Consider the following 48361-nt stretch of genomic DNA (forward strand, 5'->3'; position numbering starts at 1 on the left):
CAGAGCCAATGATCCCAAACGCATGTTCAATACCATGCATCTGCAAAACCTTAACAAAGGCCTCTTCCGTCGTCATCTTCATAGGGGTGTTTCCTTATCTTCAGAACGCCAAAGCGTTGGTAAATTAGAGTATTTCGTCTCTGAGGTAATAGCCGACATAGGCTATGCGCTGGCCGAGGCGGCGGAAGGGTGTCAGGATGCCATGGCTGGGCAGCGGGGACGTGAAGATCGGCAGGGCAAAGGCCTTGTCTTTCTTGCCCGCGATCAGCTGTGCCATACGACGCCCGGCCTGAGCCGAGTACATAACGCCGTTGCCACCGTATCCCATCGCGTAGAACACGCGCTGTTGCGGGTCCGGTTGAAAGATACGCGGCATCATGTCGTGGCTGACATCGACCCAGCCCCACCACGAGTAATCGAGGTTGATATCCGTCAACGCCGGGAACTTTCGGGCGAGGCCCTTCTTCAGAAGCTCCAGGTGTTTTTCGTTCTCGGCGTCTCGTCCTGTTACCGCGCTGCGGCTGCCGATCTGCATCCGGTTGTCGGGCAACAAACGATAGTAATGGCGCAGGGTGCGGGTGTCCGTCAGGGGTGATCTGGTCTGAATGCCACACTCATCCAGTTCGGCCTGGGTCAGCGGCCGTGTCACCATCGAGTTCGACAGGATAGGCATCAGGCGGTGCTTTGTGCGCGTGTTCAGGCCCGGTGGGGTATAGCCCGCGGTTGCCAAGGCCACCGTTTTGGCGCGGACGATGCCGCCCGGTGTGCGCAGGTGATGCACGCCGTTTTTCGTCTGCCATCCCATGACCGGACTGCCGGTGTGAATTTTCACCCCCAGACGGCGCGCCATGTTGACGTAGCCGAACGCCAGTTTACCCGCATGGATGCAGGTCCCGTCGGGTTCCCACATGGCACCTGCGGCCTCCATATCGCGCACGTGCTTTTCGTGAAGTTCTTCCCGGGAGAGGATGCGCGAACCATAGCCGAACACATCGTTGAGCAGCTTGCTCTCTTTCTTGAGGGACGGCATGACCTTGTCGCGATGCGCGATGTAGTAGTGGCCGCCTGGCTGCGGGTCGCAATCGATATCATCCGACGCAATCAGATCGTTGAACAGCTGAAACGCTTCTGTGACCTCGGCATGCATGCGCTTGGCCACGTCCGTTCCCCACCGTTCGATCCATTGCGACCGCTTGAGCCGCCCGGATGAGATCTGGGCCTGCCCGCCATTGCGGGTGGAGCAGCCCCATGAGACGGTATTTGCTTCTAAAACAACAGCTTGAATGCCGTGTTCCTTGGCAAGATGAATGGCGGTCGACAGACCGGTATACCCCGATCCGATCACCACCACATCCGCATCCATATCGCTGGACACAGGTCCATCATCGGCCGGAGGTGTTCCGGCCGTTCCAATCCAATACGTGGGCGCGTGGTCGCGATTGTGACCCGGACCCGCATCAATGATCGGGTCATATTTGGGGTCATAACTGGCCTTGGGCCAATGACGCGGGATGCTGTTATCCACCATTCTTGTTTTTCTCCGAGGCTGCGCGCAGGGCGGCGGATCAGGCTTTGAACATTGGGCGCGCTTTGCGAAGCGCCTGTTTTACAATGATTTTACCGTCACGAACGGTGAACAGATCCGCACCTTCGGCTTCGATCCGCATTCCGTTTGCGTCGGTTCCCGAGAAGGTCCACTCGGATACGGCACGATCACCGTGGACAAAGTGGCTGTGATGGTCCCAATGGGCGTCTTTCATGCCTGCCCAGACGCCCGAAAACGCGGCGGCGATGGCTTCGGCACCTTCAACCTTGTTGCCGTATTTCTCGTCACCGGCCACGGTGTAGAACACGCAGTCGTCGGCGAAGTGGGTCATCACGCCGTCGATGTCGTGGCGGTTGAACGCGTCGAACGTGTCCGCCAGGTCCTGCGCGGTCAGGGTTTTGTTCATTTTGTACTTCCTTGTCAGTGGGGTTGTTACATTTCGTCCGGGTTCGGAACGATCAGTGTCGGGATCCTGGAGCGCCGCAAAACGCGTTTTGCGACCGTGCCCAGGAAGGTGTGCGAAAAGCCGTGATCATGCGCCCCCAATACGATCAGGTCGCAACCCAGTTCGACCGAGCGGCGCAGGATCACTTCTGCCGGATGGCCGTCAGTCACCTCGACCGAGGTGACCTGATCGCGAATTTTCCCGTCGTCGCCGTCGAACTGCGCCCAGAACTTGGCTTGCCGCTCGGCCAGAACCTTGCGCACCATCTCGTGACGACGCTCAATGGCGGTCTTGCGGGTCTCTTCGTTCATAATGAAGATTTCCATCGTGATCTTGGCGTCGTCCGACAAGGGTTCATTCACGTGCAACACGTGAATCTCCGCCCCGGTGGCCTGCGCGATGCTGGCGGCATGGCGCATGGCGTGACCCGAGTTTTCGGACAGGTCGGTGGCAAACAGGATGTTGGAGACCATCTGTTTCATGTCGTCATCCTTTCAGATCAGTAGCCAAACAGCCGTGGGAGCCACAGCGACAGTTCAGGGAAGAAGGCGATTATGAAGATCGCCACCGTGTTTGCCGCCGCAAAAGGCAGCGCGCGCAACGAGATCTGTTCGATCGAGATGTTCGAGATACCCGATGCGATGAACAGGTTCTCGCCCAGCGGCGGGGTCTGGAACCCGATGCCCAGCGTACAGACCATCACCACGCCAAAGTGGATCGGATCGATACCAACCGAATACGCTACCGGCAGCATTACCGGAACAAGGATCAGGATGGTGGCCAGTGTTTCCATGAACATGCCGACGAACAGCAGGAAGAAGATGATCAGCGCCCAAATTACATAGAGGTTGTCGGTGAAGCTGAGCATCGAATCTGCGATGATCGCCGGGATCTGGTTTTCCACCAAAAGACGTCCGAACACCGTAGCGGTGAACAGGATCAGCAGGACGCGACCGGTCAGCCATGTGGTGGCTTCAAGCGACTGGAACAGCGACTGCCAGGTCAGTTCGCGATAGATGACTACCCCCACGAACAGGGTATAGAAGATCGCGACGATTGCTGCCTCGGTCGGGGTGAAGAAGCCGGTATAGATACCACCCAAGATCACCAGCGGCGCCATCAAAGACCAGAACCCGCGATACATTTCGCAGCCCACATGGCGGATCGACCAGCCTTCGGCGACGCCTTTGTAGCCGCGCTTTTTCGACATGAAGTAGTTCAGGATCAAAAGGCTGGTGGCGATCAGGAAGGCGGGTACAAACCCGGCAATGAACAGTTTCGAAATCGAAACCGACTGGAAGGTGCCGAATTTCTCGACCGCTTCGGGTGGCGGGGCCATACCGAGCGCGGCAATGCCGAAGATCACCATCGGGATGGAGGGAGGAATGATAATCCCGAGGCCGCCAGAGGACGCAGTGATCGCCGAGGCATAGCCGCGCTCATAGCCGCGGTCGATCATTGCCGGGATCATCAGCATCCCAACAGCCGCGGTTGTTGCCGGGCCCGAGCCCGAAATTGCACCAAAGAACAGACAGGCCATGACCGTTGCGGCCGAAATACCACCGGTGAAAGGACCGGCCAGACTTTCGGCAACGTTGATCAGGCGTTTTGAGATACCGGCAGCCTCCATCAGGGCCCCGGCGAGGATAAAGGCTGGCAGCGCCATCAGCGGGAACGAGCCCACGGATGTAAAGGCGATCTGCACGAATTTGATCGGATTGTCGCCCAGATAGAGAAACGAGATCAGCGACGCGACACCCAGCGCCACCGTGATCGGCGCGCCAATGAGCAGCAAGAACAGAAATGATCCAAACAGGACCGTGACGATTTCGGATTCCATGGTTACCCCTCCCGGTCTCAGTGGTCTTTGGCCGCTTCGGCAGCGGCCTTGATCTCGTCCAGATCGATCTGGTCGGGATCGTGAATGTCCTCGCCTTTGACAAGGCGGCGGTAATTCACCTGAATGATGCGGAAGGTCATCAGCGCAAATGCGATGGGCAGCACCATGTAGATATACTTCATCTCGATGCCCAGTGTCTGGGATTTCCAGAACTTGTTCATCTTGTTGAAAACAAAGTCTGTCGCCAGATAGAGGAAGTAGACATTGAAGAAGAGCCAGAAGAGGTCGGCAAAGGCTTCGATGTATTTAATCGACCCGTCAGGCAGGAACTTGAACTGGAACGTCACGCGGTTATGCGCCCCTTTCAGGGCGGCGTAACTTGCACCGAAATAGACGAACCATACGAACATGTAGACCGAGAGTTCTTCGATCCAGCTGACCGAAAAGCCGAAGACTTCGCGCGCGATGATCTGCACGAACAAAAGGCAGACAAAGCCGGATAAGAGTATCCGGCAGATGACACTTTCTATGTTGTCCAGAAATTTCCAGAACATGTGGTTTCACTCCTCCCTGAGATGAGAAGAGCGCCGTGGCGCTCTTCCCGGTATCGCTCTGCGGCGATTATTGCTGCACCGGCTCGCGGCCGATGGCTTCCAGAACGGTGTTCAGTTTTTCGACGCCACCGATGGAGTCGTAGAATTGGGGCCATACGGCACCTGTCGCCAGTTCGATGAACTCGGCTTCGTCGTTTTCGGGATCGATGATCTCCATGCCTTTGGCGGTCAGCTCTTCCTTGATGGCGGCCTCGGAATCCCGCAGGAATTGTGCGGATGCCAGGGTGGCTTCCTGTCCTGCTTCAAGGAGGATTGCCTGATCTTCTGCGGACAGGTCCTGGAAGACCGCTTCTGAAACGATCAGCGGTTCAATCGAGAAGATGTAGCGCAGGTTGGTGACATGGTCCTGAACCTCGTAGAACTTCATCGCGTTGATGGTCAGGTAAGGGTTGTCCTGCCCGTCGACCACCTTGGTTTGCAGACCGGTGAAGGTTTCCGACCATGCCATCGGCGTCGGGTTGATGCCCCATGCCTTGTAGGTTTCGATCATGATCTCGTTCTTAGGAACGCGGATGACCAGATCCTGAAGGTCAGCAACCGATTTGACCGGTTTTTTCGAGTTGGTCAGGCGGCGGAAACCGGTATAGGTCCAGCCGATGATGCGCACGCCGGCATCACGGATGGTGTTTTCGACCAGTTCCTGACCGATTGGGCCCTGGGTCAGCTTTTCGGCATCTTCCAGGCTGAGGATCACGTAAGGCAGCGTGAAAACACCGACCGAAGGCGAGAACGGCGTGATGTTGTTGATCGCCAGCAGAGACATATCCAGCGTTCCGATCGCCGCCTCGTTCACGGTGTCCTGTTCGGACCCCAGCTGACCGTTCAGAAACAGCGTTGCGGTGTGGGCACCGCCCGATTTCTCTTCCAGCGCCTTGACGAAGGCGATGCCCAGAGCTTCCTGTGCGCTTCCTGCGCTATCGCCCACCGCGATCTTGAAGTTCTTCGCATCAGCCGTGCCCGCAACCATCAGTGCAGCAACGGAAACGGCGGCGCTGATGGTGCCAAGCTTTTTGATAAATGACATGGATGTCCTCCCATTTGTCGTGTTTCGAGGTGCGCGATGGCCTGGGGAGAAGGTGGCCAGTCCGATTCTGCCTCGGCCACAAGAGGCTATCTTGCCAACATGGTTTCGTCGTTGTTAATATTTGCGTGAAAGGTTTCACAAATGTCGAACTTTTAATATGAGACAAAACCCACTGGCCACCCGCATCGGGGACACGGACATCCGCCTTCTTCGGGTTTTCAAAACCGTTGCGGAAAGCGGAGGGTTTTCAGCGGCGGAAAATGAGCTCAACATCGGGAAATCAACAATCTCGAAACACATATCGGATCTGGAGCTTCGGCTGGATTTGAAGCTGTGCAACCGTGGCCCGGCGGGTTTTTCCCTGACTGAAGACGGCGAAAAAGTGCTGGCCGCGACAGAAGACCTGCTGATTTCGGTTTCTCAGTTCAGAACCGAAGTCAACGAGATCAAGCAGCAACTGGCAGGAAGTATCCGCGTGGCGTTGTTCGATCAGTGTACCACGAACCCAGAAGCGCGCCTTGCCCGCGCCATTCACAGGTTCAACGAAGCCGCCCCTGCCATCCAGATCGAGTTGTCGATCGAACCGCCCAACGTCATTGAGACCATGGTTATCAGCGGGCAGCTGGATGTCGGGATCATCGCCCTGCACCGCCCCTCGGCAAGCCTGCATTATGCGCCACTTTATGGGGAAAACATGTTTCTGTATTGCGGGCAGGACAATCCGTTGTTCAGCCAGTCCGCTGACACGCTGAGTTTGCGGGACATTCAGGCGTACAACTATGCGGGTCTGAACGTGAACTCGCCCAACCTGATCTATGGCCAGCAACTGGGGTTTCGGCGCGCTGCCAAAGTGCAGAACGAACAGGCCCTTGCAATTCTTATTCTGTCAGGCAGCTATCTGGGCTTTCTTCCGGACCATCTGGCGCAGGAATTTGTCGAACAGGGGCTTATGAGGCAGGTGATGCCGCAGGAAATCAAATACAGAACGCGCTTTGCGGCGGTGACACGGAAACATCCGGATCCGACACGTGCGGCCAAGCTGTTTTTGGAAACCCTGCTGAGCGTCCATTCCGACGTGCCCTGAGCCCGGCCTCGCCGCCTGTTTGCGCGTGGGCACTCCGCAAGAGGATTTGTTCACTGAAGGCATACGCCAACTGGGTGTGCGCGGCCGCGCTTGTCTTGTCCACTCGGGCGTAAGGCATGAGGAAAATGGGTCCAAAACGTCTGATTGAAAACAAGTTTGACTTGGCAATTCCAGTTTGATTTCAATCAGCAAAGACCCACACCTCTTGCCCCCAGACAACCGGAGAGCCGCATGTCATCCGACCCTGTTGCCGCCTTGCGCACTCAAACCGATCACGAGGCGCTATCATGAGCCGCGATGCCTTGCTGCAACCTTATCAGCTAAAGCACCTGACGCTGAAGAACCGGATCATGACGTCCAGTCACGAACCCGCCTATCCCGAAGATGGGATGCCGACGGAACGCTATCGTGCCTATCACGAGGTGCGGGCCAAAGCGGGGGTTGCGATGACCATGACGGCGGGGTCGGCCGTTGTCAGCCGCGACAGCCCGCCTGCGTTCAACAATATCCTGGCTTACAAGGACGAGGTGGTCCGCTGGATGGCGGAGCTGACGGATGCCTGCCATGCCCATGGCTGTGCGGTGATGATCCAGCTGACCCATCTGGGGCGGCGCACGGGCTGGAACAAGGGTGACTGGCTGCCATCCCTGTCGCCGTCGCACGACCGGGAACCGGCGCACCGGGCCTTTGCCAAGAAGATGGAAGATTTCGACATCGCGCGGATTGTGACCGATTACGCCGATGCTGCCGAACGGATGCAGGCCGCCGGGCTGGATGGAATTGAATTGCAGGCCTATGGCCATCTGATCGATCAGTTCTGGTCGCCGATGACCAATCGGATGGACGCGCCTTTTGGGGGCAATCTGGACAACCGGTTGCGCTTTGGCTTCATGGTTCTGGATGCAATCCGCGACCGCGTCGGGCGCGATTTCATCATAGGGGTCCGTTACACCGCCGACGAGGTGGAAAAGGGCGGCATCACCGAAGCGGAAGGGCTGGAGATTGCCCGAAGGCTGCGTGACAGTGGTCAGGTCGATTTCCTGAACATTATTCGCGGGCGTATTCATACCGACCCGGCCATGACGGACGTGATCCCGGTTCAGGGCATGAAAAGCGCACCCCATCTGGATTTCGCCGGGCGCGTGAGGGCCGAGGTTGGGATGCCGACCTTTCACGCCGCGCGCATTCCCGATGTGGCAACGGCACGGCATGCGGTGGCCTCGGGCCTGCTGGACATGGTCGGCATGACCCGCGCACATATGGCCGATCCGATGATCGTTGCCAAAATCCGGGCCGGACGGGAAGAGGACATCCGGCCTTGCGTTGGCGCCACCTATTGTCTTGACCGCATTTATCAGGCGGGTGAGGCGCTGTGCATCCACAACCCGGCCACCGGGCGCGAATTGTCGATGCCACATGTGATCCCCGCCGCTGAAACGCGCCGCCGCGCGGTGATTGTGGGCGCAGGCCCCGGCGGGCTTGAGGCGGCGCGGGTTGCGGCCGAGCGCGGGCATGACGTCACCGTTCTTGAGGCCGCGCCCGAACCCGGCGGTCAGGTGCGGCTGACCGCGCAATCCCGACGCCGGGCCGAGATGATCGGGATCATCGACTGGCGCATGGCCCAATGCGCGGCGCGCGACGTGACATTTCGGTTCAACACCTTTGCGGACGCCGATGCTGTAACCGCGCTTGCGCCGGACATGGTGGTGATCGCAACCGGCGGGTTGCCCGAGGTGACGGTTCTGGAGGCGGGTAACGATCTGGCGGTTACTGCCTGGGATATCCTGACCGGTGATGTGCGCCCCGGCGACAATGTCCTTATCTATGACGATGCGGGGGATCACCCGGCCCTGATGGCGGCTGAGGCTATCGCAAAAGCGGGCGGGCGGGTAGAAATCATGACCCGCGACCGAAGTTTTGCCCCCGAAATCATGGGAATGAACCTGGTGCCCTACATGCGGGCCCTGCAAAAGACCGGAGCCGTGTTCACAGTCGCCCGGACGCTGAAATCACTGGTGCGATCAGGCAATCAGCTGGAGGCAGCCATTGGAACGGATTACTCGGACCTAACAGAAAAGCGCCTGTATGATCAGGTGGTTGTCAATCAGGGTGTTTTGCCGCTGGATGATCTGTACTTCGACCTGAAACCGCTGTCGCGCAACCTGGGCGCCGTGGATTATGAAGCGCTGGTTAGCGGGTCCGGCCCCGTGTTTCCGCAATCTGTCCCAGAGGCCGGGTTTGATCTGTACCGGATCGGAGATGCCGTTTCATCACGTAACACGCATGCCGCCATTTACGATGCGCTGCGCTTGGGGCTTCGGTGGTGAGATCAATGAAGCACACCACAAGCAGCCTTTCACCTGACAGTCAGTCAAAGGACCGGACATGAGCAACACAGAGGTCATCGAAACCGTTTGGATTCCCATGCCGGACGGCGCAAAACTTGCGGCCCGGCTTTGGCTGCCCGGATCGGCGCGAACAACGCCTGTTCCCTGTGTTCTGGAATACATCCCCTATCGCCGCCGGGATCGCACCCGGATGCGGGATGAAAGTATGCATCCGCATTTCGCCGCAGCAGGCTATGCGTCGATCCGGGTGGATATCCGCGGTTATGGCGACAGCGACGGGATCCCCGAGGATGAGTATTCGCATCAGGAGATTCAGGATGGACACGACATCATCCAGTGGATTGCAGATCAGGACTGGTGCGACGGAAATGTCGGAATGTTTGGCAAAAGCTGGGGGGCGTATAACGCCTTTCAGGTGGCCGCGACCCGCCCACCAGCGCTGAAGGCGATTGCGCCGGTGATGGGAACGGATGACCGCTGGCGCGAGGATATTCACTTTTACGGCGGCTGTCTGGCCAATGACAATTTCTGGTGGGGTTCGATCATGCAGCTGTACAATGCCATGCCGCCCGACCCCGAGATCGTGGGCGCGGATCGCTGGATCGACATGTGGCGCGCACGGTTGGAGGGGGTCGAATTCTGGCCCGCCAAGTGGCTGGAACATCAGACCCATGACGACATGTGGCGGCGCGGCTCGATCTGCGAAAACTATGCGGATGTCGATGTGCCGGTGTATTTCTTTGGCGGATGGATGGACCTGTATCGCGACACGCCGTTCCGCATCGCGGAACATCTGAGCGGGCCGGTCAAGATCCTGATGGGCCCCTGGGCGCATCTGTATCCGCAAGAAGGGGTGCCGGGGCCCCGGGTCGATTTCGTCGGCGAGGTGATCCGGTTCTGGGACCATTGGCTGAAGGGGATCGACACCGGCCTGATGGACGAGCCGCCGCTGCGGTTTTTCCTGCAAGACAGTGCCGCCCCGTCCGGAACTCATGTACACCGCGAGGGGCGGTGGATCGAGGAGCCGAGCTGGCCATCGCCAAATGTCCAAGACCAGCCCTTGTGGCTGAATGACGGAACGCTGGACGCCTCCGCCGGGTCGGGCGGGGTGATGGCGGTTTGTTCGCCACAGAATTTCGGGGCCGCAGCGGGCGACATGTGTTCCTTTGCAATACCCGGAGATATGGCAGCGGATTGCCGGATCGAGGCCGCAGGGGCGCTGCAATTCAAAGCAGAGCCCTTGGAAAAGCCCATAGATATTCTGGGCCAGCCCTCGGTTGACCTGACTGTTTCTGCCGATCGGACGCAGGGTTTCGTTGCGGCCCTGCTGGTGGATGAGGCCCCGGATGGCGCGCAGACATTGATTGCTCGCGGGTTCTGCAACCTGACGCACCGGATCAGCGACACTGAACCGGTGCCGATTATACCCGGCGAAGACATGCGCGTGACTGTCCCGCTTTATGGAACCGGTTATCGGGTGTTGGCGGGTCATCGCATCGTTCTGCAAATCGCGTCTGCCTATTGGCCGGTTCTGTGGCCAGCGCCCGAGCCGGTTACACTGACGATCCGACCCGGCACATCGCGGCTGATCCTGCCCGTGCGCAGCCTGCGAGATGACGCGCCAGCCCCACGCCCTCTGCCCGAACCTCAGCGTCCTGACGTCGCCCCGCGGAAGACAAACGTCCGCTCCGGGTCGATGGAGCGTTCGGTCCACACCGATCTGACCAATGGTGAGGTGACACACAGGTATTTCCTTGACGGGGGTGTCTTTGGGCCGGTGGGCGATATTCGCCTTGACGATATCGGCACGGTGCTGAGCGATATGTCGGATCGACGCTATACCATCCAGCCGGGTGATCCATTGTCGGCAGTGGCCACAATGGAGCAAACCGCCGGTTTCGACCGCGAAGGGTGGTCAGCCAAGATCTGGACCTGTTCCGAACAAAGGGCGACAGCGACCGAATTTCACCTGACCGCTCGCCTAAAGGCGTGGTCGGGTGCCGATCTGATCTTTGAGGACGAACAGTCTTATGTCATCCCCCGCAACGGGATGTAGGCGCAGAATGGTTTACAGACCTGCCGTCTTGAGGTGTGTGGGTTCACCGGATCGAAACTGTTCAGGGCGCTTATCCAGGGACAACGTGCATCAATCGGGACCGATCTTTGAGCGGGATTGCAAAACCCTGTAGCAATGGCACAAGGAAGAAGGACGAAGGAGTGTAGCCATGACGAGTTTTTCCGAAAACCTGCGCGCCCTGCGGCATGAGTTTCACCGCAACCCCGAGCTTGGCTTTCAGGAGGACTGGACCAAGGCCCGGATCGCCGATCACCTGAGAAACCTTGGCATCGAGGTGCATGAGGGTGTCGGCGTTGTTGGTGTTCTGCGAGCGGGTCATGGCAACCGGTCCATCGGTTTGCGCGCGGATTTCGACGCGCTGCCCATTACCGAGGCCAACAGCTTTGCCTACAAATCTCAGAACCCGGGCGTGATGCATGCCTGCGGCCATGACGGCCATACGACGATGCTGCTGGGCGCAGCCGAGCTTTTGGCCAGGGATCAGGATTTTGACGGCACCGTTGTCTTCCTGTTCCAGCCCAATGAGGAGCACGGGCTGGGCGCACGAGCGATGATTGAGGAAGGCGTCCTGCGGGATTTTCCGATTGACGAAGTCTATGGCGCGCACAATCTGCCGGGCGAACCCGTTGGACGGGTTTCAACCCGCGCCGGTGTCATTTGTTGCAGCGAAAGCCTATTCGAGATCACCATCACCGGTCAGGGCGGCCATGCCTCGATGCCCCATGTCGGGCGCGAGACAATCACGCCCGCAGCAGAGCTTGTTCTGGCCTTGCAAACCATCGTTTCGCGAAAGCTTGCCCCATTGTCTGGCGCGGTCGTTTCCGTGACCGAGTTCATCACCGATGGGCAGCGCAACGTCCTGCCGGGTCGAACAGTGTTGAAAGGGGACGCACGGGCGATGTCCCCCGATGACCGCGCGCGGATTGAACACCACATGCGGCAGATCGCGGCGGGCGTGGCGGAAAGCCACGGTGTCACGGTGATGGTGGATTTCCGGACCGAATTCATCGAGGCAATCAACGATACCGATGCCGCAACCCATGTGGTTTCAGCAGCAAAAACGCTGGGTCTGGAGGTTAACGACGACCGGACCGCCATGTCGTTTTCCGAGGATTTCGCGGAATTTGCAGCAGCGGTACCGGGGTGTTTTCTGCTGATCGGCAATGGAACCGAGGGGTCGAATGGCCGCCCCCTGCACGCGAATGACTATGATTTCAACGACGCGCTGCTGCCATTGGGAGCAAACCTGTGGGCCGAACTGGTGCGGCAACGCCTGCCTGTGACCACCTGACTGCGCAGGACGATCCATGGATTTTCCGGATCGCCGTTCAGGTCGTTCTGAAAATTCAGGTTCGGATGCCGGTCTTTTCCAGAATAATCAGCGTGCAGCTTCTATGGGCGCGCATGCCGAACCCGACCATTCAGCACCGGATGCGCCGGTCAGGAACCCATCGCTTAGCCTTATACCGGGATCGTCCGTGCGCAGGGCATGTTCCAGATCGCCCCGGTCAAGTTGCCCATCCAACCGCTGACGGTAGAGCGCACACAGCCTTGGGAAGCCCTGAGATTGCGGCGACAGGCGCAGGGCCGCAACGCCCGCGCTTTGCAGCAACTCGACCTGATGATCCGTGCAGGCATAGCTGTCTGACAAGGTCTGCACGCCGTTCATGGCCATGAATGCTTGTCCATCGCCGGTCAGCACATCCAGCCCGTCGGGATCGTTTTCGCAGGCAAACTGGCAGTTGTCTTTGCTGCGCCCATGCAGGCGCGCGTGGTAACACCGGCCGGAGATGGCCAGCGGCAGGCGACCATGGCCCCAAACCTCGACTGCGACACCCAGACTGGCGGCGGCTTGTGCCAGAACCCTGACCGAGGCGATTGGCAGTTCCGGTGGCAGGCAAATGCGGCGCGCGCCACGTGACACCAGCCATGCCAATGTGCCTTCGTTATAGACATTGATCAGGGGTCCGACATCGAAAGCCGTGGTCTGGGGCAGATGCGCCAGCGCGGTCAGGTCGTTGATCTCGACCGTGACCCCCAGATCCGCCAGATCGGCGGTCAGCTTGCGTTCACGCTTGAGCGTCACCAGTGCAAGACTGGTCAGCGCAACCTGTTTGCCTGCCTCAACCAGCCGGGCAATCGCGTCGGGAATCCGGTCCTGATAAAACGGCAGGCGCTTGGAACAAACCAGCTCGCCCAGCACGATGCGGTCGACGGGGGTTTGCGCCAAATCCTCATAAAAGGATGTCCAGCTATCGGCGGGCCAGAAAAACTGGTTGGGGCCAACGGTCAGTTCCATCGCGCTATCTCCAGGTTTTTTTGTATGCGCCGGTTGTCATGGCCTGCCCTTCGGACAAACGGGCCAGCATCCCCTCGGGCAGAGGGCGCCCGGCCTCAAGCGCGTCGACAGCGGCACGGAAGTTCCGAACCACCTGCGCGACGTAGGATTTCGAACGCTGGCGCCCTTCGATCTTCAGCGCGGTGACACCGGCCTTCTGCAATTGCGGGATCAGCCGTTCCGCGTTCAGGCTGACGGGGTCTTCGAACAGGTGGCCCGTCTTTTCACCTGCGGAAAAGCACCCTTTGCACAGTGTCGGATAGGGTGCAGGCTGGTTTCGTTCGACCCGGTGGATCAGGTAGCCACCCAGACGGGTGTTCAACGCGCCCTTGTCGTTCTGGTATTCAACATGGCTGGCGGGCGAACAGACGCCATTCATGTTCGGAGACAGCCCGGTGGCATAAGAGGACAGCGAACAGCGACCTTCGGCCATCACACAGAGCCCGCCGAACACAAAAACCTCGGTCTCGACTTCTGTTTCGGCGTTGATGGCGGCGATTTCGGGAACCGACAGCACGCGCGGCAGGACCACGCGTTTGACGCCAAAAGTTTCGGCATAGAAGTTGATCACATCGGCATTCGCCGCCGCGGCCTGCACGGACAGGTGCCTGCGCAGCCCCGGATGGTTGCACGCGGCATAATCCAGCAGCCCGATATCGGCGAGGATCACGGCATCCGCGCCGCAGGTTTCCGCATCGGCCACGGCGCGGTGCCAGATTGCTTCGCTGCCCGCGCGGGGAAACGTGTTGATCGCAACCAGCACCCTGGCCCCGTGGTCATGGGCAAAGGCAACGCCCGCGCGCATTTCGGCCCGGTCGAAGTTCAGACCGGGAAAGTTGCGCGCATTGGTTTCATCATTGAAGCCGCAATAGACCGTATGCGCCCCGGCCTTGACGGCTGCGCGCAAGGCGGCGGGCGTTCCTGCCGGGCAGACGATTCCCATTACCATAGTACAGCGTCTTCCGGTCGGGTCAGGTACAGGCCGGTTCGACGTTCCACCAACGCGATGAGCTGCTTGAGCGGGCGCGCAAGCGGGCCGGAGAGGGCTGCGGCCTCGTGCGCGAGGTCCAGTTCTGCGTCGTCGATTGCATTGCGCAGGGCCAGCGCCGCGGCCGTATCGCCCTCGATCACCAGATCACGTGAGAAGAACAGCGCATCGCCGTCAAACGCGCCGTGAACCAGCCCAAGAAGGGCCGCCAGAGGGCCGGAAATACGCGCAACCCCTGTCCCGCTGCGCCGGGTCAGTGTCACCTTTGGGGCACCGCCATTCGGATCAAGCAGCAGGGCAACAGGCAAATCCGTCGGATCAAGAACGAAAACTGATCTTCCGTATAGGCCAAGCCGTTGAAACATTTCCGGATTTTTCTTTGCGATCCGGCGCGTGAAGACCGTCAGCGACAGTGATAAGGGGGCAAGCGGCGCTATCCGAAGCGTGGCCGCCAAAGCCGCCGGGCAGCGCGGTATCGTGTTCTCAGGAACGGGCAATAAGACCTCCTGCTGTCTCAACATTGTGACCTTGGATGCCTTCCTAGGACGATCGCGGCAGGGGTGACTTGACGGTTGTCAATTCGACCCCTCGCTTTCGTTGCTAGAGGGTGGACACCACCGTCGGAGCAGCCCCATTCGCACCCTGCCGCAATATCCCAGCCTACGGCATTTTCTGAAATGGTGCGAGGACACCGGACAGTTCAGGCGCATCCCTGATCCGGTTTCCGTGCGCCACCAGATGACCGCTGTTCACCGCTCCGTGCTTGAGGCGGGCGGACCGGTTCTGCAATTTGACCACCCGACAGACGTGTCCACTGATCGGCTCGATACCCCGGTCGTCGTCAACCTGTTCGGAACGGCAGAGCGGGTTGCTGCCGGGCTGGGTGTCACACCCGACGGGCTGGACGATCTGGGCGCCTTTCTGGCCGCGCTGCGAGCCCCGACGCCGCCGGACGGGGTGCGGGACGCGCTGGCCAGATGGCCGATGCTGAAGGCGGCCCTGTCGACCCGGCCGAAACTGGTCAGAACTGCCCCGGTTCAAAGCGTCTGCCACAGCGGGGCGGATGTGGACCTGACAGCGCTGCCGGTCCAGACGCACTGGCCCGGTGATGTCGGGCCGCTGATCACATGGCCCGTGGTCCTTACCCGGCCCTACGGCAGCGATCCCAACGCGGCGCAAGGCTATAACGCGGGGGTTTACCGCATTCAGGTGCTGGACCGGAACCGTGTCATCATGCGCTGGCTGCCCCATCGCGGCGGCGCGGCGCATCACCGAAGCTGGGCGAGGTGCGCCGAAAAGATGCCCGTCGCCATTGTGCTGGGCGCAAACCCCGCGACGCTGTTGTCGGCGGCCTTGCCCTTGCCAGAGGCGGTATCCGAGCTGACATTTGCCGGTGCCCTGAACCAGAAGCGCCCACATCTGATCCCGGCCAGAACCATCCCCCTGCTGGTCCCTGCAGATGCCGAGATTGTTCTGGAAGGTTGGGTTTCACCAAGCGAAACCGCCCCCGAGGGGCCTTTTGGGGATCATACCGGCTATTACAACCCGGCTGAACCCTTTCCGGTGATGCAGGTCAGCGCTGTCACCCATCGGGACACGCCGCTGTATCTTTCGACCTATACCGGGCGGCCACCGGACGAGCCGTCGATCATTGGCGAGGTGTTCAACCGCCTGGCCCTGCCGACCATCCGTGCGCAGATCCCCGAAATCCACGATCTTTGGCTGCCGCCCGCCGCCTGTTCCTATCGTATGGCAATCGTTGCCATCGACAAACGATATCCGGGGCAGGCCCGGCGCGTGATGATGGCTCTGTGGGGAATGCTGCCGCAATTCAGCTATACGAAAATGATCATCGCGGTCGATGCCGATATCGACCCGCGAAACTGGGAGGATATTGCCTGGGCGCTTGCCACACGCATGGACCCGGGCCGGGATGTGATGGTACTGGACAGGACACCTATGGATTATCTGGATTTTGCATCGCCCGAACCCGGTCTGGCCGGAAAAATCGGCATCGACGCCACGACGAAACTGGGCAGTGAAACGCAGCGGGAATGGGGGACGGTGATGCACACTGCGGATGGAGATCACGCCTTTGCGGAAGACCTTGTAAACCGATTGATGCCGGAGCTGAGAGCATGACAAACACCCGTGTTGTTCTGGGGGTATCCGGTGCGTCGGGCGCGGCGTTGGGCCTTGCCGTGGCCCGGTGTCTGGCGTCATCGGATATCGAGACCGATCTTGTGGTCAGCGCAGCCGGGATGCGGACCCTTGCGCAGGAATGCGGCCCGGACGCTTTGCCAAACCTGCGGCAACTGGTGACGCGGCATCACCCGAGCGCCGATATCGGTGCCAGCATTGCGTCCGGGTCGGTTCCGGTATCCGGCATGATCGTTGCGCCCTGTTCCATGCGAACGCTTGCCGCAATTGCGCATGGGCTGGACGATAACCTGCTGACGCGCGCCGCCAGTGTTCAGCTCAAGGAACGCAGGCCGTTGGTTTTACTGACACGCGAAGCACCGTTGACGCTGGCCCATTTGCGCAACATGACGGCGGCGGCAGAAATGGGGGCCGTCATCCTGCCCCCGGTTCCTGCGTTTTATCTGAAGCCCGACACCCTGATGGATATCGTGTCCCAGATCGCTGCACGCGCGGTGGACTGCCTGCGCATTTGTGACCCGGTGGCGCAAGAGTGGCGCCCGCAATGCGCTGGTGGGTGAGTTCGGACGCCTCCGGCGGGAGTATTTGGAAAAAGATGAAGTCGCCTGAAGGGCCGAGACGAGACATCTTTAGGAGCGTCTTATTGGCCTTGCCTGCCTGTAGACGGGTTTTGAGCGTTAACACCGCAGTCTGGCGCCTGTCGGGTCAAACGGTGCCTCGGCCAGTACGCGCGCCTTGTGCGGTTTACCGATGACCTGAATGACCACCTCATCGCCCGGCTGTGCCCTGTTTGGATTGCGGAACCCCAGCGCCAGCGATTTCCCGACCGAATAGCCGAACGCCCCCGACGTGACACGACCCACGGGCGCGCCGTCGGGGGTAAAGATCGGCTCACCCCCGGTTGCGTCGGCATCTTCGGTCACATCCAGTTCGAAGACGGACAGCACCTCGCGCGCGGGGTTGTCCTTGACGGACAGATAGGCGTCTTTGTGCAGGAAATCCTTGTCCAGCTTGATCAGACCTGCCAGCCTGACCTCTTGCGGCCAGTATTCCTGAGAATACTCGCGCCCCCACGAGCCATAGCCCTTTTCGATCCGCAGCGCCCCCAGCGCGCGCCCGCCCACCGGACCGCCACCACAGTCTTTGGCAGCCTCAAGCAGGGCGGTGTAGAGCGCCACCTGATCCCCCTCGGCGCAGTGCAGTTCCCAGCCCAGATCGCCGGTAAAGCTGACCCGGATGGCCACGCATTCGACACCAGCAACCGTGATTTTCTGCGACCGCATGAAGCGGAACGCCTCGTTCGACAGATCGGCATTGGTCAGGCGTGCCAGCGCTTCGCGTGACCTGGGGCCTGCGACGTTGAACCCCGCGACGCGGTCGGTGGCGACCTCAAGCGTGGTGCCCTCGGGCATTTCCACCATTTGAAAGAAGCGCTGATGATAGCGTTCGGCCATGCCCGACCCGATCATCATGTATTCATCCTCGGCCAGCTTGGTGATGGTGAAATCGCCCGCCACGCCACCGCGAACCGAGATCAGTGGCGTCAGACAGCTGCGCCCCACTTCGGTGGGCACCCGATTGGCCACCAGACGGTCCAGCCAGTCATGGGCACCGGGGCCCTTGATCATGTAATTGGCGAAGTTCGAGATATCGATCACGCCCACGCTGTCGCGCAGCATCTGCACCTCACGGCCTACGGGCTTCCACCAGTTCTGGCGGGTAAAGCCGGTGGTCTCTTCAGTGCCGGGTTCATCGGCGAACCAGAGCGGATGTTCCCAGCCGCAATTGAGGCCAAAGACACAGCCCATCTGCTTCTGCATCTCATAGGCGGGGCGTAAACGGGCCGGGCGGCCTGCGCTGCGTTCCTCGTTGGGGAAATGGATCTTGAAGCGGTGGGTGTAGGCATCCCGAACGCGGGCCTTGGTGAATTTCTTGTCGGCCCAGTCGCCAAACCGGGCCAGATCCCAGGCGAACATGTCATATTGCGGCTCGCCCTCGATCATCCATTGCGCCGCCAGCAGACCCAAGCCCCCGGATTGCGAGAAGCCGGGGATCAGACCGCCGCAGAGGAAATAGTTCTTCAGCTCGGGCACCGGCCCCCACAGCATGTTGGCGTCGGGCGACCAGATCATCGGCCCGTTGATCACGCGTTTCACCCCGGCAGTGGCCGCGACCGGCACGCGTTCGGTGGCGCGGATGACGTTTTCCATGATCCGGTCCAGATCGTCGGGGAACAGATCATGCGCGAAGTCGAGCGGCGTGCCGTCCTCGGCCCAGAACTTCATATCTTTCTCATAGGCCCCGATCAGAAGGCCGTTGCCTTCCTGCCGGAAGTAATATTCGCCGTCGCGGTCAGCGATCGAGGGCAAACGACGGCCCAGACTGGCGACCTCGTCGATGCTTTCGGTCACGAAATACTGATGCTCGGTCGGTTGCAGCGGCAGGGTCAGACCCGCCAGCGCCGCTACCTCGCGGCCCCAGAGACCGGCGGCGTTGACAACCCATTGCGTGTGAATGTCGCCTTTGGGCGTGCGCACGATCCAGCTGCCGTCGGGTTGTTGTTCGGTTCCCGTCACCGGGCAGAACCGTTCGATGGTGGCCCCCATGGCGCGGGCCCCGGCGGCATAGGCGTGCGGCACGCCCGACGGGTCGACATTGCCGCCATCGGGTTCATACATGATGCAGCGGATGTCATCGAACTGCGCCAGCGGGTGCAGTTCCTTGGCTTCTTCACGGCTGACTTCGTAGAAGTTCAGACCATAAAACCGGGCTTTCGCCTCTTGCAGGCGCAACTGCTGCTCACGCTCTTCGGTCTGGGCCAGATAGAGCGAGCCGGGCTGGAATACGCCGCAGCTTTGGCCGGTTTCCTGTTCCAGCTGTTTATACAGATTCATCGTATAATGCTGGATACGGGTGATGTTGTTGTTGTCGTGCAACCCGTGGATATTCGCCGCTGCGTGCCAGGTCGAGCCGGAGGTCAACTCATTCCGTTCCAGCAGGACAACGTCGGTCCAGCCAAGCTTGGCCAGATGGTACAGGATCGAACAGCCCGCAAGGCCCCCTCCGATCACGACAGCTTGTGCATGAGTTTTCATGAGTGCATGTCCCTTGGTCCGCCGTAGCTCAGGTGGCGATTTCTTTCATGACAGCCAGAAATCTGGCGATTTCGCCGATTGAGTTGTAGTGGCACATCGAGACCCGGACGCAGGCGTCATAACCCAGCGGTGTCAATATGTTGCCAGAGTAATGGTCGGCTTTGCGCAAATGGGTGCGAATACTTTCATCGTTCAGCCGTTTGACGACATCTGCCGAGGCCACACCCTGAACGCGAAGCGACACCAGCCCTTCGCGTGCGGGGTTGTCGGCACCGCCCAGAATGGTGACCTTCTCCATCTCGGCCAGACCGCTCAGGTTGCCGGTGCCGTGGATCATCGCGTCGGTCAGCGCCTTTTCCTGCGCGTGGATGGCTTCGCCCGCTGCCAGAAATCTGGCACGCCGGTCGGTGGCGTCGCTGACCTGACTGCCAAGCCATTCGAAATAAGACACAACGTCGGACATGGTCGCATAAGCCCCGGTGTCGCGCGTGCCCATTTCCCAGTTATCTGCCGGGCCGTCCAAAAGGGCATTGTGTTCAAGTCGGGTCAGCCGGTCGGAAATCCACGCCACACCGTAGCCATGACGCGAAAACACCTTGTAGGGCGAGATCACGTAGCCGTCGACGTCATACGCGCTCAGGTCAATCTGGCCATGGGCGGCGTGCTGGATGCCATCGACAATGATGAAACAGTCTGGCGCCACGGCGCGAATAGCCTGCGAAACAGCGGCCACATCGACGCCCATGCCCGTCACGGGTGAGGTGTGCAGGATTGTCGCCACTTTGGTGTTGGGGGTAACAGCTGCGGCATAGGCCCCGGCTGTTACGGTGCCGGTGTCGTCATCATGGGGCACCAGCACATGGGCCTGCCCGGCAATACGGGCCCAACGATCAGAGGCTGACCGTGTGGCGGGGTGTTCCAGTGTCGACCCCAGCACAACCCCCGGACCGGTTCCCAGACAGGCGTTCATGATCAGCCGGAACAGAAGTTCGGTGCCGCTTTCACCGACAAAGAACTGACCACCGGGTGCATTCATGAAATCCCGCATATCGGCCTTGGCCGCGTTGATCGTGGCAACCAGAGCATGAGACCCCGGATTGTCGCGCCCCTGATTGTCGGGGATTGCGGCGTGACGTGCCGAGCTGTCCAGCACGGATTTCAGTGTCAAAGCCCCACCGGCGTTTTCGAAAAATATCCGCTCGCCCTGTTCGGGGCAGTGATCGATCTGGGCAAAACGGTTGCGGATCCGGTTCAGCAGGCTTTCCGAAATTTGGCTCATGAAAAGCGGCACCTTTGTATTTTGTGAACGTTTGATGTTTCAGACAAGCCCAAGATGGTTTCCCCGCGGGGCAGGCCAAATTTCCCGTGACTGTGCGGCTGGTTCAACATGTGCTTCAATCCCGATCGGCCCTTATTCCGACTATGGCGTAGAGGGCGCGGTATCTTGTTCTTTTGCGACGTAAATACAGTCACGTCTGCGACACGGCGCGTTGAGTGGGCTGGAATACCCGCCCCATATCCCGGTGCGCACCCGCCTTTGATGCGGGCAGCCGACCGGGGCGGTTTCCATGCTTTTGCCTGACCCACGGCTATAGCAGATCAAACAACCGCCCCGGAACAGTCCCGTGCCTTGGCAGGTCAAGCGCCCGCATCAGGGCAAACATCATGGCCTGATTGGACGTCACAACAGGTTTATCAAGCGCCGCTTCGATCCGGTCTATGGCCTCGACTGCGCGCATGTCGGTGCAGCTGAGTATGATGGCCTCGGCCTTTGGGTGGTCGGCCTGCATGGCAAGGTCGAAAACCTCGTCCGGGGTCAGTTCGCCCTGCCCGTAATTGCCCAGTTCTCGGCCGATATCGGCGCATTTTACCGTTGCGATCCGGTTCTGCGTCAGAAAATCCATGGCCTGCGTGTTGATCTCGCCCAGATAGGGTGAGGAAAAACCGACCCTGGACACGCCAAGCGCATGGATCGCAGCAACAAGCGCCCCAGCGGCGGTAATACACACGGCCCCCGACGCGGCCCTGATGTCCTGCGCCAGCTGGTGGTCAAAGGACGGGCCATGGGTCAACGTGGCCGAGGTACAGCCATAGAGCACCACATCGGGCCGAACGCCCGAGATCATCTTGAGGTCGTGGCTGATATCCGAGGCCCCCAGACCCGCCATCTGATCCGATCCGGGGATCTCATCCACGTCATAGCCACCCATTCGCTGAAAATGCACCGTCGTGTCCGGGCAGCGCATCAGCATCATGTCAGCTTCGAGATTGGTGTTGGTAAAGGGCACCAGCACCCCGATTTTGGCCCGTGTCCGGGTTTCAAAGGTCATGACGTCACCTCTTTCAGAACAGTCAGGCAGCGCTCCATCACTGCCGTGTCGCAGATCGTGGCGCGCAGGCAATCCGCGAGGCCATAGCCGCCCATTCCGCGCATGAGCAAACCCGCTTTGCGCAACGCGGCATCCGCTTTTTGCGCCGTCGCGGCATCGGCAAAGCGGATCAGGACAAAATTGGTGTGGCTGCGCGGAACAGATAATCCCAGCGCCCGGCACCCATCGGCAAAGCCATCCCGGATGGCGGCGGTTCTGGCAACCGTGTCGCGCATGTGGGGCTGATCCTGCATCGCTGCCGTTGCCATGGCCTGAGAGAGGGTCGATACGTTGTTGGGGTTGAGCAGCTTTCGCAGCTCAATCGCGACCTCTGACGGGAAAAGACCCCAACCCACGCGCGCGCCCGCCAGACCGTAAGCCTTTGAGAAGGTGCGTATGACCACGGTATCCCCACGTGTGATGAGGGCAAAGATTTCAGCCGGGTCGTGATCGCGGTCGGCGAATTCGGCATAGGCCTGATCGACCACCAGCAGCACGTTCCCGGGCAGGGTGCCGCGCAGGCGGATGATCTCGGTATTCGGGATCAGGGTGCCGGTCGGGTTGCCGGGGTTGCAGACAAAGACGATCCGGGTTTCAGGCGTGACAGCGGCCAGAATGTCATCGACCGAGACGGTCAGATCAACCTCGCGCGCTTTCACATAATCTGCCCGCACCTGCGCCGTGGCTGAGGCCACATAGGCATAGCCGTAATCCGTGCCCAATACATGGTCGCCCGGCCCTGAATAAGCGCGGATCAGGCAGCCGATCAACTCCATCGATCCGGCACCGCACAGGATGTTGTCGGCTGGCACCCCGTGCGCCTGAGCGATGGCCGCGCGCAGGTCCGACCAGTCGGGATCGGGATAAAGCGGCATCCGGTGCAATGCCGCCTGGCCCGCCGCAGTTGCGGCAGGGCTGACCGGAAAGGCGCTTTCATTCTGGGCCAGAGATACAGTGTCCGGCGCGCCCAGATCGGCCAGCGCATAGGCCGCCATGGCACGAATGTGACCAACTGCGCGGATCATGAGGCACCCCCATAGGCTTTGGCCCCTTCTTCCGTGACCAGCCCGCGCCTGAGGTCCAGCGCCAGCGCCTTGGGGTCGCGCGCGGCCGGATTGCCAAAGCCGCCGCCGCCGGGGGTGTCGAAGATCAGGTAATCGCCGCTTTCCACGCGCAGCTCGCCCTTGCCCGGAATGTCTGCGCCGCCATCGCGGAACCGGATACGCCCCGGTGCGCCGGGCAGGCCGCCCATGCGACCCAGAGCGGGGAATTTCAGTCGTTCAACCGACAGGAAGACGATGAAGGGGGCATCGTTCGCGGACGTCATCTCGATCCGCTGACCCAATCCGCCCCTGAACTGGCCCGCGCCGCCCGAGTCGGGCAACAATTCGCGTCGCCACATGATCACGGGTGCGACACTTTCGGTTATCTCGACCTGCGAGCCGAACACCCCCGAAGGGTAGGCTGTCGCGGACAGGCCATCCGCGTGGGGTCGCGCCCCGGTGCCGCCATTGTGAACGGGTTCGATGGCAAATTCGCGCCCGCCATTCGACGCCACTTCGGGAGCGTGGCGCATTGGCAGGTCGAACATGCACGAGGCCCCTTCGGCAGGCACCTGTTCGGGCAGCGCCTGATGCAGGCAGCCCAGAACCAGATCCGGTGTGACCTGTCCCAGCGTATGCCGCATGGCCACTGGCACCGGATGCTGGGCGTTCAGGATGCAACCCTTGGGGCCTTCCACCGTGAAAGGTTCCAACGAGCCTGCGTTGTTCGGGATATCCGGCCCGACGATGCAACGCAGGGCAAAGACCGTATAGGCGGTGGCATAGTTCAAAGGCACGTTGATGCCCTTTTTCGAACACCCGGACGTGCCCGTGAAATCAACATGCATCCCGTCTTTGGTGACGGTGAGCGTCGCGTGCAGCTCCAGCTCGGCCTCATAGCCGTCCATGTGCAGCACGTTTTTGTAAACGCCTTCGGGCACCTCGGCGATGGCCTGCAACGCGCCTTTGCGCGAGGTGTCGATGATATAGGTGCCAAGCCTGTCCAGATCATCGATCCCGAACTCCTCCATCATCGCAACAAGGCGGTTCACCCCGGCCTCGCAACAGGCGATCAGGGCGTAGATGTCGCCCTCATTGGCCACAGGCTCGCGCGAGTTGGCGCGGATGATATCCATCAGCAGCGCATTGGGCGTTCCGGCCTCGACCAGTTTGCAAGGCGGGATCAGCAGGCCTTCGTCATAGATGTCCGAGCCTTCAGGTCCCATACCCAGACCGCCCAGATCCACCAGATGCGAGGTGCAGGAGGTAAAGCCCACCACCTTGCCGTCCTTGAACGCGGGCATCATCAACAGGAAGTCGTTCAGATGCCCCGAGGCCAGCCACGGGTCGTTTGTCATGTAGATGTCGCCGGGGCGCATGTCCTGCACCGCGAAACGGGCGCGCAGGTGCAGCACGGCCTCGGCCATGGTGTTGATATGGCCAGGTGTTCCGGTCACGGCCTGCGCCAGCATCCGGCCATTCACGTCGAATATCCCGGCGGAAATGTCACCGCATTCACGCACGATGGGCGAAAAAGCTGCGCGGATCAGGGTCTGGCCCTGTTCTTCGACCACAGCCAGCAGACGGTTCCACATCACTTGCAGGCGGGCGGGGGACAGATCAGCGGTCATCATGCGCCTCCTTTCTGGTCCTGTATCAGGACAAGGTTGCCGATTGCGTCCATCTGGGCCGAGAAATCGGCGGAAACGAGTGTGGTTGTTTGTGGTTCATGGATCAGCGCGGGGCCTGCCACATGGTCACCGGGGCGCATATCGGCGCGGGCGAGAAAGGCGGCCTGTTTTACCGTGCCATCCAGATCACAGGTGATGGGGCGCGTCTGCGTGACCTGAAATGCGGTTTTGCCCGGCGTTTCCGACACTGTGGGCACCGCTTTGTCCGGGGTGGCAACGCGAACGGCCCAGTTGAGAACCTCGATCTTCATCCCCGGCACAGGGCGTGAGAATTGTTTGCGGTATTCCTCTTCGAATGCGGCCGTCAGCGGGGCGATATCCCGGCGTGTGAGGGCGCGGTCCGGCAAGGTAATCTCGACCTCATGCCCTTGCCCGCTATAGCGCATAAAGGCGGTGCGCAGGGTTTCGGTGGGTGCATCCCCTGCCCCTTGGGCGACGACCTCTTTTGCTTCGGCAATCATCGTATCGAACAGGGCGTTCACCCCGTCCATGTCCATGCTGTCGAGCAGAGAATAGCGCGAGCGGACGATTTCGAAGGATACCGGGGCAAACAGGAACCCAACCGCCGAACCGACACCGGGATTGGGCGGGATCACGATACGCGACACCCCGGCGGACCGGGCGACGCGGGTGGCATGCAGCGGCCCGTTGCCACCAAAGGCAATCATGGTGCGCGGGTCAAGGTCCTTGCCGCTTTCGACCGCATGCATCCGCCCGGCGCTGGCCATGCTTTCGACAACGATGCGGCTGACCCCATCTGCCGCACCTGTCGCATCCAGCCCCAGTTTGTCCCCGATCACACGGCTCAGGGCGGCCTTTGCCCCATCGGGGTCAAGCTGGATATGCCCCTCGGCAAAGGTGTCGGGCACGATATAGCCCAGAGTGATGTCGCTGTCGGTCACGGTCGGATCGACGCCGCCGCGCATGAAAGCGACCGGCCCGGGCTCTGAGCCTGCCGATTTTGGCCCGACCGTCAGACGCCCGAGACGGTCAACACCCGCGATCGAACCGCCGCCAGCACCGATTTCAATCATCTCGATCACCGGAATGCGCACCGGCATTCCCGACCCCTTGATGAACCGCGCTGCGCGGGCGATTTCGAATGAGCGCGATGTCTGGGGTCGCGCCTTGTCGATCAGGCAGAGCTTGGCGGTTGTGCCACCGACGTCAAAGGACAGGACTTGGTCCAACCCGGCACGCGCGGCGATGCGGGCGGCCAGAATGGCCCCTCCGGCGGGGCCGGATTCCACCAGACGAACGGGGAAACGCGTGGCGGTGCCGATCGTGCACATACCGCCGCCTGCCGTCATCATCAGGATCGGACAGGTTACGCCCTCGGCCGTGAACTGATCCACAAACCGGGTCAGATAGTTTTCCATCAACGGTTGAATATAGGCGTTGGCCACAGTGGTGCAGAGCCGGTCAAATTCACGCGCTTCGGGGCTGACATCGGACGAGATCGAGACGGTCAAGCCGGGGCGGTGTCGCGCCAGAAGATCGCGCAAGCGCCGTTCGTGGGTCGGGTTGGCGTAAGAGTGCATCAGGCAGATGGCCACCGCCTCGACCCCGCTGGCGTCAATCTCGGCCAGCAACCGGTCTACTTTCCCTTCATCCAGTTCAATCAGCACCTTGCCTTCTGCCGACATGCGTTCGCCTATGGTCAACGAGCGTTCGCGCGGCACCAGCATGTCCGGCTTTTCAAGGTTGATGTCGTATTGGGAATACCGACGCTCGTACCCGATATCGAGAATATCGCGGAACCCTTCGGTGCAGACCGTGGTCACGACCGCCCCGCGCCGCTCGATCAGCGCGTTGGTTGCCAGAGTTGTTCCGTGAATGAATCCGGTGACATCCTTCAGCGACCGGCCAGTCTGCGCCATGACGCGCCGCGCACCTTCCAGTGCGCCTTCTGCCGGGTTCTGGTGCGTGGTCAGGGTTTTGGTGGAGGCTAGTATCGTCTCATCACCCGAGACGAGGACCGTGTCGGTAAAAGTGCCGCCAATATCGATGGCGAGGCGCAGAGCGGTTGTCATGAGGTATTCCGTTGTCGTCTGAAAGCAGGCAGGCAGAACGGCCCCGCAGGGCGGTTACCGGCGCGTCGTGACCAGATCACAGCCGGTCGCACGGCGATCAAGGCGGGTGGGAATACACTGACAGGTCATACAGTTTTTTCCCCTACTGCGCCCCGCTTCACTAGCTGATTTACGACAGATTGGCCCGCAAGCGACACATTTGTCGCCGCAGACCTGTCTACACTGAACTTGCCTGGGGTGAGTCTAAGGGTGCTTTAGGTGAACCGTTTCACCGGTTTGCAGGGCCTGCTGTGCTGCCAATCCCATTCGCACCGCCCACAGACCGTCTTGCACTGTTACATCCGGTTCGGCCTTGTGCCCGCGCACCAGATCCAGGAACCCCCTGTGCTGATAATAGGTCGAGCCGTTGTGATCACCGGCAGCCAGCAAGCGGGGATCGACAGGGATATCCTGCGATATTGGCCCCTTGGGGTCCCGCGGGCTGACGATGACCTGCGGCACGGGCGGCGTTCCCAGATGGTCGGGCCAGAACCGTCCCGGCCCCGGCACCAGAGCCTCGACCTTGGCGTTGGGCCCGATGGCCGAAATCTCCTCCTGATAGCGGGTGCCTTCGGCAAACATGCACAGCTCGAGCATCGCGCGCGCGCCATTGGCGAAATCGACCAGAACATAGCCGTGATCCAGTATGTCAGGCGTTTCGCCCTCGTAGGTTTCGTCCAGATGGTTCACCGCCTGTCCGCCGCTTGCGGCGATCCGCACCGGGTCGGATTGCAGGATCAGCCGCATCAGATCGAAGAAGTGGCAACATTTCTCGACAAAGGTGCCGCCGGTGTTGCGGTTGAACCGGTTCCAGTCGCCGACTTTCGGCAGAAACGGAAAGCGATGTTCCCGGATCGACAGCATCCTGACCCCGCCTGTGTCCCCGATCTTGTCGATCAGGGTCGCGATGGGCGGCATATAGCGGTATTCCATCGCAACCCAGATCGGGTGTGGATAGTCGCGCTGAACCTTCTCTAGCCTTGCGGCGTCCTGGGGGTTGGTGAACAGGGGCTTTTCCACCAATAGCGGCAAGGGGCGCGTTTGCGCGATTTCACAGACCTGATCGACATGCAGATGGTTTGGGCTGGCGATGACAAGGCAGTCCAGGTCTTCGATATCCAACACCTCTTGCACCGATTGTACCATAACCGAACCCGGCGCAATCGCCTGCGCGGCTTTTGCCATCCCGGGATCGGGCTCGAATATCGCCGCGACACGCGTGCCGACCAGCAAGGCGATATTGTGCAGGTGTTCCTGCCCCATCATGCCACATCCGATCAGCCCGTAATTGATGGTCCGGGTCATGCGCGTTTCCTTTTACTTCAGACGTTGGACATAGGTGGCCCGGTCCGGGTCGAACCAGGTCTTTGAAAATTCGACAGGTTCGGCCTTGTCCGACCAGCTGAACCGTTCGATATAACCCACCGTTTCACCGGCGGCTTTGGTGAACACCGCGGGCGTCCAATCGGGCAACTGGCCAATCGATACGCGATCTTCGGCCCGTGATATCCAGAAACCCAGCTGGTGCTGATAATAGCGGTAGAGCGAGTCCGACAGCAGGCTTCGCTTGATCAGGCCGGCTGATTCGTCCAGCCAGATTTCCTCGACCGCGATGATTGTGTCATTCAGATAGCGCATCCGACGTACGCGCGATCCGGAGTCCGAGGTGCCAAAATCCGGCAGATCGGAAGGTTTCTTCAGATGATCGACGGACAGGATATCCGCACGCGGCAACCCGCCCCCTTGGGGCAATTCCAGCCGGAACATCGCGTAGACGCTGTTCTGAGTTCCGGTCTCGCGGATGTAATTTCCTGACCCCTGAATACGCTCCAACATGCCTTTTTTCTCAAGCTCTGCGAGAGATTTTCGCAGCGTGCCGACCGACACGTTCAGCTCGGCCGCCATATCGCGTTCCGGGGGCAGACGCTCACCATCGATCAAGCGGCCCGCAGCGACATCGCGGATCAGCAGCTCGGCAATCTGAACGTAGATAGGCAGGGCATTGGGGTTTCGGGTGTTGGGGGGCATTTCAGGCGCTTCATTCGGTCGCAGGAAAAATTGATACACTATTGATCTACATCAATGTGATTGCTACGCAAGAGGAAAGTAAAAGATGCACGGAGCGTGAATCAAATGACCATCGTCCCCATCACATCCCCTGATCTGGATGCGGCCGAGGTTTCGTGGTTCGCCGCCTTATGTTCGGACGATTATCAGTTCCTGGGTGTGCCTGATGGTGATCTGCGGTCCAGCTGGGAGCATTGCTCGGCCATCGTGAAGGAGGCCGAGGCGCAGGGGTTCCGCAACATCCTGTGCCCGTCATCGTATCAGGTTGGGCAGGACACGCTGAGCTTTGTCGCCGGTTGCGCGCCGATCACGCAGAAGATCAACCTGTTGGCCGCTGTGCGCTGCGGCGAGATGCAGCCGATCATGCTGGCCCGCACGATCGCGACTTTGGATCACATGTTGAAGGGGCGGCTGACCGTCAACATCATTTCATCCGATTTTCCCGGCGAAAAGGCCGACAGTGCCTATCGTTATCAACGGTCGCGCGAAGTGGTCGAGATCCTGAAACAGGCCTGGACGCAGGAGGAAATCAACCATGCGGGCGAGGTCTACAACTTTACAGGTCTGACAACCGACCCGGCGCGACCCTATCAGACTGGCGGGCCGCTGCTGTATTTCGGCGGTTATTCGCCCTCGGCGCTGGAGCTGTGCGGCGAGCATTGCGATGTGTACCTGATGTGGCCGGAAACCAAGGATCAACTGGCCGAGCGGATGAAAGCTGTTCATGCAGTGGCCGAAAATTATGACCGTACGCTCGACTATGGCTTGCGGGTTCACATGATCGTTCGCGATACCGAAGCCGAGGCGCAGGAATACGCGGATTACATCGTTTCAAAACTGGATGACGACTATGGCCGCGCGATCCGCGAACGGGCGTTGGATGCAACGTCGCTTGGCGTAGCGCATCAGGCCAGGAATCGTGATCTGGCGGATAAGTACGGGTATGTGGAACCCGGTCTGTGGACCGGCGTCGGCCGCGCCCGCTCGGGCTGTGGTGCGGCACTGGTTGGATCAACCGATCAGGTCATGTCAAAGATCGAAGATTACCGGAAGATGGGCATTCGCGCGTTCATCTTCTCAGGCTATCCGCACATGGATGAGGCCATGCATTTCGGTGCTCGTGTGATGCCGCATCTGAAAACCTGCTCGCTTCCCGAAGCCTACGGGCGTGTGCCCAAGACACCCCCGGCCACACCGCTGGGCAACGGAGTGCGCCGCTGATGCAACGCGTGAAACTATCCCCGACGCTGGAAATGAGCCGCCTTGTCTATGGCATGTGGCGGCTGGGTGACGATAGCGACACCTCGGCAGGGCATGTCGAGGCCAAGATTCAGGCCTGTCTTGATCAGGGCATCACCACCTTCGATCAGGCCGATATTTATGGCGGTTACGCGGCCGAAGCCGTTCTGGGCAACGCCTTGCGCGCCAATCCCGGCCTGCGCCAGAAGATGGAGATCGTCACCAAATGTGACATCGTCGCACCTGTGGGGCGGCATTCCGATGCGAAGGTCAAATACTATGACACCTCACGCGCGCATATCCTGAAATCCATCGACATGTCCCTGTCGGAAATGGCCATCGACCACATCGATCTGCTGCTGATCCACCGTCCTGATCCGTTCATGGACCACCACGAAACCGGGGCTGCGCTGGATGAGGCTGTCGCCAGTGGCAAGGTGGGCGCGGTTGGTGTTTCGAACTTCCGCCCGTGGGACTGGACCCTGCTGCAATCGGCGATGAAAACCCGGCTGGTCACCAACCAGATCGAGATCTCACTGGGCGCGATCGCCCCTTTCACCAATGGCGATCTGGCGTTTCACCAGCAGCATGGGCACCACCTTATGGCGTGGTCGCCGCTGGGGGGTGGGCTGCTGATGGCCGGAAACCCGCCCGTCGGGGTTGTTGCTGATGAAATCGCGGAGGAGTTCGGTGTAGACCGGGCCGCTGTGGCCGTCGCCTTCCTGCTGGCTCATCCGGCGGGCATTCTGCCGGTTCTGGGCACCAACAACCTGAACCGTATCAAACGCATCTCGGACGCGCTGAAAGTCACAATTGATCGCGAAACCTGGTTCCGCCTGTACGAGGCGGCGCTGGGGCATGAGGTAGCATGATGAACGCAATCTCAAGAAACATGACCCACACCTTTGTGCCACATAAGGACGACACCCGGACCCTGCGGGATGCTTTTGGTCGGTTTGCAACCGGCGTTACCATCGTGACATGCGACAGCGGTGATGGCCCGATCTGCATCACAGCCAACAGCTTTTCGTCGCTGTCGCTGGACCCGCCACTGATCATGTGGGCCGGCGACCGCAACTCGCGCCGGTTCCCCTATTTTCGCGCGGCACCGCATTTCACGGTGCATGTGTTATCGTCTGCGCAGGCTGAGCTGTGTTTTGGCTGCTCGAAAGATGCCCATGCCCTGCGCGACATCCGGCACGAGCGCTGTGCAAACGGCACCCCGCTGCTGTCGGATTGTCTGGCACGGTTTGAATGCGAACAACATGCCTATCACGACGCGGGCGATCACGTGATCGTGGTGGGCAAAGTCCTGAAGGCCAGCATGAGCGACGGCGACGCGCTGACGTTCTATGCCGGGAAAATGGGCCAATTCGCGCAGCACTAAGCGCGATCTGACGACCGCGGGACACACCTGCGGCTGAACAAGGGAGGATCCGCATGGGCGGACTGGCATCGGTGCTTGCGCCGATTGCATTTGTAAACGAAACCGTGCTGCGTCTGGGCCGCGCGGTTGGCGTTGTTGCGATTGCATTCATGGTCATCGCAATCCTGATTCAGGTGTTCTTCCGATACGTTCTGGGCAACGCCCTGCCTTGGCCGGATGAGGCCGCGCGGTTCTGCATGTTGTGGATGACCGGGTTGATGGCACCGACGGCCTTTCGGCGCGGCGGTTTTGTAGCTATCGACATGCTGCAACGGTTTCTGCCGCGTATGCTCGGCCTGTCGCTCAATCTGTTCCTCCTGCTGATCTCGCTGGCCGTGCTTTTGGTTGCGGTCAATATCGGCTGGTCCGAGGTCACGGGCTTTGGCGGCAGGTTCGCCACCGCCGCCCTGTACCTGCCGACATCGCTTGGGTTTGACGAGTGGTATCGCATTCCGCGCAGCTGGATGATGGCTTCGCTGCTGGTGGGCATCATTCTGCTGATCTCGGTCAATATCGAGCTTATCCTGCGTTCCGTGGTCACCTTGCTTGGCGGCGCGCATCTTTTGCCGGACATTCCCGACGCAGCCGTGGGGGCCGAATAGATGCTGATCTGGTTCCTGCCTACGTTCCTGATTTTCCTGCTGATTGGCCTGCCGGTCTTTTTCGCGCTTCTGGCGGCACCCGGCATCTTGCTGTGGCTGAACGGACAGACGAACGACATCACCCTGCTTTATCGTAATGTCTACAACGGCATGGACAGTTTCCCGCTGATGGCGATCCCGTTCTTCATGCTGGCCGGTGAAATGATGAACCGCGGCGGCATCACCATCCGCCTTGTCGAATTCAGCCAGGCGCTGATGGGCCATCTGCGCGGCGGGCTGGCGCATGTAAACGTTCTGAGCTCGATCCTGTTCGCGGGCCTTTCAGGATCAGCGGTGGCTGATACATCCGCCCTGGGTTCGATGCTGATCCCGGCGATGGAAAAACAGGGATACACCCGAAAATTCGCCGCCGCCATTACGGCCGCGAGTTCGGTGATCGGGCCAATCATCCCGCCCTCGGGCATCATGATCATCTATGCCTATGTCATGGGCGAAAGTGTGGCCGCCTTGTTCCTTGCGGGGATCGTGCCCGGGATCATGGTGGGTGTCGGCCTGATGGTGATGATCAAGTTCATGGCCGACAAGTACGATTTTCCCGTCGCCAGCCGGAAATACACATGGGATGAGCGGCGCAAAGCCAGCCTCAAGGCGTTCTTCCCGCTGATGACGCCCGTGATCATTCTGGGCGGCATTCTGGGGGGCATCTTTACTCCGACCGAGGCCGCCGCTGTTGCTGTGGGCTACGCCTTTATCATCGGATTTTTCGTTCTGCGTACACTGACCCTGAGGGAAATTCCGGATGTTCTGAGCAATGCAGGTATGACGTCGGCTGTGGTGCTGCTGCTGGTTGGCGCAGCAATGGCGTTCAAGACCGTGGTCAGCCTGAGCCATGCCCCGGAACAATTGGCCTCGTTGATCCTCAGCCTGTCGGAAAATCCGCTGATCCTGTTGTTTCTGATCAACCTGTTGTTGTTTATCGTCGGTATGTTTCTGGACGCAGGCCCCGCGATCATCATCCTTGGCCCGATCCTTGGTCCCATTTTCACTGGCCTCGGCGTAGACCCGATCCATTTCGCCATCATCATGAGCGTCAATCTGACCGTCGGCCTTGCAACGCCCCCCATGGGGCTGGTGCTGTTCGTGGCCGCCGCCGTGTCGCGGGAGCGGGTCGAGACGATCGCCAAGGCGATCCTGCCGTTTCTGGCGGTCGAAATCATCGTGATCTTTCTGATCACCTACATCCCCGCACTATCCATGACGATCCCGAGGATAACGGGATTTGCAAACTGACTGAGTATCACAGGGAGGAAACGCATGCTCGGAAACTTCATCAAAACAGCGGCGATTGCCACATCGCTTGTGGCCGCGTCTGCGGTCGCTGCGGTGGCTGCGGACTATACGCTGCGCGCCACTGCCAATTCGAACGAAAATGACGAGGATTACGACGGTCTGATCGTTTTCAAGAACTATGTCGAGGCGGCGTCGAACGGCGCCATCGAGGTTGAGCTGTTCATCGGCACCCAGCTGTGTTCGAACGGTGCAGAATGCCTGCAAGGCGTGGCGGATGGCACCATCGATATCTATATCTCTACCTCGGGCGGGGCCTCGGGCATCTTCCCCTATGTGCAGGTTCTGGACCTGCCCTATCTGATGGCCGATGACCGGATCGCCGAGCATGTTCTGTCGGGCGATTTCACCCGCAAGATGCGCGACATGGCGCTGGAGGATTCCGGTGGCGCGATCCGCCTGATGACCATCGGCAACACCGGCGGCTGGCGCAACTTCGCCAATACAAAACACCGGGTGGCCGAGCCTGCCGACATGGAAGGTCTGAAAATTCGCACCGTTGTCGCCGACCTGCCACAGGAACTGGTCAAGGCACTGGGCGCGTCACCTACGCCGATCCCGTGGCCGGAACTTTTCACCAGCTTCCAGACCGGCGTCGTCGAGGGGTCCAAGAACGGCATCACCGACATCATGGGCATGAAGTTCCCGGATGCCGGCCTGCAATATGTCACGCTGGACGGGCACGCCTATATGGGTGCGCTGTGGTGGATGAACAACGCCAAGTTCCAGGCGATGCCCGAAGATATGCGCCGGGTCGTTGTCGATGGGTTCTACGCCTTGCAACAGGCCACTTTTGCCTCGCCCAAGCGCAAATCGATTCAGGCCTATGAGGACTTCGTCGCAGGTGGCGGTGACCTGTATGTCCCGACACCCGAGCAGAAGGCTGCGTTCAAAGCCGCGGCTTCACCTGTCTATGACTGGTTCCAGACCAATGTTGCCCGTGGTGATGAGATCTTTGCCGCGTTGACCGATGCGGTCACGGCGGCTGAGGCGGACGTGAACGCCTCGCGCAATGCAGACCTGAACTAAACGGACGGGTCGGGCCTTGTGGCCCGGCCCTTATCGAAACGGGTACATCCACCCTTTGTAGTCGTTGACCAGAACATGCGCCTTCTCGATCTGCTCCGGCGACATTTTCTTGATCACTTCCTCAAGGCTGATCGCCGCATCGGGATCGCCGCCAATGGCGCTGAGCGTGTACCACATATAGGCCCGCACCAGATCGGGGGCGGGCAATCCCAGACCCAGTTCGTAGTACCAGCCGACCCCCGACTGCGCCCCCGGATGCCCCTTCATCGAGGCACGCAGATACCATTCAAACGCCCTTTCATGGTCCTGCTCGACCCCAAGACCCAGCCCGTACATCACACCAATCAATTCCTCGGCCTCGGCATTGCCCGACCGGGCGGCGGGCAGCAGTTCCGCGCGCGCGGCTTCAAACTCTCCGGCCTCCATCATGTCACGGGCCTGTTCCAGCTCAGCCAGAGCCGGGGTCGCAAGAAAACAAAGGGTAAAGAGAAACTGGCGCATTGGGCGATTGTCCTCGTTTGGGCGGGGGCCGCGGTGGCGCAGGACCTGCCGCGCCCGCTGACAGATGATGACTTTATCCCATTTGATATGGAACAGGCCACTATCGGTCATCAACTGTTTTACGATCCGATCCTGTCAGGCAATCAGAACATTTCGTGCGCCCATTGCCACCACCCCGATTTCGGCACCTCCGACGGGTTATCCCTGGGGATCGGCGAAGGCGGACAGGGTCTTGGACCGGAGCGCACACCGGGTACCGGGGCGGACAAGATCCGCAAACGCATTCCCCGAAATGCGCCGGGGTTGTGGAACCTCGGGGCCAAGGACATCCGTACCGTTTTCCACGATGGCCGCCTGAGCATCTCGGACCTCTATGGCAACGGGTTCAATTCGCCTGCACAGGAATGGCTGCCCGGGGGATTGAACTCGCTTCTGGCGGCGCAGGCCTTGTTCCCGCTGACCGCGCAATTCGAGATGGCCGGTAATGTCGCTGAAAATCAGGTGACCGGCGCGGTTCACGACAGGATCGACAAGGGCTGGCCGATCCTTGCCAAACGCGTGCGGACCGATCCGCGCTATGGCCCTGCCATAGTCGCGGCTTTTGACAACATCGAGACCACCGAAGACATCACGATCACCCAGATCGCCAACGCGCTGGCGGCCTTCATGGCCATCGAGTGGCGCAGCACCGACAGCCCATTCGACCAGTACTTGGCCGGGGACAAGGATGCGCTGTCAGACATCCAGAAAGACGGGATGAACCTGTTTTATGGCAATGCGCGATGCGCGACCTGCCATGCGGGTCCGTTGATGTCGGACCAAGAGTTTCACGCGCTAGGTTTGCCCCCTTTCGGGCCGGGCCGGACCCGGCAATGGGACCCATATGCGCGGGACGTTGGACGGATGGCGGAAAGCAACCGTCTGGAAGACGCCTATCGCTTTCGCACGCCGATGCTGCGCAATGTCGCCCTGACTGCGCCTTATGGACATAACGGCGCTTTTGCGGATCTCGAAAGCATGATCCGTCACCATCTTGACCCCCAGACCAGCCTTGCCAAATGGAAACCCGACATGGCTGCGTTGCCCAAGGTCCCCTGGTTGCAAGAGGTGGATTTCGTGGTGTGGGACGACCGGTTCGAGATGGAGCGCCAGCGCAGCAGGATCGACATTGTGCCAATGACGCTTTCGGATGCGGAAATCGCCGCTCTGGTCGCTTTTCTGCATTCCTTGACGGGCACTGGCGTTAGCTCTCCTCCTTTCGGGGTGCCGGCCGAATTCAACCCCTGATGGCGGTCACGCCATAATGCCAATTATTCCGGCATAATGTCGGATAAGTCGATCACTTCGTCAAATTGCGGCCTATGAAATGTCTGGCCAGCCCTGCACCATAATATCAGGAACAGAATTTTACGGAGACGTTGATGTCCTGGAATATTTGCGTAATCGGGGCTGGCAAGATCGGTCAGATGATCGCGACGCTGCTGAGGGCCTCGCCAAACTATACAGTGACTGTGGCTGACCATGACCTGAAAGCACTGGGTGAAATCACAAGGCTTGGGATTGGAACAAAGCAGATTGATGCCCGGGATGCGGATCGTCTGGCAAAGGAGCTGACCGGGTTTAACGCCGTGGTATCAGCGGCACCGTTCTTTCTTACCCCAAACATTGCCAAGGCCGCCAAAGAGGCGGGCGCGCATTATTTTGACCTAACCGAAGACGTCGCGGCCACCGAGGCCGTACGCCAGCTGGCCGAAGGCAGTGAGACGGCTTTCATGCCGCAATGTGGTCTGGCACCTGGTTTTGTGGGCATCTCCGGAGCCGCGCTTGCAGCGGAGTTTGATGAGCTGGACAGCCTGCATATGCGGGTGGGCGCGCTGCCGCTTTATCCGACCAATGCACTGAAATACAATCTGACCTGGTCGACCGATGGGTTGATCAATGAGTACTGCAATCCCTGCGACGCCATTGTGAACGGCAAACTGGTCAAGACCGCGCCGCTGGAAGATTACGAGATTCTGGGTCATGATGGCGTGGAATACGAATGCTTCAACACCTCGGGCGGGTTGGGCACGCTGCCGGAAACGCTGGAAGGCAAGGCGCGGGCCGTGTCTTATCGCACGATCCGGTATCCCGGCCATTGTGAAATCCTGAAACTGCTGCTGCACGATCTGGGGCTGGAACACCGCCGCGATCTGCTGAAAGAAATCTTCGAGACCGCCCTGCCCCGCACTGATCAGGACGTTGTGCTGGTCTATTGCACGGCCAAGGGCATGATCAACGGCGTTCTGCGCGAGAAATCCCTGATCAACAAGAGCTTTTCCCGAACCATCAATGGGCAGGTCTGGAGTGCCATTCAGGTCACCACAGCTGCGGGTATTCTGGGCGTCGTTGACCTGATGCGCACCGGCACGCTGCCTTCGAAAGGGTTCGTCCGGCAGGAACAGGTCAAACTGAACGACTTCCTGAATACAGAATTTGGCCAGCTGTATCGTGCTGGTGACGTGACCCGGCAAAACAAGGCGGCCTGAGATATGAAAGACATCGTAATGACAGCCCAAACCACGCTTGCAAATCTGGATCTGACAGACGCCGCATTGAAGGGCGGCACTCTGAAGGTGACGTCGCCGATTGACGGCTGCCTGCTGGCCGATGTGCATGAAACGCCGGCCACCGAAATGGACGCGATCATTGCCCGCGCCAAAAACGCGTTCAAGGCGTGGCGCGTTGTGCCGGCCCCGCGTCGGGGCGAGCTGATCCGCCTGCTGGGCGAAGAGCTGCGTGCGGCCAAGGACGATCTGGGCGCGCTTGTCAGCTGGGAGGCCGGCAAGATCACATCCGAAGGTCTGGGCGAAGTGCAGGAGATGATCGACATCTGCGACTTTGCCGTTGGTCTGTCGCGTCAGCTTTATGGTCTGACCATCGCGTCGGAACGCCCAGGTCATCGGATGATGGAAACCTGGCATCCGGCGGGCCCGGTCGGAGTGATCTCGGCCTTCAATTTCCCAGTTGCGGTCTGGTCGTGGAATGCCGCTTTGGCACTGGTCTGTGGCGATCCGGTGATCTGGAAACCGTCCGAGAAGACCCCGCTGACAGCGATGGCCTGCCAGAAGATCTTTGAACGCGCGCTGGTGCGGTTTGGCGATGCCCCCGAAGGGTTGCTTCAGGTCCTGATCGGTGGCGCGGAGTTGGGCGAGGCGCTGGTGGCCAGCGAAGATGTTCCGATCATCTCGGCCACAGGGTCCACACGAATGGGCCGTGCGGTTGCGCCCATTGTTGCGGCACGCTTTGGCAAGTGCATTCTGGAGCTGGGTGGCAACAACGCGATGATCGTCGGCCCTTCGGCGGATCTGGAAATGGCCGTGCGCGCCATTGTCTTCTCGGCCGTTGGGACCGCCGGTCAGCGTTGCACCACGCTGCGCCGTCTGATCGTGCACAACTCGATCCGTGAGGAACTGGTGGGCCGCCTGAAAAAGGCTTATGCCGGTCTGGCCATCGGCAATCCGCTGTCTGAGGGCACGTTGATCGGGCCACTGGTGGATGAGGCATCGGGTGCCGCCATGACATCCGCACTGGAGGCCGCAAGGGCCGAAGGCGGCACCGTGTTTGGCGGCGAACGTGTAACCGAAGGGCTTCCTGCGGGTGTCTATATGCAGCCCGCAATTGTCGAAATGCCCGGCCAAAGCGCGGTCGTGAAAACCGAAACTTTCGCGCCAATCCTTTATGTTATGGGCTACGACGACTTTGACGATGCGATCCAGCTTCAAAACGATGTGCCGCAAGGGCTGTCATCCTGTGTGTTCACGCTGAACATGCGCGAGGCCGAGCAGTTTCTGACTGCGGCGGGGTCGGATTGCGGTATTGCCAACGTCAACATAGGCCCCTCGGGCGCCGAGATCGGTGGCGCATTCGGTGGCGAAAAGGAAACCGGTGGCGGACGCGAAAGCGGCTCGGACGCGTGGAAAGCCTATATGCGCCGCCAGACCAACACCGTGAACTACTCGGCAGAGCTCCCGCTGGCGCAGGGTGTCAAATTCGACATCTGAACCAGCGCGCAAACTGACGGGCAATCTGATCCCCCCGGAGCTTTGATGTTTCGGGGGGATCGCTTTTGTCGTGCAGGGTTTGGCACTGGCAGGCTGAAGCAGGCACAAAACCGGTGGTTCTTGACGAAATCCCTGCCGTGCGGCATGTGATGTCGCTGGGGGGGGAACGGCATGTCCGATAGGGTCAGATGGCCCGACACGGCATGTATGAACAGGTTAAGCGTCCGAGTGGCCCCGATGGCTGGCTGCTTTTATACCGGAAGGTAAGTAAGATATGTGCCCTGCACCCGTTGATGCAGAGACCCCGCGCGGGTTCATCATCCCGATCGGCGGCGGCGAAGACCGCGTCAAGGAAATGCAGATTCACCGCAAGTTCGTTGAGCTGTCTGGTGGTCCTGATGCCGATATTGTCGTGATCCCGACGGCCTCGATGTTGGAAGAGACCGGACCGGATTACAATCGCATCTTTTCCGAGCTGGGCGCGGGCAAGGTCGAATTTCTGCCCATCTCGCGGCGTGCTGATTGCGACAATCCCGATTATGCCGAGATGCTGGACCGCGCTACAGGGATATTCATGACCGGCGGCAACCAGCTGCGGCTGTCGGCGATTCTGGGTGGCACACTTGTGGCGCAGAAAATTCGGCGCCGGAATGCGGCCGGTGTGCCGGTTGCCGGCACTTCAGCCGGGGCGTCGATCATGTCCGAACACATGGTGGCCGGGGGCAGCAGCAACTCGGCTCCGGCTGAGGGCAATATCACGCTGGCTCCGGGCATGGGTTTGACCAACGCCGTCATCATCGACCAGCACTTCACACAACGCAATCGGCTGGGACGTTTGCTAACCGCTTCATCTTTCAACCCTTTTTTGATCGGACTGGGTATCGACGAAGACACGGCAGCCTTCATCGGACCCGATAATGTCCTTGAAGTCGTGGGCAGCGGATCGGTTACCGTCGTGGACGCCAGTCATCTGACCCATTCATCGATGTGGGACGCGCGCCGCGGCGAAGCGCTGAGCCTGCTTGGACTTCGGCTTGACGTTCTGGGCGAAGGGTGCCGTTATGATCTGACGGCTCGCCAGGCTTTTCCGCCGGATGAGCATTTGGCGTTCTGCACATTGCCGGACATGTCCGGTCAAGAGGCCGCCAGCGGGGGGAAAACAAAAAGCTAACCAACGGGGAGCCTCATGAAAATAATCTCGACCAATGTCTTTGTCGGCCCAAATGTCTGGGCAAGTTTTCCGGTCATTCGCCACGTCATCGATCTGGGTGTTCTGGAAGAGTGGCCCTCGGCAAAAATTGGTTCCGAGTTTATTGACGCCTTGATCAAGGCGCTTCCCGGTCTGGCGGAACATGGCTGCTCCTATCGCGAACCCGGCGGCTTTATCCGCCGCCTGCGCGAGGATGAAGGCACCTGGTTGGGGCATGTGCTGGAACATTGCGCCATCGAAGTGCAGAACGTGGCCGGGTCCGACGTGACCTTTGGCCGTACGCGCGGCACAGGTGAGCCGGGCCAGTACAATATGGTCTATGAATACCGCCAGCGTGACGTCGGTCTGGATGCGGGCAATTTGGCGATGCGGTTGCTGATGCACCTGCTGCCGCAATCCCTGAAAGATCAGGTGGATTACGAATTCGACCCGGACTTCAACTGGGATGAAGAACTGCGCAGCTTTGTGCTGAGGGCGCAACGCAAGGAATTTGGCCCGTCGACCGGATCGCTGGTCAAGGCGGCGCAGGAACGCGACATCCCGTGGATCAGGCTGAATTCCGGCTCGCTTGTGCAATTCGGACACGGCAAGTTTCAGAAACGCATTCAGGCGACAATTACGTCCGAGACCAAGCATATCTCGGTCGAGATTTCCTGCGACAAGGAAGACACCCATAATCTGCTGAACGATCTTGGCCTGCCGGTACCGCAGCAACGCATGGTCTATTCGGCCCGCGAGGCCGTGCGTGCGGCAGCGCGGATCGGGTTTCCGGTGGTGGTCAAACCGTTGGACGCCAACCATGGGCGCGGCGTGTCGATCAATCTGAATTCCGATGCCGAGGTCGAGGCGGGCTTTGCCGAGGCCAAGGAGCATTCACGCAGCCGCGCCATTCTGGTTGAAAGCTTCATCACCGGCTTTGATCACCGGATGCTGGTCGTGAACGACAAACTGGTTGCGGTGGCCAAACGCGTCCCCGGCCATGTAATAGGCGACGGCACCCATACGATTGCCGAATTGGTCGACATCGTGAACCAAGACCCGCGTCGGGGCATCGGGCATGAAAAAGTGCTGACCAGGCTCGAGCTGGACAATCAGGCTAACCGCCTGATGGAGAATGCAGGCGTGACGGAAGACACTGTCTTGCCCGAGGGCGAGGTTTTCTATCTGCGCTCGACCGCGAACCTGTCAACGGGTGGCACCGCCATCGACCTGACCGACGTGGTGCATCCCGACAACCGAGACATGGCCGAACGCGCCATCATGGCCGTCGGGCTGGATGTGGGCGGTGTCGATTTCCTGATCGACGATATTACCAAATCCTACAAGGATATCGGTGGCGCGATTGTCGAAGTAAACGCCGCCCCCGGTTTCCGGATGCATGTGGCCCCGTCCGAAGGTCAGCCGCGCGATGTGGCGGGCAAGGTCATCGACATGCTGTTCCCCCCCAATGAACAGACCCGCATCCCGATTGCGGCCATAACCGGCACCAACGGCAAGACGACCACGTCGCGGATGCTGGGTCATATCATGAAAACCAGCGGCAAGATCGTTGGCATGACCTCGACCGACGGCGTCTATGTGGATGGCAAGCTGAGCGTCAAGGGGGACATGACCGGCCCGAAATCGGCACAGATCGTCCTGCGTGATCCGATGGTCGATTTTGCAGTGATGGAAACCGCGCGGGGCGGGCTGGTTCGCTCGGGTCTGGGCTATCAACGCTCGAACGTGGCGGCCTGTCTGAACGTCTCGGCAGATCATCTGGGTCTGGGCGGGATCAATACGGTCGAGGAGCTGGCCGTCGTCAAACGGGTGGTAGTGGAAAGCGCAACCGATACGGCCGTTCTGAACGCTGACGACATCAATTGTCTGAAGATGGCCGATTATGCCGGGGCGGATCAGATCTTCTATGTCACGACCAACCCCGGTCACAGTCTGGTCAAGGAACATATCAAGACAGGGGGCAAAGCCATCGTGCTGGAAAAAGGCATGAATGGCGACATGCTGACCATCTATGACAAAGGGCTTCACATCCCGGTTCTGTGGTCGCATCTGATCCCCGCCACCCTTGAGGGCAAGGCGATCTTCAACGTGCAAAACGCCATGGTCGCAGCTGCAATGGCCTATAGCTTTGGGGTCGATCTGGACAATATCCGGCATGGACTGCGCACTTTCGACACCAGTTATTTCCAGGCACCTGGGCGGATGAATGTCTATGATGAACATCCCTTCAAGGTGATCCTTGATTACGGCCACAACCCGGCCGCGCTGAAGGCGATGGCCGCTTTGGCCGATCAGTTGGAGGTCAAGGGCCGCAGGCTGTGCGTTGTTGCGATGCCCGGTGATCGGCGCGATGAAGACATTGTTGATGGGGCCGCAGCGCTGGCCGGGCATTTTGACCACTTCATCTGCAAGGCCGATGACCGCCGCCGGGGTCGCGGGCATGACGAGGTGCCGCAAATGATGCGGCAGGCCCTGATCGATTGCGGGACGCCGGATGAGGCAATCTCGATCATCCCGGATGAGGTTGAGGCCGTGACCACAGCGCTGGAGATGGCGGCACCGGGCGATCTGCTGGTGATCTTCGGAGATGACACCACACGCTGCTGGAAACAGATCATCTACTTCAACTCCGATGGAGAAACCTCTGAAACCGAGGCAGCACCCAGGACCAGCCCTGCCGACACCACGTTCGAGGACATGTTCGACAGCGATCAGAACCTGATCCGGGACGAACGCGGTGTAAGACTGGCGCGTGAAATCAGCGAAGACGCGGATTGAGCGGAGGTACCGGAATGGACCGGATCGAAGAGCTTGAAACCGCGCTGACCATCGAAAGCGCGACCGCTGATCATATTCAGGTGGATGACGCGCGGCGACTGACCGGCCCCGGCCTGTTATGGGATCACCCCGGCGCGGTGATGGATGTGTTTTTCACTGTTATCGACCCCGCGCAGGTCATTGAACTTTGGGAAAAACATGCCCGGCGCGTTCTGGATGCGCTTGGCTGGCAGGATCAGGCGCTGACCCACCGTACCTTTACCGGAGGCGTCAATCTGGCAATCTCGGCACCGATGGATCAGCTTTATTCCGCGATCTTTGCGGCTCAGACCGCCTGGCATTTCTGTGCGGCAGAGTTGCTGGAGGCCACACCGGGCGATTTTGATCAGATGATCCGGGATGTCAAAGGCGTCATGGCGAAGGAGGCCAATCCTGCGCTGATCGCCCTGATCGCGGCAGCCAACGCGCATGGTGTGGATATCCTGTGCGACGATGATGAGATTTCCATCGGGCATGGAACCGGCAGCCAAACCTGGCCTGTCGACGCGTTGCCCGCCCCGGATGACGTGGACTGGCCCGCCTTTCACAACATCCCCGTCGCCTTCATCACCGGAACCAATGGCAAGACCACCACGACCCGGTTGCTGGAGGCGATCGCCCGCGCCTCGGGCAAGGTCGCAGGGCTGACCTCGACCGAGTTTGTGCGGGTGGGCGACGATATTCTGGATCGCGGCGACTATTCCGGCCCCGGCGGAGGGCGGATGTTGCTGCGCGACAAGCGGCTTGAAATCGGATGCCTTGAAGTGGCCCGTGGGGGTATCCTGCGCCGCGGCCTGCCGACGCGTGCCGCCATGGCCGCCACTGTCACTAACGTGGCGAACGATCATCTGGGGCAATACGGCGTCAACACGGTGCCCGAGCTGGCTCAGGCGAAATTCGCCGTGCACCGGACACTGACCAAGGGCGGCGTTCTGGCCCTGAATGCCGATGATCCTTTTGTCCGTGCCGAAGCCGAAAACACGGCGGCGAATATCTGGTGGTTTTCACTGGATGCCGGGAATGATCTGATCCGTCGGGCGCGCGACGCGGGAACATGCTGCGCTTATGTCTCGCAGGGCAACATCGTCTTCTTTGACGGCCGGTCCGAGCATACGGTCATTGCCGTGTCCGACGTGCCCCTGACCATGGGCGGGGTCGCGAAATACAACATCCTGAACGCTCTGGCGGCTATGTGCCTTGCGCTGGCTTTGAAACTGCCGCTTGAAGCGGTGCGGCATGGGTTGGCCGGGTTCAAACCGGATGCCAAGGACAATCCGGGTCGCTGCAACGAATTCCAGCACAACGGCGCTCAGGTTTTCGTGGATTTCGCGCATAATCCGCATTCGATTTCTGCCGTGTGCGATGCGCTGTCGGCCTTGCCGGCAAAACGGCGGTTCATCATGCTCAGCCATGCCGGAGACCGCTCGGACCAGGACATTCGCGACGTCACCGCAACCGCCTTGAATTTCCAACCCGACGTGGTCGTTGCTGCTGAACTGGAAGGGTACCTACGGGGTCGCGCTTTGGGAGAGATACCGGACCTGATTGAAAAGTCGGCTCTGGAACAAGGGTATGACAAGACCCAGATCCAAAGGGCCGCATCCCCGTCCGAGGCCGCCGCGATGATCCTGAAACAGGTGGAACCGGGCGATCTAGCACTGCTGCTGGTTCTGTCGGAACGCGACGCCGTGCTTGAGATGCTGGACCAGCAGGTGACGTAGTGGGGTGAGGGAGCAGGAAGGCAGCGAGCCGCCATCTCCGGCTGCGGTCATCTAAGCAGCAAATTGCGCAACACCCTTGCATTGAAACCCTGCCTGACAATACTCGCCCAACACAGGCAACAGGTGGTTGAGGTTAGGTGTTATGGAGATTGAGCAGACGGGGTTGTCGGGTGTGTTGGTTATTCGCCCGCAGCGGCATGGGGATTTGCGCGGGTTTTTTTCCGAAAGCTGGAACAAGGCGCGGCTGGAGGAGGCTGGGGTTGTGTTGCCGGAATTTGTGCAGGACAACCATTCGCTGTCGTCCGCGGTGGGGACATTGCGCGGCCTGCATTTTCAGGCGCCTCCGCATGCACAGGGCAAATTGGTGCGCGCGGGCCGGGGCGCGCTTTATGATGTCGCCGTCGATATCCGCAAGGGATCGCCAACTTATGGGCAATCTTTCGGCATCGAGCTCAGCTTTGAGAACGGGCGGCAGCTTTGGGTGCCGGCGGGATTTGCCCATGGTTTTGTGACGTTAGAGCCCGACACCGAAATCTGCTACAAATGTACCAGCTCTTACAATGCGGATGCCGATGGGGGTGTGCGCTGGGACAGCTGTGGTATTGATTGGCCCTTGCAGGGGAACCCAGTGCTGAGCGACAAGGACAGGATTGCGCCTGCGCTGGCCGATTTTGACAGCCCGTTTGTTTACGAAGGATAGAATATGAAACTGTTGGTGACAGGTGGTGCGGGTTTCATCGGGTCCGCGGTCGTGCGGCGTGCCATTGCGGACGGACATCAGGTCGTGAACCTTGATGCGCTGACCTATGCGGCCTGCCTCGACAATGTTGCCGAGGTTGCAGAGAACCCGAACTATGCCTTTGTTCACGCAGATATCCGCGACCCTGCAGCCCTGAAGGCGGTGTTTGCCCAACATGCGCCTGATGCGGTGATGCACCTGGCGGCGGAATCCCATGTTGACCGGTCCATCGACGGGCCGGGGGCTTTCATCGAAACCAATGTCCTGGGCACATACAACATGCTGGAGGCGGCGCGCAGCTATTGGGCCGGACAAGGAAAACCGGACACTTTCAGGTTCCACCATATCTCGACCGATGAAGTCTTTGGCAGCCTGGGACCCACCGGACAGTTCACCGAGGATACCCCCTATGATCCGCGGTCACCCTATTCCGCGTCGAAAGCCTCCAGCGATCATCTGGTCCGGGCCTGGCACGAGACCTATGGCCTGCCGGTGGTGCTGACCAACTGTTCGAACAATTACGGGCCCTATCATTTCCCTGAAAAGCTGATCCCTGTTGTGATCCTGAACGCAATCGCGGGCAAGGCGCTGCCGATCTATGGCGACGGCTCGAATGTCCGCGACTGGCTGTATGTCGAGGATCACGCCGACGCACTTTTGCTGGTGGTGCAAAAGGGGACTGTCGGCCGGTCCTATAACATCGGTGGCGAGAACGAGCGCAGCAATCTGGAACTGGTGCAGACGCTGTGCGCGATCCTGGACGACCTGCGCCCGAAACCGCAGGGGCTCTATGCGGACCAGATCACCTTTGTCACAGACCGCCCCGGGCATGATGCGCGTTACGCCATCGATCCCTCGCGGATGCGCAACGAAATGAACTGGCGCCCGTCCGTGACGGTAGAGGAGGGTCTGCGCAGAACGGTTGAATGGTACCTGAACAATGAAGAGTGGTGGCGGTCTTTACAGAACCGGTCCGGCGTTGGCGAACGGCTGGGGGTCAGCGCGTGAAACTTCTGGTCTTCGGGGCGACCGGTCAGCTGGGCCGGGAACTGATCCGGTGTGGCGGGGATATCTCGGTTGAAGCGCTTGGGCGCGACAAGGCGGATTTTACCGATCCCGAAGGGTGCGCGGCCCTGGTTCGCAACACCGATGCGGATGCGGTGATCAACGCCGCCGCATATACCGCCGTCGACAAGGCCGAAGCGGAGGAAGACCTTGCCCTGCTGATCAACGGAGCCACGCCCACGGCGCTGGCCAAAGCCGCGGCCGGGCGCGGATTGCCGTTTGTTCAGGTCTCGACAGATTATGTGTTTGACGGGGCGGGCACGGCCCCGTTCTTACCCAACCACGCGACCGGCCCGCTGGGCGCCTATGGGCGCACCAAGCTGGCGGGTGAGGCCGGTGTGATTGCGGCGGGCGGACCCCATGCAATCATACGAACCTCGTGGGTGGTGTCGTCACATGGGCATAACTTCGTCAAAACCATGCTGCGCCTCGGCAAAGAGCGTGACCACCTGACGATCGTCGCAGACCAGATTGGCGGTCCAACCCCGGCATCGGCACTGGCCGGGGCCTGTATCGGCGCGGCCCGCGCCCTTTTGACAAACCCGGATGAAAAGACCGGAATTTACCATTGCAGCGGTGGCCCTGATGTCAGCTGGGCCGATTTTGCGCGCGAGATCTTCGATCAGGCCGGTATTGACTGCAATGTCGAAGACATCCCGTCCAGCGCATACCCGACCCCCGCGAAACGCCCCCTGAACAGCCGCCTGGACTGCACGACACTGACAACGGAACTGGGCGTGCCCCGTCCGGATTGGAAGGCGGGCCTGCACAGCATACTTGAAGACCTTGGAGAGCTCGGCACATGACGACCCGGAACGGCAAGAAACGCAAAGGTATCATTCTGGCAGGCGGGTCAGGCACCCGTCTTTATCCGATCACGATGGGCGTCTCGAAACAGCTTTTGCCCATCTATGACAAGCCGATGATCTATTACCCCCTTTCGGTGCTGATGCTGGCCGGGATCCGCGACATCGCGATGATCACGACGCCGCAGGATCAGGAGCAGTTTCAGCGCCTGTTGGGTGACGGAAGCCAATGGGGCCTGTCCCTGACCTGGATTGTTCAACCTTCTCCTGACGGGTTGGCGCAAGCCTATATTCTGGCAGAAGATTTTCTGGATGGTGCCCCCTCGGCCATGGTGCTGGGCGACAACATCTTCTTTGGGCACGGCCTGCCCGAGATCCTGCAATCGGCAGACGCCAAAGAGACGGGTGGCACTGTCTTCGGCTATCGGGTCGCTGATCCCGAACGCTATGGGGTCGTGGCCTATGACGAGGCTGGCGCCGTCACCCAGATTGTCGAGAAACCCCAAGTGCCGCCATCGAACTACGCCGTGACCGGGCTGTATTTTCTGGACGGCTCTGCCCCTGAACGGGCCCGCGCCGTAAAACCGTCTGCACGCGGCGAGCTTGAGATTGTCACCTTGCTTGAAATGTACCTTGAGGCCGGGTTGCTCAGCGTCAACCGCATGGGGCGCGGTTATGCCTGGCTGGATACCGGAACCCACGCAAGCCTGCTGGACGCCGGAAACTTTGTGCGTACGCTTCAGGACAGGCAAGGCCTGCAAACCGGATCACCTGACGAAATCGCCCATACGCTGGGCTGGATCAGCGACCAGGACCTCGAAGCCCGCGCCCAAAGATTCGGCAAAAACGACTACGGCGAATACCTCAAGAACCTGCTGAACCATTAGCCGTTCAATAGCGGTATTGGCTTGGTTGAGTTTTTTGGTTTTGGTTGTGGGTTTGGTGGTGAGGTCTTATTTAGCGTGTTTGGATGTTGGGATGGGTTGGTCTGCCGCAGGGTAGCATCAGCCCTTTA

General features: G+C 60.1%; 40 protein-coding genes. 22 read left to right on the forward strand and 18 right to left on the reverse strand.

Annotated features, from left to right (window positions below):
* Positions 1 to 124: 124 nt before the first annotated feature.
* The 6 genes from ACR0EK_RS18720 to ACR0EK_RS18745 all read right to left on the reverse strand — a co-directional run bounded on the left by ACR0EK_RS18720 (position 125) and on the right by ACR0EK_RS18745 (position 5469).
* Positions 125 to 1528, reverse strand: a complete 1404-nt coding sequence (locus tag ACR0EK_RS18720; RefSeq protein ID WP_480968028.1) for an NAD(P)/FAD-dependent oxidoreductase — start codon at positions 1526 to 1528, stop codon at positions 125 to 127.
* 37 nt (positions 1529 to 1565) lie between these two features.
* Positions 1566 to 1952, reverse strand: a complete 387-nt coding sequence (locus ACR0EK_RS18725; protein WP_480477499.1) for a nuclear transport factor 2 family protein — start codon at positions 1950 to 1952, stop codon at positions 1566 to 1568.
* Between the two features lie 26 nt (positions 1953 to 1978).
* Positions 1979 to 2473, reverse strand: coding sequence for a universal stress protein (locus tag ACR0EK_RS18730; RefSeq protein WP_480496051.1), 495 nt, complete (start codon positions 2471 to 2473; stop codon positions 1979 to 1981).
* A 17-nt stretch (positions 2474 to 2490) separates the two neighbouring features.
* Positions 2491 to 3831 (reverse strand): TRAP transporter large permease, encoded by a 1341-nt coding sequence (locus ACR0EK_RS18735; protein ID WP_480496053.1) that lies wholly within the window; start codon positions 3829 to 3831, stop codon positions 2491 to 2493.
* A gap of 17 nt (positions 3832 to 3848) precedes the next feature.
* Positions 3849 to 4385, reverse strand: coding sequence for a TRAP transporter small permease (locus tag ACR0EK_RS18740; RefSeq protein WP_209507931.1), 537 nt, complete (start codon positions 4383 to 4385; stop codon positions 3849 to 3851).
* Positions 4386 to 4452: 67 nt separating this feature from the next.
* Positions 4453 to 5469, reverse strand: a complete 1017-nt coding sequence (locus ACR0EK_RS18745; protein ID WP_267366014.1) for a TRAP transporter substrate-binding protein — start codon at positions 5467 to 5469, stop codon at positions 4453 to 4455.
* Positions 5470 to 5626: 157 nt separating this feature from the next.
* Here ACR0EK_RS18745 and ACR0EK_RS18750 point away from each other — a divergent pair, with 157 nt between their 5' ends.
* The 4 genes from ACR0EK_RS18750 (at position 5627) to ACR0EK_RS18765 (ending at position 12269) form a co-directional block, all read left to right on the forward strand.
* Positions 5627 to 6553 (forward strand): LysR family transcriptional regulator, encoded by a 927-nt coding sequence (locus ACR0EK_RS18750; protein WP_480508719.1) that lies wholly within the window; start codon positions 5627 to 5629, stop codon positions 6551 to 6553.
* A gap of 287 nt (positions 6554 to 6840) precedes the next feature.
* A complete protein-coding gene (locus tag ACR0EK_RS18755) occupies positions 6841 to 8880 on the forward strand; it encodes an oxidoreductase (protein WP_480968029.1) in 2040 nt (679 codons plus the stop codon).
* A 58-nt stretch (positions 8881 to 8938) separates the two neighbouring features.
* Entirely contained in the window at positions 8939 to 10957 is a 2019-nt protein-coding gene (locus ACR0EK_RS18760) for a CocE/NonD family hydrolase (protein ID WP_480901027.1), read from the forward strand.
* A 169-nt stretch (positions 10958 to 11126) separates the two neighbouring features.
* Positions 11127 to 12269: an amidohydrolase gene (locus ACR0EK_RS18765; protein WP_480901026.1), complete on the forward strand. Its 1143-nt coding sequence runs from the start codon at positions 11127 to 11129 to the stop codon at positions 12267 to 12269.
* An 87-nt stretch (positions 12270 to 12356) separates the two neighbouring features.
* Here the strand turns inward: ACR0EK_RS18765 and ubiV are convergent, their stop codons facing one another.
* Genes ubiV through ubiT form a run of 3 tightly spaced genes read right to left on the reverse strand, consistent with a single transcriptional unit; the run spans position 12357 to position 14801 of the window.
* A complete protein-coding gene (gene ubiV / locus ACR0EK_RS18770; protein WP_480901024.1) occupies positions 12357 to 13277 on the reverse strand; it encodes a ubiquinone anaerobic biosynthesis protein UbiV in 921 nt (306 codons plus the stop codon).
* A gap of 4 nt (positions 13278 to 13281) precedes the next feature.
* The gene (gene ubiU, locus ACR0EK_RS18775; protein WP_480968035.1) at positions 13282 to 14259 is read right to left on the reverse strand and encodes a ubiquinone anaerobic biosynthesis protein UbiU; all 978 of its coding nucleotides are present in this window, start codon (positions 14257 to 14259) and stop codon (positions 13282 to 13284) included.
* A complete protein-coding gene (ubiT, locus tag ACR0EK_RS18780; protein ID WP_480833402.1) occupies positions 14259 to 14801 on the reverse strand; it encodes a ubiquinone anaerobic biosynthesis accessory factor UbiT in 543 nt (180 codons plus the stop codon). Before ubiT ends, ubiU begins: the two co-directional genes overlap by 1 nt.
* 136 nt (positions 14802 to 14937) lie before the next feature.
* Here ubiT and ACR0EK_RS18785 point away from each other — a divergent pair, with 136 nt between their 5' ends.
* Positions 14938 to 16446 carry a UbiD family decarboxylase gene (locus ACR0EK_RS18785; RefSeq protein WP_480901029.1) on the forward strand — a complete coding sequence of 503 codons (1509 nt, stop codon included), beginning with the start codon at positions 14938 to 14940 and terminating at the stop codon, positions 16444 to 16446.
* The gene (locus tag ACR0EK_RS18790) at positions 16443 to 17024 is read left to right on the forward strand and encodes a UbiX family flavin prenyltransferase (RefSeq protein ID WP_480547524.1); all 582 of its coding nucleotides are present in this window, start codon (positions 16443 to 16445) and stop codon (positions 17022 to 17024) included. The genes ACR0EK_RS18785 and ACR0EK_RS18790 overlap by 4 nt, the downstream gene beginning before the upstream one ends.
* A 117-nt stretch (positions 17025 to 17141) precedes the next feature.
* On the opposite strand, the gene ACR0EK_RS18795 is transcribed toward ACR0EK_RS18790, so the two are convergent.
* From ACR0EK_RS18795 to ACR0EK_RS18830, 8 genes are all read right to left on the reverse strand, one after another.
* A complete protein-coding gene (locus ACR0EK_RS18795) occupies positions 17142 to 19559 on the reverse strand; it encodes a GcvT family protein (RefSeq protein WP_480968030.1) in 2418 nt (805 codons plus the stop codon).
* 28 nt (positions 19560 to 19587) lie between these two features.
* Positions 19588 to 20838, reverse strand: a complete 1251-nt coding sequence (locus ACR0EK_RS18800) for an aminotransferase class V-fold PLP-dependent enzyme (RefSeq protein WP_480968031.1) — start codon at positions 20836 to 20838, stop codon at positions 19588 to 19590.
* A 310-nt stretch (positions 20839 to 21148) separates the two neighbouring features.
* On the reverse strand, positions 21149 to 21889 hold the full coding sequence (locus tag ACR0EK_RS18805; protein ID WP_480901020.1) for a maleate cis-trans isomerase family protein: 741 nt from the start codon (positions 21887 to 21889) through the stop codon (positions 21149 to 21151).
* Complete coding sequence (locus tag ACR0EK_RS18810) at positions 21886 to 22953, reverse strand: pyridoxal phosphate-dependent aminotransferase (protein ID WP_480901019.1); 1068 nt, start codon at positions 22951 to 22953, stop codon at positions 21886 to 21888. Before ACR0EK_RS18810 ends, ACR0EK_RS18805 begins: the two co-directional genes overlap by 4 nt.
* On the reverse strand, positions 22950 to 24602 hold the full coding sequence (locus ACR0EK_RS18815) for a hydantoinase B/oxoprolinase family protein (RefSeq protein WP_480901018.1): 1653 nt from the start codon (positions 24600 to 24602) through the stop codon (positions 22950 to 22952). Before ACR0EK_RS18815 ends, ACR0EK_RS18810 begins: the two co-directional genes overlap by 4 nt.
* On the reverse strand, positions 24602 to 26695 hold the full coding sequence (locus tag ACR0EK_RS18820) for a hydantoinase/oxoprolinase family protein (RefSeq protein ID WP_480968032.1): 2094 nt from the start codon (positions 26693 to 26695) through the stop codon (positions 24602 to 24604). The genes ACR0EK_RS18815 and ACR0EK_RS18820 overlap by 1 nt, the downstream gene beginning before the upstream one ends.
* A gap of 243 nt (positions 26696 to 26938) precedes the next feature.
* A complete protein-coding gene (locus tag ACR0EK_RS18825; RefSeq protein WP_480901016.1) occupies positions 26939 to 28039 on the reverse strand; it encodes a Gfo/Idh/MocA family protein in 1101 nt (366 codons plus the stop codon).
* Between the two features lie 12 nt (positions 28040 to 28051).
* On the reverse strand, positions 28052 to 28762 hold the full coding sequence (locus ACR0EK_RS18830; protein WP_480901014.1) for a GntR family transcriptional regulator: 711 nt from the start codon (positions 28760 to 28762) through the stop codon (positions 28052 to 28054).
* Between the two features lie 105 nt (positions 28763 to 28867).
* Between ACR0EK_RS18830 and ACR0EK_RS18835 the strand changes: the two genes are divergently transcribed.
* The 6 genes from ACR0EK_RS18835 to ACR0EK_RS18860 are packed head-to-tail and all read left to right on the forward strand — an operon-like array spanning position 28868 to position 34444.
* On the forward strand, positions 28868 to 30022 hold the full coding sequence (locus ACR0EK_RS18835; protein WP_480488968.1) for an LLM class flavin-dependent oxidoreductase: 1155 nt from the start codon (positions 28868 to 28870) through the stop codon (positions 30020 to 30022).
* Positions 30022 to 30912, forward strand: coding sequence for an aldo/keto reductase (locus tag ACR0EK_RS18840; protein ID WP_480539941.1), 891 nt, complete (start codon positions 30022 to 30024; stop codon positions 30910 to 30912). The genes ACR0EK_RS18835 and ACR0EK_RS18840 overlap by 1 nt, the downstream gene beginning before the upstream one ends.
* Positions 30912 to 31427, forward strand: a complete 516-nt coding sequence (locus ACR0EK_RS18845) for a flavin reductase family protein (protein WP_480484813.1) — start codon at positions 30912 to 30914, stop codon at positions 31425 to 31427. The genes ACR0EK_RS18840 and ACR0EK_RS18845 overlap by 1 nt, the downstream gene beginning before the upstream one ends.
* A 53-nt stretch (positions 31428 to 31480) precedes the next feature.
* Positions 31481 to 32068: a TRAP transporter small permease gene (locus tag ACR0EK_RS18850; RefSeq protein WP_209507970.1), complete on the forward strand. Its 588-nt coding sequence runs from the start codon at positions 31481 to 31483 to the stop codon at positions 32066 to 32068.
* The gene (locus ACR0EK_RS18855; RefSeq protein WP_480477545.1) at positions 32069 to 33358 is read left to right on the forward strand and encodes a TRAP transporter large permease; all 1290 of its coding nucleotides are present in this window, start codon (positions 32069 to 32071) and stop codon (positions 33356 to 33358) included.
* Positions 33359 to 33382: 24 nt separating this feature from the next.
* Positions 33383 to 34444, forward strand: coding sequence for a TRAP transporter substrate-binding protein (locus tag ACR0EK_RS18860; protein WP_480555887.1), 1062 nt, complete (start codon positions 33383 to 33385; stop codon positions 34442 to 34444).
* A gap of 30 nt (positions 34445 to 34474) precedes the next feature.
* Here the strand turns inward: ACR0EK_RS18860 and ACR0EK_RS18865 are convergent, their stop codons facing one another.
* A complete protein-coding gene (locus ACR0EK_RS18865) occupies positions 34475 to 34945 on the reverse strand; it encodes a tetratricopeptide repeat protein (RefSeq protein ID WP_480477549.1) in 471 nt (156 codons plus the stop codon).
* A 33-nt stretch (positions 34946 to 34978) separates the two neighbouring features.
* On the opposite strand from ACR0EK_RS18865, the gene ACR0EK_RS18870 reads away from it, so the two are divergent.
* From ACR0EK_RS18870 to rfbA, 10 genes are all read left to right on the forward strand, one after another.
* On the forward strand, positions 34979 to 36232 hold the full coding sequence (locus ACR0EK_RS18870; protein WP_480901013.1) for a cytochrome-c peroxidase: 1254 nt from the start codon (positions 34979 to 34981) through the stop codon (positions 36230 to 36232).
* Between the two features lie 134 nt (positions 36233 to 36366).
* The gene (locus ACR0EK_RS18875) at positions 36367 to 37473 is read left to right on the forward strand and encodes a saccharopine dehydrogenase family protein (protein WP_480968033.1); all 1107 of its coding nucleotides are present in this window, start codon (positions 36367 to 36369) and stop codon (positions 37471 to 37473) included.
* A 3-nt stretch (positions 37474 to 37476) separates the two neighbouring features.
* Positions 37477 to 38988: an L-piperidine-6-carboxylate dehydrogenase gene (amaB, locus tag ACR0EK_RS18880; RefSeq protein WP_480871486.1), complete on the forward strand. Its 1512-nt coding sequence runs from the start codon at positions 37477 to 37479 to the stop codon at positions 38986 to 38988.
* 274 nt (positions 38989 to 39262) lie between these two features.
* Positions 39263 to 40159 carry a cyanophycinase gene (locus ACR0EK_RS18885; RefSeq protein ID WP_267365913.1) on the forward strand — a complete coding sequence of 299 codons (897 nt, stop codon included), beginning with the start codon at positions 39263 to 39265 and terminating at the stop codon, positions 40157 to 40159.
* A 15-nt stretch (positions 40160 to 40174) separates the two neighbouring features.
* Positions 40175 to 42976, forward strand: a complete 2802-nt coding sequence (cphA, locus tag ACR0EK_RS18890) for a cyanophycin synthetase (RefSeq protein WP_480539950.1) — start codon at positions 40175 to 40177, stop codon at positions 42974 to 42976.
* A 14-nt stretch (positions 42977 to 42990) separates the two neighbouring features.
* Entirely contained in the window at positions 42991 to 44736 is a 1746-nt protein-coding gene (locus ACR0EK_RS18895) for a Mur ligase family protein (RefSeq protein WP_480968034.1), read from the forward strand.
* Positions 44737 to 44878: 142 nt separating this feature from the next.
* Positions 44879 to 45436, forward strand: coding sequence for a dTDP-4-dehydrorhamnose 3,5-epimerase (gene rfbC / locus ACR0EK_RS18900; protein ID WP_480488984.1), 558 nt, complete (start codon positions 44879 to 44881; stop codon positions 45434 to 45436).
* Between the two features lie 3 nt (positions 45437 to 45439).
* Entirely contained in the window at positions 45440 to 46483 is a 1044-nt protein-coding gene (gene rfbB / locus ACR0EK_RS18905; RefSeq protein ID WP_480901010.1) for a dTDP-glucose 4,6-dehydratase, read from the forward strand.
* On the forward strand, positions 46480 to 47346 hold the full coding sequence (gene rfbD / locus ACR0EK_RS18910; protein ID WP_480871488.1) for a dTDP-4-dehydrorhamnose reductase: 867 nt from the start codon (positions 46480 to 46482) through the stop codon (positions 47344 to 47346). Before rfbB ends, rfbD begins: the two co-directional genes overlap by 4 nt.
* Positions 47343 to 48233 carry a glucose-1-phosphate thymidylyltransferase RfbA gene (rfbA, locus tag ACR0EK_RS18915; RefSeq protein WP_480484785.1) on the forward strand — a complete coding sequence of 297 codons (891 nt, stop codon included), beginning with the start codon at positions 47343 to 47345 and terminating at the stop codon, positions 48231 to 48233. Before rfbD ends, rfbA begins: the two co-directional genes overlap by 4 nt.
* The last annotated feature ends 128 nt before the right edge of the window (positions 48234 to 48361 follow it).

Source organism: Ruegeria sp. AE4, assembly GCF_056542185.1.

Excerpts from the sequence above, each read along its gene's own strand:
- ACR0EK_RS18720 (WP_480968028.1), bottom strand. The coding sequence starts at position 1,528 with ATGGTGGATAACAGCATCCCGCGTCATTGGCCCAAGGCCAGTTATGAC.
- ACR0EK_RS18725 (WP_480477499.1), bottom strand. The coding sequence starts at position 1,952 with ATGAACAAAACCCTGACCGCGCAGGACCTGGCGGACACGTTCGACGCG.
- ACR0EK_RS18730 (WP_480496051.1), bottom strand. The coding sequence starts at position 2,473 with ATGAAACAGATGGTCTCCAACATCCTGTTTGCCACCGACCTGTCCGAA.
- ACR0EK_RS18735 (WP_480496053.1), bottom strand. The coding sequence starts at position 3,831 with ATGGAATCCGAAATCGTCACGGTCCTGTTTGGATCATTTCTGTTCTTG.
- ACR0EK_RS18740 (WP_209507931.1), bottom strand. The coding sequence starts at position 4,385 with ATGTTCTGGAAATTTCTGGACAACATAGAAAGTGTCATCTGCCGGATA.
- ACR0EK_RS18745 (WP_267366014.1), bottom strand. The coding sequence starts at position 5,469 with ATGTCATTTATCAAAAAGCTTGGCACCATCAGCGCCGCCGTTTCCGTT.
- ACR0EK_RS18750 (WP_480508719.1), top strand. The coding sequence starts at position 5,627 with ATGAGACAAAACCCACTGGCCACCCGCATCGGGGACACGGACATCCGC.
- ACR0EK_RS18755 (WP_480968029.1), top strand. The coding sequence starts at position 6,841 with ATGAGCCGCGATGCCTTGCTGCAACCTTATCAGCTAAAGCACCTGACG.
- ACR0EK_RS18760 (WP_480901027.1), top strand. The coding sequence starts at position 8,939 with ATGAGCAACACAGAGGTCATCGAAACCGTTTGGATTCCCATGCCGGAC.
- ACR0EK_RS18765 (WP_480901026.1), top strand. The coding sequence starts at position 11,127 with ATGACGAGTTTTTCCGAAAACCTGCGCGCCCTGCGGCATGAGTTTCAC.
- ubiV (WP_480901024.1), bottom strand. The coding sequence starts at position 13,277 with ATGGAACTGACCGTTGGCCCCAACCAGTTTTTCTGGCCCGCCGATAGC.
- ubiU (WP_480968035.1), bottom strand. The coding sequence starts at position 14,259 with ATGGGAATCGTCTGCCCGGCAGGAACGCCCGCCGCCTTGCGCGCAGCC.
- ACR0EK_RS18790 (WP_480547524.1), top strand. The coding sequence starts at position 16,443 with ATGACAAACACCCGTGTTGTTCTGGGGGTATCCGGTGCGTCGGGCGCG.
- ACR0EK_RS18795 (WP_480968030.1), bottom strand. The coding sequence starts at position 19,559 with ATGAAAACTCATGCACAAGCTGTCGTGATCGGAGGGGGCCTTGCGGGC.
- ACR0EK_RS18800 (WP_480968031.1), bottom strand. The coding sequence starts at position 20,838 with ATGAGCCAAATTTCGGAAAGCCTGCTGAACCGGATCCGCAACCGTTTT.
- ACR0EK_RS18805 (WP_480901020.1), bottom strand. The coding sequence starts at position 21,889 with ATGACCTTTGAAACCCGGACACGGGCCAAAATCGGGGTGCTGGTGCCC.
- ACR0EK_RS18810 (WP_480901019.1), bottom strand. The coding sequence starts at position 22,953 with ATGATCCGCGCAGTTGGTCACATTCGTGCCATGGCGGCCTATGCGCTG.
- ACR0EK_RS18815 (WP_480901018.1), bottom strand. The coding sequence starts at position 24,602 with ATGACCGCTGATCTGTCCCCCGCCCGCCTGCAAGTGATGTGGAACCGT.
- ACR0EK_RS18820 (WP_480968032.1), bottom strand. The coding sequence starts at position 26,695 with ATGACAACCGCTCTGCGCCTCGCCATCGATATTGGCGGCACTTTTACC.
- ACR0EK_RS18825 (WP_480901016.1), bottom strand. The coding sequence starts at position 28,039 with ATGACCCGGACCATCAATTACGGGCTGATCGGATGTGGCATGATGGGG.
- ACR0EK_RS18830 (WP_480901014.1), bottom strand. The coding sequence starts at position 28,762 with ATGCCCCCCAACACCCGAAACCCCAATGCCCTGCCTATCTACGTTCAG.
- ACR0EK_RS18835 (WP_480488968.1), top strand. The coding sequence starts at position 28,868 with ATGACCATCGTCCCCATCACATCCCCTGATCTGGATGCGGCCGAGGTT.
- ACR0EK_RS18840 (WP_480539941.1), top strand. The coding sequence starts at position 30,022 with ATGCAACGCGTGAAACTATCCCCGACGCTGGAAATGAGCCGCCTTGTC.
- ACR0EK_RS18845 (WP_480484813.1), top strand. The coding sequence starts at position 30,912 with ATGAACGCAATCTCAAGAAACATGACCCACACCTTTGTGCCACATAAG.
- ACR0EK_RS18850 (WP_209507970.1), top strand. The coding sequence starts at position 31,481 with ATGGGCGGACTGGCATCGGTGCTTGCGCCGATTGCATTTGTAAACGAA.
- ACR0EK_RS18855 (WP_480477545.1), top strand. The coding sequence starts at position 32,069 with ATGCTGATCTGGTTCCTGCCTACGTTCCTGATTTTCCTGCTGATTGGC.
- ACR0EK_RS18860 (WP_480555887.1), top strand. The coding sequence starts at position 33,383 with ATGCTCGGAAACTTCATCAAAACAGCGGCGATTGCCACATCGCTTGTG.
- ACR0EK_RS18865 (WP_480477549.1), bottom strand. The coding sequence starts at position 34,945 with ATGCGCCAGTTTCTCTTTACCCTTTGTTTTCTTGCGACCCCGGCTCTG.
- ACR0EK_RS18875 (WP_480968033.1), top strand. The coding sequence starts at position 36,367 with ATGTCCTGGAATATTTGCGTAATCGGGGCTGGCAAGATCGGTCAGATG.
- amaB (WP_480871486.1), top strand. The coding sequence starts at position 37,477 with ATGAAAGACATCGTAATGACAGCCCAAACCACGCTTGCAAATCTGGAT.
- ACR0EK_RS18885 (WP_267365913.1), top strand. The coding sequence starts at position 39,263 with ATGTGCCCTGCACCCGTTGATGCAGAGACCCCGCGCGGGTTCATCATC.
- cphA (WP_480539950.1), top strand. The coding sequence starts at position 40,175 with ATGAAAATAATCTCGACCAATGTCTTTGTCGGCCCAAATGTCTGGGCA.
- ACR0EK_RS18895 (WP_480968034.1), top strand. The coding sequence starts at position 42,991 with ATGGACCGGATCGAAGAGCTTGAAACCGCGCTGACCATCGAAAGCGCG.
- rfbC (WP_480488984.1), top strand. The coding sequence starts at position 44,879 with ATGGAGATTGAGCAGACGGGGTTGTCGGGTGTGTTGGTTATTCGCCCG.
- rfbB (WP_480901010.1), top strand. The coding sequence starts at position 45,440 with ATGAAACTGTTGGTGACAGGTGGTGCGGGTTTCATCGGGTCCGCGGTC.
- rfbA (WP_480484785.1), top strand. The coding sequence starts at position 47,343 with ATGACGACCCGGAACGGCAAGAAACGCAAAGGTATCATTCTGGCAGGC.